At 55.2% G+C, this 46342-nt stretch carries 38 protein-coding genes and 4 tRNA genes (1 of these 42 only partly in view); 9 read left to right on the top strand and 33 right to left on the bottom strand.

Features of this window, described 5'->3' with window-relative positions:
* The first annotated feature begins 123 nt into the window (after positions 1–123).
* Positions 124–1467, top strand: coding sequence for a putative bifunctional diguanylate cyclase/phosphodiesterase (locus ABIE61_RS03665; RefSeq protein ID WP_354406823.1), 1344 nt, complete (start codon positions 124–126; stop codon positions 1465–1467).
* Between the two features lie 183 nt (positions 1468–1650).
* On the opposite strand, the gene ABIE61_RS03660 is transcribed toward ABIE61_RS03665, so the two are convergent.
* From ABIE61_RS03660 to ABIE61_RS03625, 8 genes are all read right to left on the bottom strand, one after another.
* A complete protein-coding gene (locus ABIE61_RS03660) occupies positions 1651–4878 on the bottom strand; it encodes a type I restriction endonuclease subunit R (RefSeq protein ID WP_354406818.1) in 3228 nt (1075 codons plus the stop codon).
* 48 nt (positions 4879–4926) lie between these two features.
* Complete coding sequence (locus ABIE61_RS03655) at positions 4927–5949, bottom strand: virulence RhuM family protein (protein ID WP_354406815.1); 1023 nt, start codon at positions 5947–5949, stop codon at positions 4927–4929.
* Between the two features lie 89 nt (positions 5950–6038).
* Positions 6039–7454: a restriction endonuclease subunit S gene (locus ABIE61_RS03650; RefSeq protein ID WP_354406813.1), complete on the bottom strand. Its 1416-nt coding sequence runs from the start codon at positions 7452–7454 to the stop codon at positions 6039–6041.
* Entirely contained in the window at positions 7444–9090 is a 1647-nt protein-coding gene (locus ABIE61_RS03645) for a class I SAM-dependent DNA methyltransferase (RefSeq protein ID WP_354406811.1), read from the bottom strand. The genes ABIE61_RS03650 and ABIE61_RS03645 overlap by 11 nt, the downstream gene beginning before the upstream one ends.
* Before the next feature lie 104 nt (positions 9091–9194).
* The gene (locus tag ABIE61_RS03640) at positions 9195–9965 is read right to left on the bottom strand and encodes a DUF4197 domain-containing protein (RefSeq protein WP_354406809.1); all 771 of its coding nucleotides are present in this window, start codon (positions 9963–9965) and stop codon (positions 9195–9197) included.
* A gap of 57 nt (positions 9966–10022) precedes the next feature.
* Positions 10023–11333 carry a guanine deaminase gene (gene guaD / locus ABIE61_RS03635; RefSeq protein ID WP_354406807.1) on the bottom strand — a complete coding sequence of 437 codons (1311 nt, stop codon included), beginning with the start codon at positions 11331–11333 and terminating at the stop codon, positions 10023–10025.
* Positions 11334–11360: 27 nt separating this feature from the next.
* A complete protein-coding gene (umuC, locus tag ABIE61_RS03630; RefSeq protein ID WP_354406804.1) occupies positions 11361–12632 on the bottom strand; it encodes a translesion error-prone DNA polymerase V subunit UmuC in 1272 nt (423 codons plus the stop codon).
* Complete coding sequence (locus tag ABIE61_RS03625) at positions 12629–13060, bottom strand: LexA family protein (RefSeq protein ID WP_354406801.1); 432 nt, start codon at positions 13058–13060, stop codon at positions 12629–12631. Before ABIE61_RS03625 ends, umuC begins: the two co-directional genes overlap by 4 nt.
* A 161-nt stretch (positions 13061–13221) precedes the next feature.
* Here ABIE61_RS03625 and ABIE61_RS03620 point away from each other — a divergent pair, with 161 nt between their 5' ends.
* The 4 genes from ABIE61_RS03620 (at position 13222) to ABIE61_RS03605 (ending at position 16933) form a co-directional block, all read left to right on the top strand.
* Positions 13222–13458 carry a hypothetical protein gene (locus tag ABIE61_RS03620; protein WP_206836180.1) on the top strand — a complete coding sequence of 79 codons (237 nt, stop codon included), beginning with the start codon at positions 13222–13224 and terminating at the stop codon, positions 13456–13458.
* A 195-nt stretch (positions 13459–13653) separates the two neighbouring features.
* Entirely contained in the window at positions 13654–14985 is a 1332-nt protein-coding gene (locus tag ABIE61_RS03615; RefSeq protein ID WP_354406798.1) for an FAD-dependent oxidoreductase, read from the top strand.
* A 9-nt stretch (positions 14986–14994) separates the two neighbouring features.
* Complete coding sequence (locus tag ABIE61_RS03610) at positions 14995–15309, top strand: hypothetical protein (protein ID WP_091828120.1); 315 nt, start codon at positions 14995–14997, stop codon at positions 15307–15309.
* 82 nt (positions 15310–15391) lie between these two features.
* Positions 15392–16933, top strand: a complete 1542-nt coding sequence (locus ABIE61_RS03605; RefSeq protein ID WP_354406797.1) for a cryptochrome/photolyase family protein — start codon at positions 15392–15394, stop codon at positions 16931–16933.
* Here the strand turns inward: ABIE61_RS03605 and ABIE61_RS03600 are convergent.
* Positions 16930–18543, bottom strand: a complete 1614-nt coding sequence (locus ABIE61_RS03600) for a response regulator (RefSeq protein ID WP_354406795.1) — start codon at positions 18541–18543, stop codon at positions 16930–16932. The genes ABIE61_RS03605 and ABIE61_RS03600 overlap by 4 nt on opposite strands.
* Before the next feature lie 328 nt (positions 18544–18871).
* Here ABIE61_RS03600 and ABIE61_RS03595 point away from each other — a divergent pair, with 328 nt between their 5' ends.
* Both ABIE61_RS03595 and ABIE61_RS03590 read left to right on the top strand, forming a co-directional pair.
* The gene (locus tag ABIE61_RS03595; protein WP_354406793.1) at positions 18872–19804 is read left to right on the top strand and encodes a histone deacetylase family protein; all 933 of its coding nucleotides are present in this window, start codon (positions 18872–18874) and stop codon (positions 19802–19804) included.
* A 136-nt stretch (positions 19805–19940) separates the two neighbouring features.
* Positions 19941–21092 carry an IS4 family transposase gene (locus ABIE61_RS03590; protein WP_354406791.1) on the top strand — a complete coding sequence of 384 codons (1152 nt, stop codon included), beginning with the start codon at positions 19941–19943 and terminating at the stop codon, positions 21090–21092.
* Between the two features lie 62 nt (positions 21093–21154).
* On the opposite strand, the gene ABIE61_RS03585 is transcribed toward ABIE61_RS03590, so the two are convergent.
* From ABIE61_RS03585 to ABIE61_RS03520, 14 genes are all read right to left on the bottom strand, one after another.
* Positions 21155–22456 (bottom strand): sodium ion-translocating decarboxylase subunit beta, encoded by a 1302-nt coding sequence (locus tag ABIE61_RS03585; protein WP_354406788.1) that lies wholly within the window; start codon positions 22454–22456, stop codon positions 21155–21157.
* A gap of 11 nt (positions 22457–22467) precedes the next feature.
* Complete coding sequence (oadA, locus tag ABIE61_RS03580; RefSeq protein WP_091828124.1) at positions 22468–24252, bottom strand: sodium-extruding oxaloacetate decarboxylase subunit alpha; 1785 nt, start codon at positions 24250–24252, stop codon at positions 22468–22470.
* A gap of 44 nt (positions 24253–24296) precedes the next feature.
* Positions 24297–24539: an OadG family protein gene (locus ABIE61_RS03575; RefSeq protein WP_091828125.1), complete on the bottom strand. Its 243-nt coding sequence runs from the start codon at positions 24537–24539 to the stop codon at positions 24297–24299.
* A gap of 349 nt (positions 24540–24888) precedes the next feature.
* Positions 24889–26349, bottom strand: a complete 1461-nt coding sequence (gene thiI, locus ABIE61_RS03570; protein WP_354406784.1) for a tRNA uracil 4-sulfurtransferase ThiI — start codon at positions 26347–26349, stop codon at positions 24889–24891.
* Positions 26350–26414: 65 nt separating this feature from the next.
* Positions 26415–26491 (bottom strand) — tRNA-Arg (locus tag ABIE61_RS03565).
* 21 nt (positions 26492–26512) lie between these two features.
* Positions 26513–26589 (bottom strand) — tRNA-Arg (locus tag ABIE61_RS03560).
* Between the two features lie 31 nt (positions 26590–26620).
* A tRNA-Arg gene (locus tag ABIE61_RS03555) sits at positions 26621–26697 on the bottom strand.
* Positions 26698–26701: 4 nt separating this feature from the next.
* Positions 26702–26789: transfer RNA gene (locus tag ABIE61_RS03550), tRNA-Ser, on the bottom strand.
* A gap of 64 nt (positions 26790–26853) precedes the next feature.
* On the bottom strand, positions 26854–27042 hold the full coding sequence (gene csrA / locus ABIE61_RS03545) for a carbon storage regulator CsrA (RefSeq protein WP_091828127.1): 189 nt from the start codon (positions 27040–27042) through the stop codon (positions 26854–26856).
* Between the two features lie 185 nt (positions 27043–27227).
* Positions 27228–28463, bottom strand: coding sequence for an aspartate kinase (locus ABIE61_RS03540; protein WP_206836204.1), 1236 nt, complete (start codon positions 28461–28463; stop codon positions 27228–27230).
* Positions 28464–28522: 59 nt separating this feature from the next.
* Positions 28523–31117 (bottom strand): alanine--tRNA ligase, encoded by a 2595-nt coding sequence (alaS, locus tag ABIE61_RS03535; RefSeq protein ID WP_206842218.1) that lies wholly within the window; start codon positions 31115–31117, stop codon positions 28523–28525.
* Positions 31118–31275: 158 nt separating this feature from the next.
* Positions 31276–31740, bottom strand: coding sequence for a regulatory protein RecX (locus ABIE61_RS03530; RefSeq protein ID WP_354406782.1), 465 nt, complete (start codon positions 31738–31740; stop codon positions 31276–31278).
* Positions 31741–31810: 70 nt separating this feature from the next.
* Positions 31811–32854, bottom strand: coding sequence for a recombinase RecA (recA, locus tag ABIE61_RS03525; RefSeq protein ID WP_091828129.1), 1044 nt, complete (start codon positions 32852–32854; stop codon positions 31811–31813).
* Positions 32855–32943: 89 nt separating this feature from the next.
* Complete coding sequence (locus ABIE61_RS03520) at positions 32944–33480, bottom strand: CinA family protein (RefSeq protein WP_309546614.1); 537 nt, start codon at positions 33478–33480, stop codon at positions 32944–32946.
* 56 nt (positions 33481–33536) lie between these two features.
* On the opposite strand from ABIE61_RS03520, the gene mutS reads away from it, so the two are divergent.
* Both mutS and fdxA read left to right on the top strand, forming a co-directional pair.
* Positions 33537–36137: a DNA mismatch repair protein MutS gene (gene mutS, locus ABIE61_RS03515; protein ID WP_354406778.1), complete on the top strand. Its 2601-nt coding sequence runs from the start codon at positions 33537–33539 to the stop codon at positions 36135–36137.
* 56 nt (positions 36138–36193) lie between these two features.
* The gene (gene fdxA / locus ABIE61_RS03510; RefSeq protein WP_091828131.1) at positions 36194–36517 is read left to right on the top strand and encodes a ferredoxin FdxA; all 324 of its coding nucleotides are present in this window, start codon (positions 36194–36196) and stop codon (positions 36515–36517) included.
* A gap of 55 nt (positions 36518–36572) precedes the next feature.
* Here fdxA and rpoS read toward each other — a convergent pair whose 3' ends face one another.
* The 10 genes from rpoS to tilS all read right to left on the bottom strand — a co-directional run.
* The gene (gene rpoS / locus ABIE61_RS03505; protein ID WP_354406776.1) at positions 36573–37622 is read right to left on the bottom strand and encodes an RNA polymerase sigma factor RpoS; all 1050 of its coding nucleotides are present in this window, start codon (positions 37620–37622) and stop codon (positions 36573–36575) included.
* A 63-nt stretch (positions 37623–37685) separates the two neighbouring features.
* Complete coding sequence (locus ABIE61_RS03500) at positions 37686–38510, bottom strand: peptidoglycan DD-metalloendopeptidase family protein (RefSeq protein WP_354406773.1); 825 nt, start codon at positions 38508–38510, stop codon at positions 37686–37688.
* 15 nt (positions 38511–38525) lie between these two features.
* Complete coding sequence (locus ABIE61_RS03495) at positions 38526–39446, bottom strand: polyprenyl-phosphate transporter (RefSeq protein ID WP_354406771.1); 921 nt, start codon at positions 39444–39446, stop codon at positions 38526–38528.
* Positions 39447–39465: 19 nt separating this feature from the next.
* Positions 39466–40131, bottom strand: coding sequence for a protein-L-isoaspartate(D-aspartate) O-methyltransferase (locus ABIE61_RS03490; protein ID WP_242530025.1), 666 nt, complete (start codon positions 40129–40131; stop codon positions 39466–39468).
* Positions 40128–40883 (bottom strand): 5'/3'-nucleotidase SurE, encoded by a 756-nt coding sequence (gene surE, locus ABIE61_RS03485; protein ID WP_091826896.1) that lies wholly within the window; start codon positions 40881–40883, stop codon positions 40128–40130. Before surE ends, ABIE61_RS03490 begins: the two co-directional genes overlap by 4 nt.
* A 14-nt stretch (positions 40884–40897) precedes the next feature.
* The gene (gene truD / locus ABIE61_RS03480) at positions 40898–41938 is read right to left on the bottom strand and encodes a tRNA pseudouridine(13) synthase TruD (protein WP_354406820.1); all 1041 of its coding nucleotides are present in this window, start codon (positions 41936–41938) and stop codon (positions 40898–40900) included.
* Entirely contained in the window at positions 41938–42234 is a 297-nt protein-coding gene (gene ftsB / locus ABIE61_RS03475) for a cell division protein FtsB (RefSeq protein ID WP_091826894.1), read from the bottom strand. Before ftsB ends, truD begins: the two co-directional genes overlap by 1 nt.
* A gap of 59 nt (positions 42235–42293) precedes the next feature.
* On the bottom strand, positions 42294–43589 hold the full coding sequence (eno, locus tag ABIE61_RS03470; RefSeq protein WP_354406767.1) for a phosphopyruvate hydratase: 1296 nt from the start codon (positions 43587–43589) through the stop codon (positions 42294–42296).
* Between the two features lie 32 nt (positions 43590–43621).
* Positions 43622–45250 (bottom strand): CTP synthase, encoded by a 1629-nt coding sequence (gene pyrG, locus ABIE61_RS03465; protein WP_354406764.1) that lies wholly within the window; start codon positions 45248–45250, stop codon positions 43622–43624.
* Positions 45251–45327: 77 nt separating this feature from the next.
* Positions 45328–46342, bottom strand: the 3' portion of a protein-coding gene (tilS, locus tag ABIE61_RS03460) for a tRNA lysidine(34) synthetase TilS (RefSeq protein ID WP_354406761.1). 269 nt of this gene lie beyond the right edge of the window; 1015 of the gene's 1284 nt are visible here — the last part of the coding sequence; its start codon lies off the right edge, out of view — the gene reads right to left on this strand; its stop codon occupies positions 45328–45330.

Below are 46342 nucleotides of genomic sequence, written 5' to 3'. Positions count from 1 at the left end.
GGGTGAATCGAGAATGGCGTCCATATTACCGCCGCAGGCCGCGTGGTTACAGGTGTGTGGAGATGCGAAGCTGAGTTTTAAGTCACGGAATCAGGAGATAGTGACGGATGCCTTCAGGGGTATATTGATATTCAGTCGGATATTACAATTCTCCGAGAAACTCAAGCACAAGCAATAAAACTTGCTAATTACGATTCACTCACCGGGCTACCTAATCGCGACTTACTAAATGACCGACTGGAACAATTACTACGTGTCAGCAAGAGACACAACCATGGATTTGCGGTTATGTTCGTTGATTTGGACCATTTCAAAGAAGTCAATGACAGCTTAGGTCATATTGTCGGCGATGATTTACTGGTTAATATTAGCAAGCAGCTACGAGCAACGCTTCGTAGCGGGGATACCATTGCACGAATAGGCGGTGATGACTTCGTGGTGTTATTACCAGAGACCCGGGAAGCAGCCGCTTTGGAAGTAGCAGAAAAATTGGTCATTGGCTTACACAAACCTGTTAATTTACCGGGCATCCCGGGGTATGCACCTTCACTCTCTGTTGGAGTTGCACTTTTTCCTGACCACGCACATGATGCCGACACTCTGCTAAAATTTGCTGACACTGCCGTTAATCAGGCTAAAGCGTCTGGCCGGAATAGGTTTGTGCTCTACGGCCAAACTATGGGTGAACAGCTCGACGCTAAATTCAAACTCCGTACCGAACTTCCTTTGGCAATTCAACGAGGGGAGATGCTTATTTATCTGCAACCCAAGTTCGATTTAAATACTCGGCGCATCATGGGTGCGGAAGCTTTAATACGCTGGCAACACTCCTCTCTTTCTTTACTCTCCCCTGCAGATTTTCTTCCTGCTATTTCAGGTACTCCTGTGATGGAAGAGCTGGATAGCTGGATATTAAATGAAAGTGTTGAGCTACTGGCAGACTGGCAGCAGAGAGGGTGCTTGCCGACCGAATTCCATATTGCCATTAACCAGACGGCCGACGACATCAACACATCAACCTGGGCAGATCACTTACAAGCTCTGCTGGCCCGCGTGGACTTACCCCCTGCACGATTAGAGATTGAGCTTGTCGAAAGCGTGCTGGCGGAAAACGACTCAACTATTCAGAATAACTTGAGGCAGTTACGAGAGCTGGGCGTTTCACTAGCCATTGATGACTTTGGGACCGGGTATTCCAACTTGGCATATCTCACCCGCATGCCGTTCACACTGCTGAAAATTGACATGCGATTTGTCAAAAACATGCAAGAAAGTGCAAGTGATCTGGAAGTAGTTAAAACCATTATTACTTTGGCAAAAGCCCTTGATGTTCGCACCCTTGCCGAGGGGGTCGAGACTGAAGAACAAGCTAAACTACTTCAGGAGCTCGGGTGTGACTGGGCACAGGGTTACCTGGTATCCCCACCCATACCTGTTGAAGAGTTTGAAAAATATTTTCTTGGTTAGACCTATCAACAAGGGCCTTGCGCCTACACTGAAGCCCTTCCTTCCCTATCTCTGTATACGTACAAACGTCCAGAGCTGCGCCGAATCGTCTCGGCAAATTCGCAGTACCGGGTTCGGGTAAGCCGCAAAATCACATCGCGCTTCATAGCCACAACCTGATCGTTTATTGAACTACCACGCAGTCTAGACCAGCTGCATCCGATACTTCTTGAATGACTCGGCCTGCTCGAAGATATCCTTGTATACCTCGTCACGATCAACCGGTGGGTAACCGTGCTTGGCCAACAGCAGAATCAGCTCCACTTTCAGCTCTGCCTTGATACTCTCGCGCTGGCTCCAGTCGGTATACTTGGCCTTGTCATCCACAACCAGTTTCACGGCCTTGGCCAGTTCGATCAGCTTATCATCCGGGTAGCTGAAGTCGTACTTGGCCGCCAATGCCTTCAGGATGTCGTAGAACGCCTTTTCCTCGAAATCGATGCCAAGCCCTTCAAAGGATTGAATCTCCTGACGCAGCTGGTGATACAGGTCGATGATCTCATCGGAGAAGTCTTCCAGCACATTACTGACCAGCACATCATCTTCCTTGCGCTCGTTATACTTCTCAACCAGTGCCTGGAAACGCTTGGAAAACTCAATCGCCTGTGCCCGGTTGGTCTTCTTGAACTGGCCGATCGCCTTGGCCAGCAGCTGCTGCAATAGCTTGATCTTGGTGTTGGGCAGTTTGATTTTCTCGATCTTGGCCAGGTAATCGTCATCGAATATATCGATCTCCGACTCATCATCACTGCCGACCTTGAACACTTCCTCCACCCCATCACTTTTCAGCGCATCTTCGATCATCGCCCGAACCCTGGCGTTCATTTGCGCAGTATCCGGCGCGTTGCCCTTGGTCAGTTTGAAAACGATCGAACGCACGGCCAGATAAAAGTGCACCAGGTCACGGTCTGACTGGGACAAGCCCTCACTGCCGCAGCAGATGTCGTAGGCCGCTTTGAGACGCTTCACCAGCGCCATGAACCGCTTTTCCTGCTTATCGGTCAGCATGGCGAACTCGGCGGCCATGTTGAGGCAATTCAACTGCGCCAGCGGCTCACCGGTAAAGTAGGGCTGCATATCGAATCGGTGGAACAGCTTGTTCAACAGGTCCAGATGATCCTTGACCGCGATGACCGACTGGCGAACATCCTCGAAGTTGGTCTCTTCGGTTTTGGAATACTGTGCCAGCGCCTTGTTCATCTGCGCCTTGATGCCGATGTAATCGACCACCAACCCTTTTTCTTTGCCTTCGTACTTGCGGTTAACCCGCGAGATGGTCTGAATCAGGTTATGCCGCTGCACCGGTTTGTCGATATACAGGGTATCGAGGAAAGGTACATCGAACCCGGTCAGCCACATATCCACCACAATGGCGATCTTGAAGTTGGACTTGGGATTCTTGAACTGGCGATCCAGCTCTTTGCGGTCGTCCTTGGTACCCAGCAGGTCCCAGAGCGCCTTCTTGTCATCCTTGTTGCGGGTCATCACCATCCGCACCCGGGCCGATGGCTTGATCTCCTTGCGCTCCTGTTCGGTCAGCTGAACACTGTCATCACAGGCTTTGACCTCAAACCACTCGGGCCGAAGGGTCTCCAGCTCCTGATACAGCTGCCAGGCGATCTCGCGGGAGCTGCTGACAAACATGGCCTTGCCCCTGATCGTCGAGCCTTCCGCCACCCGGTTCTCGTAGTGCTGTACAAAATCGGCAGCCAAAGCACGAATACGGTCCTGGTCACCCAGAATCGAGTTCATGTTGAGCATCGCCTTCTTGCTCTCTTCGATCTGGTACTCGCTGGAACCATCCTCGGCGCACTGCTTGTAGTATTCCTCAATCTCGGTCAGCTTGCCGTTATCCAGCGTGACCTTGGCAGCACGACCTTCGTAGACGATACGCACGGTGATTTCATCATGGACCGATTCGGTCATGGTGTAGGCGTCGACTACCTCACCGAACACATCCAGCGTGGCGTCGATGGGCGTGCCGGTGAAGCCCACATAGGTCGCATTGGGCAGGGAGTCATGCAGGTATTTGGCAAAGCCGAAGGTTCTCTCGACACCCCGCTCGGTGATCCTTACCTTCTGATCCAGATTGATCTGGCTGCGGTGAGCTTCGTCAGAGATACAGATCACATTGCTGCGCTCGGTCAGCAACTCAGTGTCTTCAGTGAATTTGTGAATGGTGGTCAGAAAGACACCGCCGCTGTTGCGCCCTTTGAGCAATTCACGCAGATGCTGGCGGCTCTCCACACTGATCACATTCTGGTCGCCAATATAGGCCTTGGCGTTGGTGAACTGCGCCGACAGTTGATCATCCAGATCCGTGCGGTCAGTAATCAGTACGATGGTCGGGCTTTCCAGCTCCACGCTTTTCATCAACAAGCGGGTCAGGAACTGCATGGTGAAGCTCTTGCCGCAACCGGTCGCCCCGAAGTAGGTACCCCCCTTGCCATCACCCTCGGGCTTACGATGGGCCAGAATATTGCGGTAAAGCTTGTTGGCCGCGTAGTACTGGGGATAGCGACAGACAATCTTCACCTCCTGTTTGGAGCTGTCGGGAAAGTAGATGAAGTGACGGATAACATCTCGCAGCCGGTCCTTGTCGAACAGGCCACGAATCATGGTGTAGAGACCGTTGATGCCATCCCTTTCCACCGACTCATCGCCGGTAACCTTGCGCCAGGCATAGAAGAACTCGTAAGGCGCAAACAGCGAGCCCATCTTGTTGTTCACCCCGTCGCTGATCACGCCGAAAGCGTTGTAAACCAGCAGCTGAGGAATGGCGCGGCGGTAGCGCGTTGCCAGCTGGACGTAGGCATCGTGGATGGTCGCTTCTTCGCGGATGGCGCTCTTGAATTCGAACAGCACCACGGGCAAGCCGTTGATGTAGAGAATACCGTCAGGAATGCGCGTCTCGCCGGTCGGTCCTTCAATTTCAAGCTGATTCACCACCCGGTAGATATTGCTGTCCAGGCTGAACCGCCCCGAGGCATCCGCGGCCATGGCCAACTCGGGCAACGCCGCTGCGAAGGCCCGCTCGGTACCCTGGTAGTCAACCAGCTGGATATACAGGTCTTTCTGGTTGCGGTCTTCACGCTTGAGCAGGAAACCATCAGACAGCCACTTCATGAACTGGCGGTTGCTGTCGTAGAGATCACTGGCCGGCAGGGTTTCCAGCTGCCGCACGACGGATTCGATTTCAACCGACGTGATGTTATCGGCGGCATAGCGCTCCGCCAGATAATCCCGCAGATCATCCTTGAACAGCACTTCGTGCAGTGGACGCACAAGATCGCCACCGGGTTGATGGGCATAGCCCTGCTCGCCCAGCAGTTGAATAATCGCCGCTTCCAGCTTGGCTTCGGTGAACTTCATATCCTTTTCCCTGTACTGTCCGGCCGCGCCCCTGCCCGCGCCGTTACATCAATGCTTGCCTTTATCCGTTAGCTGTTGGGTATGCTCGATAAAGGCATCAAAGTCACTTTTCTGGCCCGCCAATGTTTCACGGCACCGGGTTTCGTACTTATCGTACTCCGCCTCGGCCAGCTGCTTGGCCACTGTTGCCGATACCTGCCCTGCGTTCTGCAGGATCTCATGTTCGTTAAATTCAAGGAAGGCGTCCAGTTTGCTGGCCCAGTCCTGCATGGTCATCGGCCTTTTCTTGGCAGCTTGGCTAGCTGCGTAATCCAAATACATCGTTACAATTTGGTTGAGGGCGGCCATTTCATCCTGAGTCAGGTAGTTCTTGGCAACGGATACATCCCTTTTGCTTACCCGGGCACCGGACCAGCTGGTGAGGCCCATATTGGGCTGGGTGCTGTCGGCCCGCTCCCGGATCAGTTCCGGCGCGGTATGACCGTGGATCGCCCAATGCAGCTTGTTCTGTACGGTCGCGAAGAAGCGCTGACTCAGCTGGGCGTTCTTGTTGTAGTCAACCGCTGTGGCATAGATATCGGTGATCTTCTGGTAGAAGCGTCGTTCCGATGCACGGATATCCCGAATCCGCGCCAGCAGCTCATCGAAGTAGTCCGCGCCCAAATCCCAGTCGGGATTTTTCAGGCGCTCGTCATCCATGGCGAAGCCCTTGATCAGGTACTCTTTCAGCACCCGCGTGGCCCACTGGCGGAACTGAATACCCCGGTTGGACCGGACCCGATAACCCACCGCCAACACGGCATCCAGATTGTAGTGATCAAGCAGCCGTTCCACGTCTCGCGCGCCTTCCCGGGCAACTGTTCGGAATTTCCGAATAGTTGAATCCGGCTCAAGCTCACCTTCTTCGTAGATGTTTTTCAGGTGCTCATTGATCGTGGGTGGCGACTTTTCGAACAGCTCGGCGAGCTGCCGCTGGGTCAGCCAAAGAGTGTCATCCACCACCTTCAGTTGCAGGCGGATAGAGCCGTCTTCAGAGGTGAAGATCTCCATCGGCAAGGGGGCTTGGCGCATCGGGTTCTCCTTGTTGTTATCGGCCTTCCCTGGCCGGTGCGTGGGTCCCGGGGAATTGCACCGGGATGGCTATTTCTTGTCCGTTTGGTTTAGCTCATCACTTCGGCGATTTGCTGCTCGGCATCCGGGATCTGGAGTTCGCCGGAGATGAGTTTGGGTAGTAAGCTATCTCTTAAATCAGATAGCACCATAGAACTACTTTTGTTTGATGTTATTTTAATGAAGAAGTCCGAAAATGTTTCATCATATAAATCAAGAACGGAAGCTTCACTTGGAAAAGCAATAAAAAAGGAGTCGAAGCAAGAGTTCTGTACACGCTGCCGTCCAGATGAACCTACCATATTCTGGATACAGTGCTTCCTAAATGATGCGTTTCTTGCGAGACCAGAAATATAACCAAAACCGATATTATTCCTGCCTCGCAACACAATAAACTCTGTTGATCCGAAGCCAACCTCATCATCAGATAAAAAATCAACCAGCCCGGTTTTACCATTTTCCAAGCACGGCGTTATTCTTGCCAGCAAGACATCATGTTGCTTGAACTTCGCGCCACCTGAATACGATTTTTCAATAATTTCACTAATGGAATAACCACTAGTGGGCATAGCCTTCATATCAACAAACTTCGCAACTGTACCTTTTGAAAGCTTAACTTTTGGGTTGACATTAATCGCTTCTGAAACAGGCCGACAATTCCACCCTTTCGGAATCCACCCCATCTCGTCCGTTAGTTCAAACTCATTGGGAAACAGCGAATGGATATCATCCGGCAGTCCGGGCAGTGGCACTTCACCCCTGGACGCAGCATCACGCAACTGCCTGCGCTGTTCAGCACGGGCTTCCAGCTCTTCAGGTATCGGATTGCCTGCGTCCAGCGCATTATCGATCACCGGATCGAAATCCACGAACCAGCTCTTGAACAGGGCTTGCGCCATCTGTTCAAGGGTCTGATTTATTTGGCGATTAAGTTCTAGTTTTTCATCAAAAACGCCAAGAACACGTGCTATATTTTTTTGATTTTCAAGGTCGGGTATTTTTAGCGGAATATCTCCGAGAATACTTGTATTCAGATTTGGCATTGTCGCGCCGATAGCATGACGTATTATCCACTCATGATTCCAAGGACTACTAAGATGATAGGCCAAATATCTTGGGTCGATATACTTTCCAGGTCGTACAAGAAGGCAACCCGTTCCACAAAACATCCCTTCTTCATGCTTTCTAATTAAGGCTTTTCTTGTTACATCACCTCGGCGGGAATACACAATATCACCGGCTTTCACGATGTGCTTGGATAAACGCTGAGCATCAGCGTGTGATATATATGCAATATCTGCGAGATCGACGGTCCCATCCACTATATTAGCTGGCATAATGCATGGAACACCCGTTGGAACGTAGTCAGAGGCATGAAGTTGACTTCCGAACGGACCTGTTTGAATGAAGCCTCCACCACGCTTTGTAATCTGCCCTAGGGTGACACTTTCAAACTCAATTCCCATAACCCAGCACCTCCAGATTCTTCCGAATCACCGCATCCAGCTTTTCGGCTTCATCCATCTGCTGATAGAGGGTCTGGCTCAGTTCAGCCATTTTCGTCTCGAACGGGATGCCGTCATCTTCGATTTCGGCGGCACCGACATAGCGGCCCGGGGTCAGCACAAAGTCGTTGGCCTCGATCTCATCGAAGGTGGCCGACTTGCAGAATCCTGCCTTGTCTTCGGTCGCTCCCGGCATCCTGCCTCCCGCGACGCTCGCACCTCCCTGTGCAGCGTACTCACCATTCCATTTACCTGTACGCCAGTTGTGATAGGTGCCGGCGATCTCGGCGATGTCCTCGGTGGTCAGTTCCTTGTGGATACGGCTGGTCATGGTGCCCATCTGGCGGGCATCGATAAACAGGGTCTGATTCACTCGGCTGCGGAAGCCACGTTCCTTGTCGGCCTTCTTGTTCTTGGTCAGGAACCAGAGGCAGACCGGGATCTGGGTGGTGTAGAACAGCTGACCCGGCAGAGCGATCATGCAGTCCACCAGATCGTTCTCGATGATCTCGCGGCGGATATCGCCTTCGCCGCTGGTGTTGGACGACATGGAGCCGTTCGCCATTACAAAGCCCGCGGTGCCGTTCTCGCTCAGCTTGGCAATCATGTGCAGAATCCAGGCGTAGTTGGCATTGCCGGTCGGCGGGATTGTGTAACCGGCCCAACGGGGGTCTTTGGTCAGTTCGTTGGCCGCGCGCCAATCCTTCTGGTTGAACGGCGGGTTGGCCATGATGTAGTCGGCCTTCAGGTCCGGGTGCTGATCCTTGAAGAAGGTATCTGCGGCTACGTCGCCCAGATTGCCCGAGATTCCCCGGATGGCGAGGTTCATCTTGGCCAGTTTGTAGGTAGTGCCAGTGTATTCCTGACCATAGATGGAGATGTCTTTCTGGTTGCCGTTGTGACTGTTCACGAACTTGATCGACTGCACAAACATGCCACCCGACCCGCAGCAGGGGTCGTAGATCTTGCCCCTGTAGGGTTCGATCATCTCCGCTATGAGAGTAACAATCGACTTGGGCGTGTAGAACTCGCCCCCGCCCTTGCCTTCACTGGCGGCAAACTTGCCCAGGAAATATTCGTAAACGCGCCCAACCAGATCCTGCTCGGTCATGTGGCATTCGTTGGCCATCGTTTCGATGTTGTTGATGGTATCGACCAACGCGGCCAGCTTGGCGGCATCCAGCCCCAGACGGGAGAAGTAGTTGTCCGGCAGAGCACCACGCAACGCCGGGTTGTTCTTCTCGATGTCATGCAGGGCGGTATCGATCCTGACCGCAATATCATCCTGTTTGGCATGCTTGAGGATATGGCTCCAGCGGGAGGTCTCCGGCAGATAGAAGACGTTCTTCATGGTGTAGAACTCCACCATGTCGACGTAGTCACCCTGCCCCTCATCCATCATTTCCTGACGGCGGGCCTCGAACTTGTCGCTGATAAACTTGAGGAAGATAAGGCTGAGTACGATGTGCTTGTACTCGGAGGACTCGACGCTGCCGCGCAGCTTGTTGGCGGCGTCCCAGAGGGTCTCTTCAAACCCTTTTGTGTTTTTTACAGCTGCTTTTTTTGCCGGTGCTTTTCTTGCTGGTTCTGTGGCCATGTGTACTCGTCGTCAATGCATCCCTTTAATGACGGATAGAGTACCCCATTGGCCGGAGGGAATGAACGCACCGGCACAACTGCGGTGGTCAAGTCATTTAGGACTCAAGACCCAAACACCTGCTTCAGCAGTTCGGTTGTCCGTGCCGCAGGCTGTTGACGTATCAAGCGTTCTTCCTCACCCAATCGAAGAAACAGCCCTTCAAGCGCCCGCGAAGTGACATGCTCATTCAGGTCTGGACTGAATCCCTGCAGCATTGGCAGATATGACTCAGCCTGTTGCACCAGTGCTTCATAGGCGAGGCTAACGCCGCTGGCAGACATGGCCTCGCTGATCAGCGGCTGCATTCGCTGCTGTAGCCGGGTTGACGTTTTGTCACGGAAATACTCGGTTGCGGCGCTATCGCCACCGGAGTAAATACGGCGAGCATCTTCCAGCGTCATCTGTTCAAGCGTATCCAGAAACACGGGGGTGGCTTCACTGATGGCCTGTTCAGCAGCGCGGTTCATACTGCGCTCAAAGGTTTCCACGTAAGACTCAAGCCCGGCACGACGCAGCAGCCCGGCCCCGCTTTCGAGCATGCCCGGCAACGGTATCCGCACGTCGGGGCGGCCATAGTAGCCATCGGTTGCGGCAAGCTGGCCAATGGCGCGCTCGCCACCCACTCGAAGCGCTTCTTTGAGTCCGCGTGCCAGAGTCGCTGTATCCATGCCCGCCGGCACTGCCGCTCCGCTCTGCTCTGAGCGGTTTTGCCCCTCCAGCAACTGCTGGCCTTGCTTGAGCAGGTCATCCCAGGCAGCCGTGGCCTGTGGCACAACCATGGCACTGGTCAAAAGGGTTAATGCCAATATGTGCACTGTATTGCGTCGTATCATTTTGGGTATCTCTGAATAGCGAATCTGCAGGCAGTATAGAGTAGTACGGATCAAGCTTCAGTCGTTCAACTTCACCGGATCGCCCAGTATGTTGATCTCGGTAACCAGCCGATCATCGCCCAGCAGGATGATCAGCGCCAGCAGTTCATCAATGCTTTCCACCGCCTCACCGCGCACAGCCAGTTCCGGAACAGCGGACATATCCAGCAATAGAAAATCCGCTTCGGTACCCGGCTGCAGGTTTCCTGCATATGCCTCCAGCTGCAGCGCTTTGGCACCACCCAGGGTTGCCAGGTAGAAGGCATAAAGCGGGTTCAATGGCTCGCCGCGCAGTTGTTGCACCCGTACCGCATCTGCCAGTGTTTTCAGTATTGAGCAACTCGGCCCAGCACCTACATCGGTCCCGACCGACAGGGAAACGCCCGCCTGCCGCAGGGCCTGCAACGGCATCAGTCCAGAGCCCAGCAGCAGGTTGGACGAGGGGCAATGTGCCACGCTGGCGCCACTGGCACCCAGGCGCTGCTGTTCGGCGGCACTCAGATGGATGGCATGTGCGAACAGGCTGCGCGGGCGCAACAGTCCATAGTGATCATAAACATCCAGATATCCCTTGCACTCGGGAAAGAGTTGCTGGGCGCGGTCACATTCAGAGGGCGTTTCCGCAAGGTGGGTTTGCAGGTAAAGGTCGGAATGACCATCAAGACGGTCGCCACACCAGGCCAGCAAAGCTTCGGAACAGGCTGGCGCAAAGCGAGGGGTCAGTGCGTAGCTGAGCCGGTCAACCCCATGCCAGCGTGCGATCAGCTCATCGCTATGTTCACGTGCCTGCTCCAGAGGCTCACGCAGTTCAGTCGGTACCAGTCGATCCTGCAGTACCTTGCCACTGATCATGCGCAGTTTGTATCGCTGCGCCACTCGAAAAAAGGCATCCGCACTCCAGGGTTGCACTCCGGCGAATACCATTGCGGTTGTCGTACCGTTGCGCAGCAGCTCACGGATAAAGCGCTCTGCCATCGCCTCTGCCGTAACGGCATCATGGATGGCGGCCTCGGCGGGAAAGGCTCGTTTGGATAACCACTCAAACAACGCTCCGGCCGGGCTGGCCGCGATACTCAATTGTGGATAATGGGTGTGAGTATCGATCAGCCCAGGTATCAGGAGGCAGCCGCGACGATCTTCAATAACCTGCCCCGCAGGCAGCTGTGCCTGCAGCGCTTTATACTCCCCAAGCGCTTTGATCCTTCCCTGTTCGATCCAGAGCAGGCCGTCCTGCAGGTGCTCGATTGCTTGCTCACCCTGTTCGGCTGGACTGGCCAAACAGTGCAGGACAGTCGCACGGATCACGCGAGAGGATGTAGTCTGACTCATGGCACGCAACACCTTCAGTTCAGCTGGCTAACGTACACAGGGTATATCCTCCCAGCGCGTGGTGTAAGAGGGAGACAGCCGCTCCCGCTTCATCGCCCACCCGGTGCGCATGCCCTGCCCTGCAAAAAATACCTGCCCACGGCCGCTTTGGTTGATGTGGTCCAGCACCTGCATCAGCTCTCGACTGCCAGGGAATACCGCCGGTGTATCAAACAGCTCCGGCTGGTAGCAGCCGGGTGCATGAAAATCCCCCAGCATAATGCCCGCTTTCATATAGAGGTGATCATCGCGCCAAATCTGACGCAGCAGCAGGACGGCTCGATTGATAATCACTCGACTGTCGTCATCGGGGATTGGCAGCTCGGCCGTGGCTGTATTGCTGTAAAAGGGCTCTCCCGGTCGAAAGGGGCTGGTACGGATGAAGACACTGACCACTTTGGCGAACTGGCCTTCCTGCCGCAGCTTTTCGGCGGCACGGGCAGCATAGGTGCAGACCGCCTGCTTCATCTCTTCAAACTGACTGATGCGCTGGCCGAATGAACGGCTGCAGATAATCTGCTGCTTCACCTCCGGCTGCTGCTCCAGTGACAGGCAGGACTCACCATTAAGTTCTCGGATGGTACGCTCCAGCACCACCGAAAAGCGCTGGCGTGCCAACCGAGGCGGCATGGCCGCCAGGTCAGCTGCCGTTTGCACACCCTGCTCCTGCAGCTGTCGGGTCAAGCGCCGCCCAACACCCCACACCTCACTGACCGGTACCCGCTGCAGCAGGCGTCGCTGGCGCTCGGGGCAGCTCAGATCGACCACTCCGCCTGTGGCCGGATACTGCTTGGCTGCATGATTGGCAAGCTTAGCCAAGGTTTTGGTCGGTGCGATGCCAACACCGGTGGCAATTCCCGTCCAGCGCAGGACCCGTTGGCGCATTTGCTGGCCAAATGTTTCAAGGCAATGAATATGATTAACGCCAGTGAGATCAAGAAAGGCCTCATCGATGGAATAAACCTCGACTGCCGGTGCCATGTCTTCAAGCACACTCATCACTCGGGCTGACATGTCGGCATACAGGGCATAATTCGAGGAGAAAACCGCCACCCCATAACGTCGGGCCAGTGCCTGAATCTGAAAAAACGGCACAGCCATACCAATTCCCAGCGCTTTGGCCTCAGGCGAACGTGCCACCACGCAGCCATCGTTGTTCGACAACACCACAACCGGAGAATGTTTAAGGTCAGGCCGGAATAGCTTCTCACAGGAGGCATAGAAGCTGTTACAGTCGACCAGTGCGAAGGTTTTGCTCATCCGCGCCTCATCTGTCTGACGACACCGACTACAACACCGAATATCTCCAACTCCTGCTCGGCTTTCACTTCAATGACCGGATAGCGACGGTTGCGCGGCAGTAGCCTGGGAGCAGGCTTGAGTTGCAACTCCTTGACCGTAAAATCGTTGTCGAGACTGGCCACAACCGTATCCCCACTGACAGCCTCCAGCGAACGATCCACCACCAAAATATCCCCCGGACAGATACCGGCTTCAAGCATGGAGTCACCACGAACACGAACAAAAAAAGTGGCGGCCGGACGCTGGACACACAATTGGTTCAAATCCAGCACCTGCTCCACATAGTCCTGCGCAGGAGAGGGAAACCCGGCACAGACCGATTCCAGTTGCAGAGGAATCCACAGCGGCTGAAACACCCCACCCCGACCGATAATCACTGCTGACATAGCTGCTAGCCCATAATGCTGTATTTATATACAGTATAATATCGCTCACCGGAGAGCTGTCCAGTGAAGATTCACTCACTTGTCATAACACCCTCTTGTGCAGCGCAGCAGACGTCACTATAATACTAATGTCTAACACACAAAGCTTGGGGAGTGTTGTTATGAAATTTAATCAATACACCGGTATTCCAAATGATGATCGCCGCATCCAGCAGGAGCTGATCGCCATGGGATATGCAGATCAGCCCTACAAGGCTGAGCCCGGCGCACTGTCGAAGCTGCTGTCTCAGACCGCAGAATTTCTGACCTGGATGCGCTGGAAGGGTGAAGTTGGCGTATACGGATGCCGTATCGGGGCAGACGCTGCCCGCCGGATGGAGGCAGTAACGGCTGCCTGATCCTGACACTTCGGTGTTTTTCCTTATCTGTTGTTTGTTGTTATTCCATCCGCTCCGGCTTGCCTGAGCGGATTTTTTTTGCCCGTCTATACTGCATTGACCTGCGACAGTATGTCGCAGGTTGTCAAAGCGCTACGTTGTGTATACTTTATAAGTAATATACTTATTATTAAAAGTAATAACGGAGGCGCAACCATGCACCCCTTTAAGGCTTCAGTACCTCAAAATCCCGGACGCCGCCGAATTCTGCAGATGGGGGCAGGCGCAACCGCTCTGTCTGCTCTGCCCTTCGGCTCAGCCTTTGCTCGTCAGGGCAGCAATGCACGCATCGTCATTCTTGGTGCTGGAGCTGCAGGCACCGCCATTGCCAATCGCCTCAACAACTCGCTTTCAGGCGCCAAAATCACCATCGCAGGTGAACGTCAACAACACCTGTACCAGCCCGGTTACACCCTGATCGCGTCAGGCCTCTGGCCCACTGACAAGGTCGCAACCAGTACCGCTGAATGGCTGCCATCCGGTGTCAGCTGGATTCCTTCTGATGTCAGCGAGTTCATGCCAGACCAACGCAAGGTCAAACTGACAAATGGTCAGGTACTGGAATATGACCTGCTGGTCATCGCCACTGGCTGCCAGTTGAACTACACCGATATTGAGGGCATGAGTACTGACCTTATCGGCCAAAAGGGTATCGGTAGCGTCTACGCCAGCCCTGCTGCGGCCAGTGCCACCAACATCCAGATCGAGTCACTGATCAGCAAAGGGTCGGGACGCGCCATTTTTACCCTCAGCAATACCGCCATCAAATGTGCTGGCGCCCCACTGAAAATGACGTTTACCACCCTGTCACGACTGGAGGATACCGGCAAGCGTGACCAATTCCAGGTGGACTTCTTTACTCCATTCCAGAACCGCGTGTTTTCAGTACCTGTATACAACGATTTCGTGCTGAACCGCTGGCAGGAGCAACAGGTCGGCCTCCACGATCAGCGCACGCTGGTCGGTATTGATGCGAGCAGCAAAACTGCATTGTTCTCGTCAGCAGATGGCCAGACAAAACGGGAATCCTATGACTTTATCCATGTCGTTCCTCCAATGAGCGCACCGGATGCAGTACGCCAGAGTGAACTGGCCTGGCAGGAAGGACCCATGGCCAATCAGTGGCTTGAGATTGACCAGTACAATCTGCAACACCGCCGCTACCCCGAGATTTTCGGTGTCGGCGATGTTATCGGCACTCCCTTCGGCAAAACGGCCGCCAGTGTGAAGAAACAGGCTCCCGTAGCAGAGGCAAATATTCTGTCCTATCTGGCGGGCCAGCCCCTGCTGGCGAAGTATGACGGCTACACCTCCTGCCCACTGATCACTTCAATTGGCCGTGCCGTGCTGGCCGAGTTCGGTTATGGCGGCGAACTAATGCCATCCTTCCCCTTCATCAGCCCGACCGAAGAGTCCTGGGCAGTGTGGGTAATGAAGGAAAAAATGCTGCAGCCGGCGTATTACGCCATGCTCAACGGACAGGTGTAGGAGGCAACAATGACTTTTGAAGGCGTCATCACGATTATTCTTTACTCGCTCAAGCCTTACTGGTGGTTATTGGTGCTTCTGCTGGTACCGCTGGTACTGACTCAGCTGTCAGGCTGGAAAAAGCATGGACCAAGACCCGGCTTCCTATACTTGCTGTGTGTCGTTGTAGGCATTGGAGCTGCACTGGTGGCCCCCGCACTGACAATGTCAAAACTGAGCTATGTTGCGACAACAACCGATTGGCTGTCGCTGCTGGCCGTTGCTGTCGGGGCAGCCATTTACTGCTTCCTTCTGCTCAGCCCGGTACTGCGCCGAGCCTCCTGAAAACGATCGGCTTGAAACTACCCGGAATCCATCCGGGTAGTTTCTGCGTACCCCAGACTGAATAATTGTCGATGAGGTATGCATGTCACCCCCCTGCCTGCGTCTGATTCTGGGCGACCAGTTAACACCGAACATCTCCAGTCTCAGGGATATGGCCCCTGAGCAGGATATGATTCTGATGTGTGAACTGGCCACCGAAGCCACCTATGTTCACCACCACAAGCAGAAGCTGGTATTGGTGTTGTCTGCCATGCGTCACTTTGCCCGTGAGTTGCGCCTGCTGGGCTTCAAGGTGCATTACGTTACGCTGGATGCACAGGACAACAGCGGCAGCTTCTTCAGCGAAATTGAATCCGTACTGGCTCGCTCAGGCTGCCGACATGTAGCACTGACGGAACCGGCCGAGTATCGCCTGCAGGATCAGTTCCGACATTGGCAGCAGCAGCACCCGCAATGGCAGATTGATATTCGCGAGGATGATCGTTTTCTCTGCAGCCATGACAGCTTCCGACGCTGGGCTCAAGACCGCAAGCAGCTTCGAATGGAGTATTTCTATCGACAGTTACGCCAGGAATACGGCATTTTGATGGAGCAGGGCCAACCGGCCGGCGGACAATGGAATTTCGACCGGGAAAACCGCAAGCCGCTGCCGGCCAATAGAGTCATGCCGACACAACCTCAGTTCATGCCTGATGAGATTACGCTGGATGTCATCAAACTTGTTGAAAGTCACTTCGGGCAGCACTTCGGGTCTCTTGAGTCGTTCAACCATGCCGTCACACGGGAACAGGCCCTGCTGCAACTATCACATTTTCTGGACAGCTCACTCCCCCTGTTTGGCGACTACCAGGATGCCATGCGTCAAGACGAGCCCTGGCTGTACCACTCTTTGCTCAGCACCAGCATCAACCTGGGATTGCTCAATCCACTGGAAGTGATTCAGGCGGCACAAGAGCAATGGCAGCAGGGGCAGGCTCCCTTGAATGCCGTTGAAGGTTTCATTCGCCAGATTATGGGTTGGCGTGAGTATGTTCGGGGCTTGTACTGGCTACATATGCCCGAATATGCCAGCCGCAATTACCTGAATGCCTACCGCTCTTTGCCCTCGTTTTTCTGGAGTGCCGACACCGATTTGAACTGTTTGCAGCAGTGCATTTCACAAACACGTGACTACGCCTACGCACACCATATTCAGCGTTTGATGGTGATCGGCAATTTCGCTCTGCTCGCCGGGCTTGACCCAGAGCAGGTCAGCCGCTGGTATCTGGAAGTCTATGCCGATGCCTACGAGTGGGTTGAGTTGCCGAACGTACTGGGCATGGTACTTTTTGCGGACGGTGGCGAGATGGCCAGCAAGCCCTATGCTGCAAGCGGCGCCTACATCAACCGCATGTCGAATTACTGCAAACACTGTCGTTATGACGTACGCCGCAAGTCCGGACCCGATGCCTGCCCATTCAACTACCTGTATTGGGACTTTATGGCGAGGCATGAGTCATTGCTGAGCCAAAATCCGCGACTTGGACTGACCTACCGGCAGCTGCACAAAATGGATGAAGAGCAACAACAGGTGCTGCAGCAAAGTGCCCGTATATTTCTGAAATCACTCGATCAGACAGACTAGCGCAGCAGCACCCCTAGAGAGCCTTCCGGCAGTTCGGACAACGGCATGCGACGGAAGGTTTTCAATTGGCTTTGACGCAATTTTTCCACCGCTTCAAGTGGCAGGCGGTCTGTCAGACGCAGGTAGCGATCCACCATTTTGAGGCGCTCGTCTCGTTTGGCTTCCTGATCGCGCGCGATCTCAAGAAACAGCTGTGCCAGATTAAGCAGGGCCGGCACATTGCCGGGATCATATTCGATGGCAAGACCAAAATAGCGGATCGCCTGAGATCCCTTGCCGGCCAGGTAGTGTTTGACCCCAAGCCGATTGACCTTGTCGCTCATCTCCGGGTCTCGACGAACCTGACGAGGCGCCTCTCTGGCCGAATCGTGCTCTGGTTCCGGTTCCAGCACAGGTACCGGATCGCCCGACAGGGTCAGACGCTCGCGTTCAAGCTGCAAAGGCTGACTGAGAGCAGAATTTCGGCGCTGAGCCTCCTCACTCAACCGCCGAGCCTCTTCCTGATCGCCCATATCCTCGCTTGCCTGAGCCCGCAACAGGGCTGTTCTGACCTTCAGCGCAGGATCCTTGGAAAAGTTGTATTCGGCATTGTTCAGAATGGAGTCCATATCATTGCGCAGCTCGATCTGGCGCCGCGAATCTGCACTTTTCATTTCGAGCCGCCTGATGTTCGCCAACCGCAGGTAGGGCTCCGGTGAGCGGTAGCAGCTACGCCGACCCAGCACGATCGATTTTCGGTAAGCACCTTCGGCCAGTTCAAGCACACGAGTCTGGGTCGCAACCCGCCCCAGCTCCATCTGCCGAGGAATACCCAGCGGAGCCTTGGCGGTCGCAACTTTAAGTGTCTCTCGCGCCTGCTCCAGATCACCGTTCTTTTCATGCACTTGAGCGCGCAAATCATATGCCGCGATCAGCAGCGGATAACTCTCGATCAAACTGTCGAGTAGATCTCCTGCTTCACTCAGCCTCTGCATTCCGATTAATGCCTGCGCCATGCACAGCCCCGTATCTTTGTCGGGGTCTTGCCAGAAAATCGGTTCAAGCACCTCATAGGCTTCGTCCGCTCGACCCAGCTGAGTCAAGAGGTTGGCTTTGATACGACGTGCATAGTCAATGTTGGGATCATGCCGAGGGATGTCATCGCAGGCCAGGACAGCACCCTCAAGGTCGCCCACCTCAATCGACTGCTCTACCGGCTTCAGCACCTGTTTGCGCAGCACCAGCTGGTCGAGCCGACTCTTGAGCTCATCAATGGAAAAAGGGCGTGTCAGCAGGTCATCAGGCCGACTGTCGATGGCGTGAAGCACCACCTCCTGTGAGGCATCACTGGTCATGAAGATCCAGCCAGCTGTAGGACGGATATAACCGAGAAAGCGAGCTTCCTCAAGCAGCTGCATACCCGTCACGGCGTCACTGCTGTTATGACCAAGCAGGATAATATCGAATTGTTCCTCCTCGATCAGCTGCAACACTTTTTCGTTCACGGTGGTTGCTTTCAGGTTTCTGACACCAAGCTCACGCAGCATGTAATAGATCGTAGAGCGCAGGTTACCGCTGCTGTCGATCAGCAAAACATTCTTGTCAGAGTAATCTACCTTGCGTGAAGCCACCGTGGCCTATCCACCCTATGCCAAACACTGTGTACCGACACACAAGGGCCGGTAATCAGCAGTGAGTATACAGGGCATGGACACACGCAAGAAGTATTCACGCAATGAGGAGGGGGATAAAAAAACACCGAGCGTTGGGTGAGAACACTCGGTGCAGAAGACAGTTCTATGCTGTGTGGACACTATAAAGAACCTGATGACGGTACGGCATGACATCGATCAATAGTTGGGTTAACCGCATGATAAAGACCGTCTTAAGACCAAGGCCTAAGCCTCTCGGGACGCCTTTTCCTCTAGAATGTTGACAGTAGAGGAGTATGCTAAAGCCATGACAACAGCATTTATCACCCACAAGGACTGCATGCTGCACAATATGGGGCCGGAACACCCGGAGAGCCCCGTGCGGCTGGTTGCCATTAACAAGGTACTGCAACGCACCGGGTTGCTGGATCAGCTGGATCAGCTGACCGCTGTTGAGGTAACTGAAGAGCAGGTATTACTCGCACACCATCACCTGCACCAGAAGCGGCTGGAAATGAAAGTGCCGGACTCGGGCGTGGTCTATACCGATGACGATACGGCCCTGTGTCCAGATTCTCTGAAGGCGGCAAGTCTGGCTGCCGGTGGCGTCATTCTTGCGACCAATCGCGTCCTGAGCGGCAAGGCGGAAAACGCATTTTGTGCGGTCCGCCCGCCGGGCCATCATGCCGAATACAACCTGGCGATGGGCTTCTGCTTCTATAACAACATTGCCATCGGCGCTGCCCACGCACTGCAGCAAGCAGGCATAGAACGAGTGGCCATTCTCGATTTCGACGTACATCACTGCAACGGTACTGTCGATATTTTCAAAGACCGCCCGGAAGTGCTGGTCTGTTCGACGTTCCAGCACCCCTACTACCCGGAGCGCTATCACGAAATCGATCGAGCCAACATCATCAACTGCCCAATACCGGCTCACAGCGACCCAAGTCTGTTTCATGATGCCATTGAAAAGTGCTGGCTGCCGGCACTTGAGGCGCACAAGCCTGACATGATCTTTATCTCGGCAGGCTTTGATGCCCACAAGGAAGATCCGATGGCCGACCTGAATCTGGATGAAGAGGATTACCGCTGGGTCACACAGAAAATCAAGGCATTTGCAGACCGACACTGTCAGGGTCGGATCGTGTCTGTCCTTGAGGGCGGATATAACCCGGTTCCACTGGCCTTCAGTGTACAGGCACACCTGGAAGTACTGGCCGGATTTTCAGAAGCCTGACGCGACACTCGCACAAACGAAAAAGGCTGCCGATGGGCCACTGCTGTCCCATAAATGGCAGCAAATGAGAAAGCCTGAATCCAAGTGAGTAAAATGAGAGTGCGACCAAACACTCTACTCACAAAGGATTCAGGCTTTGTCTCATCATAACACCGCGTTTCATCAGTTGCTCCAGCCTTTGTCCAGACACGATTTTGAGCGAACGGCTCGTGAGCATCATGTGGGGCAAAAGCTCCGTTCAGCTTCACGCTGGGATCAGTTCATTGGCATTGCGATGTCCCAGATTTCTGGCCGACAAAGTCTTCGCGACATCGAGTCTAGCCTCGCCAGTCAGCGGCATAAACTCTACCACCTCGGAGCCAAGCCGATTGCTCGCTCAACCCTCGCCCGCCTCAATGAGCAGCAGCCTGCCGAGCTCTATGAGGCCATCTTTTATAAGCTTTTGCAGCGCTGTTCTGTGCGTTCAAATGCGCATAAATTTCGCTTCAAGAATCCACTTTATTCACTCGATGCCAGCACCATCGATCTGTCATTGAATATTTTCCCCTGGGCAAAAATCCATCAGTCAAAAGCCGGTGTAAAGCTGCATACCGGCCTGAACAACGCCAGCTTAATTCCCGAGTTCGTTGCGCTCAGTGATGGCCGGGAAGGCGATTTGATTCAGGGGCGCCGGTTCACCTTCCCGGCAGGTAGTATCGTGGCTTTTGATAAGGGCTATGTTGATTACCGCTGGTATGGAGAGCTGACAAAACAAAAGGTTAGCTTTGTCACGCGACTGAGACCCAAAGCTGTTTATCAGGTGCAGAAATCGAATCCAGTACCTGCCAAGACGTCGGTTGAGTACGATCAAGTGATTGAGCTGAGCAGTCAGCACGCGCAAAAACAGCGCGCACCCACGCTTCGATTGGTGGGGTATAACTGCCCGGAAAGCGGTAAACACTTCCGCTTTATCACCAACAACTTCAAGCTGGCCGCGACGACGATTGCGGCGATCTATAAGGATCGTTGGCAGGTGGAACTCTTCTTCAAAGCGCTCAAGCAAAACCTGAAGATAAAGGCGTTTTTAGGTAACAGTAAGAATGCTGTGCTGACGCAGATCTGGATCGCCATGATCTGCTATCTACTGCTCTCGTTTGCTCGCCACAGCGCCCGGCAAGGCTGGAGCGTACAACGCATAATGCGAACACTTCAGGTGAGCTTGTTCGAACGCATACCCCTTTGGGCGCTACTTAATCCTCCTTCACTAAAGCCAGAAAAAAGGGACCCTCAAATGAGGATCCCTTTATGATCAAAAACTATGGGACAGCAGTGGCCGATGGGCAGCCTTTTTTGATATGTCACAGACAATTGTCAGCCGACAAACTTGATCATCACACCTGCCGCAACCGCCGAGCCGATAACACCGGCCACGTTCGGCCCCATGGCGTGCATCAGAAGGAAGTTCTGTGGGTTGGCTTCGAGGCCAAGCTTGTTGGAAACACGCGCAGCCATCGGCACCGCCGAGACGCCGGCAGAACCGATCAACGGATTGATGGCATTGCCGCCCTGCAGTTTGTTCATCAGCTTGGCCATCAACACACCCGCTGCCGTACCGATACCGAAGGCCACGATACCCAACACCAGAATACCCAGCGTCTGCATATCCAGGAACTTGTCAGCCGACAGTTTGGAGCCAACAGACAGACCCAGGAAGATGGTCACGATGTTTATCAGAGCGTTTTGCGCAGTATCGCTAAGACGATCAACCACGCCACACTCACGCATCAGGTTACCGAAGCAGAACATACCCAACAGTGGTGCCGCATCCGGCAGCAACAACGCGACCAGAATCAGCAGCAGAATCGGGAACAGAATCTTCTCGGTCTTGGATACATGACGCAGCTGGCTCATGCTGATCTTGCGCTCGGCCTCAGTGGTCAACGCACGCATGATTGGCGGCTGGATCATCGGTACCAATGCCATGTAGGAGTATGCCGCGACCGCAATGGCACCCAGCAAGTGGGGCGACAACATGCTGGCAACATAGATCGCAGTCGGGCCGTCAGCGCCACCAATGATACCGATGGCCGCCGCATCCTGAATGCTGAAATCCATAATGCCGAAGGCACTCAGGGCAACAGCACCCAGAACGGTTGCAAAGATGCCAAACTGCGCGGCAGCACCCAGAAAGAGTGTGCGCGGATTTGCCAGCAGCGGACCGAAGTCGGTCATGGCACCGACACCCATGAAAATCAGCAGCGGTGCCGCACCCGATGCAATTGCGATGCTGTAAAAGTTGTACAACATGCCGTTGCTATAACCGGCATCCTGAGCAACCAGACTCGCAGCCGCATGAATGCTTGCATTGGAGCTGTGATACGCCTCAGTGATCGCGTGTGGATCGTTACCGGCCACACCCAGCACGGAAGCAAGCTCACTTAGCACATGCGGTTTGGCAAAGTGAATTGCGTTCTCGACCGCCGAGAATGCCATACCGGCTTCTGGAATATTCGCCAGAATACCGCCGAAGCCGATCGGAACCAGCAGGAGCGGCTCAAAGTTCTTGCGGATCGCAAGATAGAGCAGCACCAGGCCGATGACTATCATCGTCAGCTGACCAACAGAGATATTGTATATCCCCGAGGCCTGCCAGAGTTCAATCAGGTTATCCATGCGGTACCACCTCAGGCCAGAGTCAGCAGGGAATCACCGACCTGAACGGCATCACCCTCTTTGACATCAACTGACACAACGGTACCGGCACGCGCAGCACGTACTTCGGTTTCCATCTTCATCGCTTCCAGGATCACCAGCACGTCGCCTTCCTGAACCGCCTGACCGGCAGCTACCTGAACTTTCCAGATGTTACCTGCCAGCGGTGCTGGAACCGGCTCACCTGAACCGGCAGCGGGAGCAGCTGCAGGAGCCGCTGCAGCGGGAGCAGCCGAAACGGAAGAGATGTCACCGCCTTCGGTAACCTGAACAACATAATTCTGGCCGTTGACGTTGATGGTATAAACTTCGGGACCGTTGTTTTTCTTGGCTGCCATGGGTTGTGCGTCCTCAAGCGTGGGTACAGGTTCAAAGGCGTCAGGGTTGCCGCGGTTTTCAAGGAATTTCAGGCCAATCTGAGGGAACAGTGCATAGGTGAGTACGTCGTCAATTTCGTGCTCGCCCTGCTCCAGCTTGATCCCCTTGTCGGTAGCAATCTGCTTCAGTTCGGTGGTCAGCTTGTCCATTTCCGACTCAAGCATATCGGCCGGACGGCAGGTAATTGCTTCCTTGCCATCAAGTACACGGGCCTGCAATTCGGCATTGTAAGGCGCTGGTGCAGCACCGTACTCGCCTTTCAGAATCCCCTGCACTTCCTTGGAGATGGTCTTGTAGCGCTCACCCATGAGTACGTTGATTACCGCCTGAGTACCCACGATCTGGGAAGTCGGAGTCACCAGCGGAATGTAGCCGAGATCTTCACGTACACGCGGGATTTCGGCCAGTACTTCGTCAAACTTGTCTGCTGCGCCCTGCTCCTTGAGCTGGCTTTCCATGTTGGTCAGCATGCCGCCCGGCACCTGAGCCACCAGAATACGGGAGTCGGTACCCCGCAGCGAACCTTCAAACTTGGCATACTTTTTCCGTACTTCACGGAAGTAGGCTGCAATTTCTTCCAGTGCCAGCAGATCCAGACCGGTATCACGATCCGTACCGGCCAATGCGGCAACAACTGACTCGGTGGCCGTATGGCCATAAGTCATGGACATGGAAGAGATCGCTGTATCAACCCGATCAACGCCAGCTTCAACCGCCTTAAGGATGGTCATGTCTGACAGACCGGCTGTCGCATGCGCGTGGAACTGAACTTCAAGGCCGGTCTGGGCCTTGAGACGAGAGATCAGATCAAAGGCGTTGTATGGTGTCAGAATGCCGGACATGTCCTTGATCGCGATGGAGTCCGCGCCCAGGTCTTCAAGTGTCTTGGCGTAATCAACCCACATCTCGATGGTGTGCACCGGGCTGGTGGTGTAGGAGATGGTACCCTGAGCATGCTTCCCACAATTTTTGACCGCCTTGATGGCACGATCAAGATTGCGAGGGTCATTCATTGCATCAAAGATACGGAACACATCAACGCCATTAGTGGCAGCACGCTCAACAAACTTGTCGACTACGTCATCAGCATAATGGCGGTATCCCAGCAGGTTCTGACCGCGCAGCAACATCTGCTGGCGCGTGTTGGGCATGGCGGCCTTGAGCTCGCGGATGCGTGTCCAAGGGTCTTCACCCAAATAACGGATACAGGAGTCGAAAGTAGCACCACCCCAGCTTTCCAGGGACCAGTAACCAATCTTGTCCAGCTTCTCGGCAATCGGAAGCATGTCGTCGAGTCGCATGCGAGTGGCAAACAGAGACTGATGCGCATCACGCAGGACGACGTCGGTAATGCCTAGCGGTTTTTTTACGTCGGACATGAGTTAGCCTTTATCTATCAGAGGTTCTTGTTCTTTGACCCGACTCACTTGGAGCGGTACTTATGTACCGCTGCGGTAAGGACAGCGATCAGCTCATCATTGTTGCCGGTCTGCACGCCAGCAGCTTGGGGGCGTGCTTTGACGACCTTGGGCGCAGGCTCAGGCAGATAACGGCCTATCAGCCGGGACATGATGCTGGTAATAAACACCAGTAGCGTCAGAAAGACGAAGACGAAACCCATGCCGAAGACCATCAGTGTGAGGCCTTCCGAGAACAGATTATCCATCTGTGGGTGCTCCTGTTGTAATTCGAAACCCTTTGGCCTGCCGGCGGCTTTTGGCCGCGCCCGGCTCACTGGGTTAGCAGAGCCAGAACGACAGACAGATGCTCAGACGGCATGCACCTGAACGTTCAGACTATCAGGTACACATGCACAATCAACCTGAGCTATTCTAACTCAGACCCCGGGGGCCATTGCAAGATTGTCGACAATCTGTAATTTTTTTACAGAAACAGGCCTTTAGAGCACTTGGCGCGACAATAATGTCGACATAAGTCTTTTTATGTCACGTTTAGGGGAACAATACCTATTAGCCTTTTGGCTAATTTACAGACAGGATGCAGAAAAAAGCCACTCAAGGAGTGGCTGGACGGTAGACTTTGACGTTGTTGTGGCCCTGTTCGCGCAAATGCTGCGCATGCATCTGTGACATTACACCCTTGTCGCAATACAACAGGTACTCACGCTCCGTTTCCAAATTCGGGAATTCACTTTCCAGCTTGTAGAAAGGGATAATACGAATATCACAGCCAGGCATGTTGAGCGGCTTGCGCTCCTGCTCGCGCGGGGGACGGATATCAACCAGCGTCTGATTCGGTTCGACTCGCGTCATCGCCTCAATCTCGGCATTGATGTCACGATTTTCTACGATTTCGTCAATACTGATCATCTCGGCCTGTTCCAACGCCCGATCAAGAGTATCAAAATCGAATTCCGCCTCTTCGCGTTCAATCCGATCGCGCTTGGCATGGGTTGTAGGCTTGTCAGAAATCACACCACAGTACTCAGGCATGGCACTGGCAAAATCAAACGCACCGATCTGGCGAGATATCTCAATAATGTCCGGCTTGTCCATGGTCACAAGAGGACGCAGCACCAGATGCTCGCAGCTCTCATCGATCAGGCGCAGGTTCGGCAATGTCTGGCTGGACACCTGAGCCACACTCTCACCGGTCACGATGGCGTTCAGCTCCATTCGGTCAGCGACCCGGTCAGCGGCGCGCATCATCATGCGCTTAAGCACGACGCCCATATGCGAGTGGTGCACGGACTGCAGGATTTCGCCAACCACTTCCTCGAAGGGAACCGTAATGAACTTGACGCGCGCAGAGGCCCCATAGCGCTTCCACAGATACAGCGCGACCTGCTTGACACCGATTTCATGGGCATGGCCACCCAGATTAAAGAACAGGAAGTGTGTTTTACTGCCGCGGCGCATGGTCATGTATGACGCCACAACCGAGTCAAAACCACCCGAAATCAGCGACAGTACATCTTCCTGAGTCCCCAGTGGATAGCCTCCCAGCCCCTGATGAATGGCCGTAACGACAAACAGGGTCTCGTTGCGCACTTCCAGATCGACCCAAACCTCTGGGTTGCGAACATCAACCCCAGCCGCATCGGTATGCTGGCGCAACCCGCCGCCGACATAGCGCTCCAGTTCAACCGAGGTAAAGTCATGATCACCACTGCGCCGCACTCGCACCTTGAAGGTTTTGCCGCGCAGGCGCTCTGCATAGGCATCACGTGTCAACTGAAAGACCTGATCGAAGTCCTCCAGGGGGTACTCCTGCACCTCCACGATCGACTGAATGCCCGGCACTCGCTGCATCTCATCAACCAGACGCGCACTCAACTCGATATCCTGACCCGGAAAACTGATCTCCACTTTGTCCCAGTGACCACTGACCTTGACGCGCTCATCGACACGCTGCAGCAGGATTTGAAGATTGGTTTGCAGGCGCTGAATCAAGCGACGGCGAACAGGACGACTCTTGATCGTAATCTCGGGAAAAAGCTTGGCAATGAATTTCATGAGTGTTCCGGAATCTGTGATTCGGGTCGGGTAACCAGGTTGATCGGGAAGGGGTAAAAAACGGATGGCGCGCCCGAGAGGATTCGAACCTCTGACCGCCTGGTTCGTAGCCAGGTACTCTATCCAGCTGAGCTACGGGCGCATACCGATGGGGAAGAAAAGATGGCGCGCCCGAGAGGATTCGAACCTCTGACCGCCTGGTTCGTAGCCAGGTACTCTATCCAGCTGAGCTACGGGCGCACACATGTTTTTCTAAAGCATTGTTGAGTAATGGCGCGCCCGAGAGGATTCGAACCTCTGACCGCCTGGTTCGTAGCCAGGTACTCTATCCAGCTGAGCTACGGGCGCACAATGGCGGTGAGTGAGGGATTCGAACCCTCGATACCTTGCGGTATACGCCCTTAGCAGGGGCGCGCCTTCAGCCACTCGGCCAACTCACCTCGTCAACAACGGCGCATATGTTACAAGACTGATTTTAAAAAGAAAAGGAATATTTTGAAAAACTTATTCCTGATCAGGCTCTTGTGACTTTTCACGCTGAATACGCTGATAGATCTCTTCGCGATGAACGGAGACATCCTTGGGTGCATTAACACCAATACGTACCTGATTGCCTTTTACACCAAGCACAGTGACAGTGACATCGTCACCGACCATGAGGGTTTCGCCTACGCGGCGGGTTAGAATCAGCATTGTGGCTCTCCTTAGTTTAGTCCTGGGGTGCTGAGTTCCGGTTTTTCTGAAACGAGCACAGCACCTTCCACCTTATATGTCCTTAGACCATCCAGGTATCATGGCGACGCTGGCCGTTTCAGGCCTTGGGGGCCTGCAGCCGTTACTATAGAACAGATGCAGGCCGCCGTCATCTGATACTGTCGTTACTCGCGGACTGTATCAGATGAGTCCAGATCGAACGCCGAGTGCAACGCCCGTACTGCCAGCTCCAGATATTTTTCGGCGATCACTACTGATACCTTGATCTCAGACGTTGAGATCATCTGGATGTTGATATTTTCACCTGCAAGTGCATCAAACATCTTGCTGGCAACCCCCGCATGGGAGCGCATTCCAACACCTACGATCGATACCTTCGCGATCTTATTGTCTCCGACACATTCGCGGGCGCCAAGTTCCTGCACAACCTGCTCAAGCACCTGCTGTGCTTTATCATAGTCGTTTCTGTGCACTGTAAAGGTAAAATCGGTGGTCTGATCGGCACCAATGTTCTGCACGATCATATCCACTTCGATATTGGCACGGCTGATTGGCCCCAGTATCCGGGACGCAACGCCCGGAATATCAGGCACACCAACGACAGTCAGCTTGGCTTCGTCACGATTGAACGCTATACCCGAGATAACCGGCTTTTCCACAGTTTCATCATCCTCTATCGTAATCAGTGTACCGGGACCATCCTGAAAGCTGGATAACACCCGCAGCGGCACCTTGTACTTGCCGGCAAACTCAACGGAACGAATCTGCAACACCTTGGAACCAAGGCTGGCCATTTCCAGCATCTCTTCAAAGGTGATTTTCTCCAGTCGACGCGCACCTTCGACCACACGCGGGTCGGTGGTATAGACACCGTCCACATCCGTATAGATTTGGCACTCATCCGCTTTCAACGCTGCTGCCAGTGCAACGCCCGTCGTGTCGGAACCACCACGCCCCAGAGTCGTAATATTGCCCTCAGGATCAACACCCTGAAACCCTGCCACAACCACAACTCGCCCCTGGTCCAGATCAGACCGTATACGGTCTGTCTCGATATCCTGGATGCGGGCCTTGGTGTGATATTGGTCAGTCAGAATGCGTACCTGACCTCCCGTGTAGGAACGGGCGTCCACGCCACGGGCTTTCAGCGCCATGCACAGCAGTGCAATGGTCACCTGTTCACCGGTAGACACAAGCGTATCCATTTCACGCGGATCAGGACGCTCCTGGATCTCGTTGGCCAGCGCAATCAGTCGGTTGGTTTCACCGCTCATTGCGGATACAACAACAACCACGTCATGCCCCTGCTGACGAAAGCCCTTGACCTTTTCGGCCACCGCTTCGATGCGCTCCACAGAGCCGACCGAAGTGCCGCCGTATTTCTGTACGTATAACGCCATTTCAGTGTTTCCATCCGGCTGCCGGTGCATTGAACACCGGCAGGCGCCTGTATTTTCAGTTACAGGCTTGCCGCAACCAGTTCGGGCACCGCCTGCAGCGCAGCGGGAACAGCACTTACATCGGTGCCTCCACCCTGCGCCATGTCTGGGCGCCCGCCCCCCTTACCACCCAGCCGTGAGGCCAGCTCACGCACCAGGTCACCTGCCTTGATCTGACCGGTCAGATCCTTGGTCACCCCGGCTATCAGGCTGACCTTGTCATCCTGTGCAGTCAGCAGAACCACGACACCGCTGCCCAGTTTGTTCTTAAGCTGATCAAGTGTGTCGCGCAACGCCTTGGGCTCAACACCTTCCAGCTTCGCAGCCAGCACCTTGATACCGTTTACGTCCTGTACCTGGCTAAGCAGATCACCACTTTGAGCACTGGCAAGCTTGGCTGCCAGACGCTCAAGCTCTTTCTCCAGTTGACGTGCGCGTTCGTTCAGACCGCGCACTTTTTCCAGCGCGTTCTCACGCGAACCCTTCAGCAGGGCCGCGATTTCGCCAAGTGCCTGTTCGTTGCTGTTAACCCAATTCAGCGCCTGAACCCCGGTGACGGCCTCAATACGGCGCACACCCGAGGCAATACCGCTCTCAGCGACGATTTTAAGCAAACCGATATCACCGGTGCGACGGGCATGAGTGCCGCCACACAGTTCTACCGAGAAGCCTTCGCCCATGGTCAGAACACGGACATCGTCGTCATACTTTTCACCAAACAGAGCCATGGCCCCCCGGGCCTTGGCGGCTTCCAGCTGCATCAGCTCGGTTTCAACCGCCGAATTGGCACGAATCTGGTCGTTGACCAGGGTTTCAACCGTCTGGATCTGCTCGGCTGTCATCGCCTCAAAATGGGCAAAGTCGAAGCGCAGGCGCTCTGCATTCACCAAAGAGCCCTTCTGCTGCACATGATCACCCAACACCTTGCGCAGGGCTGCGTGCAACAGGTGTGTCGCTGAATGGTTCAGCGCCGTTGCCTGACGCTTGGCCATGTCAACTTCTGTTACAACCTGATCCCCAACCTGCAGCACACCTTCGCCAAGCTGACCATGGTGCAGGTGGTGACCGCTTTCTTTGGTACAGTCGCGGACAGTGAACTGGCCACGATCCCAGCGCAACACACCCTGATCACCCGCCTGACCACCGGATTCGGCATAAAAGCTGGTATTTTTCAGAACCACTACGCCGCTCTCGCCCGCGGAAAGCTGATTCACTTCCTCGCCCTCGCGGAACAGCGCGATTACCTCAGAGCGGTCTTCAAGGCTGTCATAGCCGTTGAACGCCGTGCTGCCCTCCAGCTTGATCTGTTCGTTGTAGTCGACCGAAAACTGGCCTGAGGCACGAGCACGCTCGCGCTGAGCATCCATTTCACGCTCGAAACTTTCCATATCGATACTCAGATCATGCTCACGCGCCACATCAGCTGTCAGGTCAACCGGGAAGCCGTAGGTATCGTACAGACGGAAAACGGTTTCACCCGGGATCACATTGCCTTCGAGGCCGCTGATCGCCTGCTCAAGCAGTTGCATGCCATGCTCAAGGGTCTTGGCAAACTGCTGCTCTTCCTTCAGAAGGATACGTTCAACCTGGTCCTGCAGCTTGGCCAGCTCGGGATAGGCCTCGCCCATCTCCTTGACCAGAGGCGCTACAAGCTTATGGAAAAACGGCTCTTTTGCACCCAGTTTATTACCGTGGCGGATGGCACGACGCATAATGCGGCGCAGCACATAGCCGCGACCTTCGTTGGACGGCAACACACCATCGGTAATCAAAAAAGCGCATGAACGGATATGGTCTGCGATCACGCGCAGGGATTTGCTGTCGGTATCATCCAGACGAAGCACTTTGGCGGTAGCAGCGAGCAGGTTGCGGAACAGATCAATCTCGTAGTTGCTGTGCACGTTCTGCATTACCGCAGCAACACGCTCAAGCCCCATGCCAGTATCGATGCTCGGACGCGCCAGCGGCTCCATGCTGCCATCCGCAGAGCGGTTGTACTGCATGAACACCAGATTCCAGATCTCTATATAACGGTCACCGTCTTCATCCGGGCTGCCCGGAGGACCACCAGCCACATCAGGGCCATGGTCGAAGAAGATTTCCGTGCAGGGACCACAGGGGCCGGTATCACCCATGGCCCAGAAGTTGTCTTCATCCAGTTTTGAGAAGCGCTCGGGGTTAACCCCCATCTCCTCTTTCCAGATTTTCTCGGCTTCATCGTCGGTATAATGAACCGTTACCCACAGGCGCTCTTCCGGCAGCCCCAGGCGCTTGGTCAGAAATTCCCAGGCAAAACGAATCGCTTCGCGCTTGAAATAATCACCGAAGCTGAAGTTGCCCAACATTTCAAAAAAGGTGTGGTGACGCGCTGTATAACCAACATTTTCAAGGTCGTTATGCTTGCCACCTGCACGCACACAGCGCTGTGAAGTCGTGGCACGGGAGTAGGGACGCTTGTCAGAGCCGAGGAACACATCCTTGAACTGAACCATACCCGCATTGGTGAACAGCAGTGTAGGGTCATTACCCGGAATCAGCGGACTCGAGGCAATGATTTCATGCCCCTGCTGGTTAAAGTAGTCAAGAAATGCCTGGCGGATTTCCGCACTTGTCATGTAGTTCATATAAGGTCCGTTGCGTCTGTACTGGTTGGCACGACAGGACCGCCCGCCCAGTTGCAGGAACGGCGGTCATATGTACGCAAAAATAGCGGACAAGTATATAACGCGAACAAAAAATGTACGATAGCTTTTCTGCCCTGCAACGCCTGAATTTACTCACTTCCTTCACACTTTATCGCGCGCTTGGCATCATCGAACGAGAATCCACGATTGACCAGAAAACGCATGCGGCGTGCATACTCTTTTGGATCAGCGGGTGGCTGATCACCAAAACGTCTCTGACAGCACTCCAGCGCCTGTTGATAACTGTCTGGAGACTCATCTTCCAGTGCCTGCTCGATAAGTTCGGGCCCCAGCCCTTTTTGACGCAGTTCCTGCCTGATCCGCATGGCACCGTAGCCCGAGCCAAAACGGCTGCGGGTAAAAACATGCGCAAAGCGCTCATCACTCTGATATCCATCTGCCACAAACTGATCCAGTACCTTCCGTAACAGTTCAGCATCTTCACAGCGACGCCCCAGCTTTTGCTCCATTTCGGCACGGCTATACTCTCGCCGCCCCAGCAGCGCAAACGCTGCATTGCGCAGCTCAGCTTCAGTTTCCAGTAACCTGGCCATGATAAGACTCCATAACGACAACAGGGGCCACAAAGGCCCCTGTTGTTAAATCATCTGCCGTATGCCTGAATCAGAGATCCAGCTGACCGGCTTCTTCCGACTGTTCCTGTGCAGCCTTTGGCTGAGGCACACTCAGAAGCTGAGCACGGATTTCCGCTTCGATTTCCTGCGCGATGTCCGGATGCTCTTCCAGGTATTTGGCGGCATTGGCTTTACCCTGACCGATTTTATCACCCTTGTAGGCATACCAGGCACCAGACTTGTCCACCAGTCCCTGCTGTACACCCAAGTCAATCACTTCACCCATATGGTAGATGCCCTGACCGTACAGGATCTGAAATTCGGCCTGGCGGAAGGGTGGTGACACTTTGTTTTTTACAACCTTGACGCGGGTTTCGTTACCGGTAATTTCATCGCCCTGCTTCACCGCACCGATGCGACGAATATCCAGGCGTACGGAGGCATAGAACTTGAGTGCATTCCCCCCGGTTGTGGTCTCGGGGTTACCAAACATTACACCGATTTTCATACGAATCTGGTTGATAAATACCAGCAGGCAGTTGGACTGTTTTACACTGCCGGTCAGCTTACGCAGTGCCTGAGACATCAGGCGCGCCTGTAGACCGACATGGGAATCGCCCATTTCACCTTCAATTTCGGCCTTGGGCACCAGTGCCGCAACCGAGTCCACAATGATCACATCGACCGCCCCAGAACGTGTCAACATGTCGGTAATTTCCAGCGCCTGCTCACCGGTATCCGGCTGGGAGACCAGCAGGGCATCCACGTCGACACCCAGTTTTTCGGCATAGTTCGGATCCAATGCATGTTCGGCATCCACAAATGCACACACCTTACCCTGCTTCTGGGCTTCGGCTATAACCTGCAGCGTCAGTGTGGTTTTACCTGAAGATTCCGGACCATAAATCTCAACCACGCGGCCAAAGGGCAGACCGCCTATACCAAGAGCGATATCCAACCCCAGTGAACCGGTTGAGACCGCAGGAATCGCTTCACGCGGCTGATCGCCCATGCGCATAACTGCGCCCTTGCCGAATTGACGTTCAATCTGCGACAGTGCCGCATCCAGCGCTTTCTTTCTGTTAGCGTCCATCGGTAAACCTTTTTAGCCGGGTGGTTAAAATACTGTATGTCTGAACAGTATTATTTCACAACCTGAGCAGAATGCAACCACTCAATGCCTCACTGTGGCAGGTAAGCCAAAATCCCTTCCAGGGCCTGCTCCACTGCCTGCTGACGAATTGCATCGCGATCGCCATTAAAAAAACTCAGACAGGTTACTGTGGGGTGACCCGTAATGGCCCACGCCAGCCAGACAGTGCCCACCGGACGATCTTCGGTGCCACCTTCAGGGCCAGCGATGCCGCTGATGGCGACAGCAATATCGGCTTCACTGTTGTGCAAAGCACCTTCGGCCATCTGCGCTACCACCGACTCACTCACGGCACCGTTGCGTTCAAGCACGTCGAGATCCACACCCAGCATTTTTTGCTTCGCCGTATTGGAGTAGGACACGAAACCGCAGTCAAACCAGCCTGAACTGCCGGGCACAGCTGTCACCGCCTGTGCCACCCACCCTCCGGTACAGGACTCGGCCGTCGCCAGTTTGATACCTTTCTGCAACAGTGTTTCACCTACCTTTTGTGCAAGGTTTTTCATCAATCCAACTCCAAGCGGGCGACTACGCAGGCCGCCACGATTCACGTACAATCCTGACATTAAAACCCCGCACGGTGATCGATTCAATCCCCGGACAACAGGACGACCCAAACAGCATGTCAGTGGCAGCGCCGAACACCCAACATACTCCCATGATGCAGCAATATTTACGCATTAAGGCTCAGCACCCGGACCAGCTGATGTTTTACCGCATGGGTGACTTCTATGAACTGTTCTATGACGATGCCAAAAAGGCTGCCCAGCTACTCGATATTTCACTGACGGCACGGGGCAAATCAGCCGGTGAGCCGATTCCGATGGCAGGCATCCCCTATCATTCAGCCGAGGGTTATATTGCCCGTATCGTCAAGGCGGGTGAGTCGGTGGTGATCTGTGAGCAGGTCGGCGACCCTGCCACCAGCAAAGGGCCAGTCAAACGCGAAGTGGTTCGCATTGTGACCCCCGGCACATTGAGTGACGAAGCGCTGCTGGATGAGCATCAGGACAATATTCTGATGGCGATCAGCACACAGGGTGAACAATTTGGGCTGGCAATGGTGGATATCAGCTCGGGGCGCTTCAGCCTGTTTGAAATAGAGGGACATAATGCTCTGCAGGCGGAATTGGAACGGCTACGCCCTGCCGAACTGCTCTACCCGGACGACTCCGGTCTGCCGCAGCTGCTTGGCAAGCGTCCCGGCAGTCATGGTCGCCCGCCCTGGGAGTTTGAGTCTGACACCGCTCGACGTCTGCTGTGTGATCAGTTCAATACCCGTGATCTGAGCGGCTTCGGCTGTGACCATCTGCCCCTGGCGATCAGCGCAGCCGGATGCCTGCTGCAGTATGCTCGTGATACCCAGCGCAGCACACTGCCCCATATCCGTCGTATTCAGATAGAGCAGCATGACGAAGCCGTGATTCTGGATGCAGCAACACGGCGCAACCTTGAGCTGGATCTGAACCTGTCAGGCGGTCGCAGCAATACGCTGGCCTCGGTATTGGACAAGTGCCGTACGCCGATGGGCAGCCGCCTGTTACGCCGGTGGTTGCACCGTCCGCTGCGTGACCGCGTCACACTGGAGGGACGTCAGGATGCGATTCGTTGGCTGATTGAGTCAGGCCGCAGTGAGGATATCAGTGAGCAGCTGCGCTTGATCGGTGACATGGAGCGTATTCTGTCCCGTGTCGCCCTGCGCTCTGCCCGCCCACGAGATCTGGAACGCCTGCGCAACGCACTGGCTTCACTTCCGGGTCTTCAGCTATTGGTCCAGCCCGCTGATGCACCCTTGATCAAGCAGCTCGCCAGCTCAATTGCCACCTTCCCTCAGATGACCGAATTGCTGCAACGCGCAGTCATTGATGGTCCGCCGGTCGTAATCCGCGACGGCGGTGTGATTGCCACCGGTTACGATGCCGAGCTGGACGAGCTGCGCGGCCTCAGTGAAAACGCCGGCGATTATCTGCTGCAGCTGGAACAGCGCGAGCGTGCACGCACCGATATCGCCACACTCAAGGTGGGGTATAACCGGGTGCATGGTTACTATATCGAAGTCACCAAGGCACAGGCGATCGACATGCCGGCAGACTATATCCGCCGCCAGACCCTGAAAAATGCCGAGCGCTTCATCACGCCGGAACTGAAAGAATTTGAGGACAAGGCACTGAGTGCCAAAAGCAAGGCGCTGGCACGGGAGAAAGCACTCTACGATGAATTGATCGAAACGCTGGCAGCCGAACTCGGGCCTTTGCAGGAATCCGCCTCGGCACTAGCTCAACTGGATGTACTGAACACTCTGGCCGACCGTGCCGCTGCCCTTGAATACCAGCGCCCACAACTGGTTGAGGAGCCCTGCATTCGTATCAAGGGCGGCCGTCATCCGGTGGTCGAGGCGGTGCTGGACACTCCGTTTGTAGCTAATGACCTTGAGCTGCATCCGGAACGGCGAATGCTGGTCATCACCGGCCCCAACATGGGCGGCAAGTCCACCTACATGCGTCAGGCGGCACTGATCACGCTACTGGCACATATCGGCAGCTATGTACCGGCACAGGCCGCCCGCATCGGCATCGTCGACCGTATTTTCACCCGCATGGGCTCTTCGGACGATCTGGCTGGCGGACGCTCTACCTTCATGGTCGAAATGACCGAAACTGCCAACATTTTGCACAATGCCACCGAGCGCAGCCTGGTGCTGATGGACGAGGTGGGTCGGGGCACCAGCACTTTTGATGGCCTGTCACTGGCCTGGTCCTGTGCCGAGTATCTCGCCCGTGAAGTTAATGCCTTCACCCTGTTTGCCACCCACTACTTTGAGCTTACCGCCCTGCCCGAGCAGGCGACGGGCGTCGATAACGTGCATCTGACCGCCGTCGAGCACAATGATCACATTGTATTCATGCACGAAGTACAGCAGGGCCCGGCCAGCCAGAGCTATGGCCTGCAGGTTGCTCAGCTGGCCGGCATTCCGGCACAGGTCATCCGTCAGGCTCGTGACAAGCTGGTACTGCTGGAGCAGGACAGCCGCAGCAGCGCCTGCCAACCGGCCCGAAATCCCGAGCCACCTGCAACAAGCCAGAACGGCCCGGTTCAGAACGACCTGTTTGTGACCGCAGCCCCCTCTGCTGCCGAGCTGCAGCTGCGCGAGCTGCAACCGGATGAGCTGACACCTCGTCAGGCACTTGAGGCACTTTACAACCTCAAGCAGCTGCTGCAATGAGACAAACAACGCTGGGGCACTATACTGCAAACAGAATGATCAACCGGAGCTGATCCATGACCTATATCGTGACCGAGAACTGCATCCGCTGTAAGTACACGGACTGTGTCGAGGTATGTCCCGTGGATTGTTTCTACGAAGGACCAAACTTTCTGGTGATTCACCCGGACGAGTGCATCGACTGCGGACTGTGTGAGCCGGAGTGCCCAGCAGACGCCATTCTGCACGAGGATGACCTGAGCGATGCGCAGGAGATTTACTTTCAGCTGAACACGGAGCTGTCCGAAATATGGCCCAATATCAATCAGCGCAAGGCGCCACTGACTGATGCGGACAAATGGAATGGTGAGCCGGACAAGCTCCAGTATCTGGAGCGCTAGCGAGGCTTGAAGCGTTCATATTTGAAAAATGTGCCGGTCGCATACCGGCACGTTTTTACTGCAGCAGATCTTCTCCGCTCAGACCGTTCTTCTCCACAATTTCACGCAGCTTGCGCAGAGCTTCAACTTGAATCTGACGTACTCGTTCACGCGTCAGGCCAATTTCCTGCCCGACCTGCTCCAACGTGCTCATTTCATAGCCGCGCAGACCGAAGCGACGCGACAGTACATCGGCATGCTTTTCAGGCAACATCTCCATCCAGCGATTGAGATTGCCGCTGATGTTATTGTTCTGCAACAGCGTTTCGGGATCAAGCGCATCCAGATCGGGAATCGTATCCAGCAGAGGCTTGTCAGCTCCCTGCCCAGCCGGGATATCTACCGAGCTGACACGCTCGTTCAATCCCAACATCCGCTCTACATTCGCGACGGGCTTGTCAACGAGTGCTGCGATCTCTTCAGCTGTAGGCTCATGATCCAGCTTTTGTGCCAACTCACGGGATGCCCGCAAGTACACGTTCAGCTCTTTCACTACATGTATCGGCAGGCGAATCGTGCGTGTCTGGTTCATGATGGCGCGTTCGATAGTCTGTCGAATCCACCAGGTCGCATAGGTCGAAAAACGGAAGCCCCGCTCGGGATCGAATTTTTCCACCGCGCGAATCAGGCCGAGGTTACCCTCTTCGATCAGATCAAGCAGTGTCAGCCCACGGTTGATATAACGCCGTGCGATCTTGACCACCAGACGCAGGTTGCTCTCGATCATCCGTTTCCGGGAGGCCTCCTCTCCCTTGAGAGCTCGCCTGGAGAAATAGACCTCCTCTTCCGCCGTCAACAACGGGGAAAAGCCGATCTCGTTGAGATAAAGCTGAGTTGCATCCAGCGACTTGGCGTTAACCAGGTCCTGATGCGCCATGGAACCTCTGCCGCGCCCGCTGTTCAGAAACTCTGGCGGTTCAGACTCGCTGCTGTCAGCGTCATCACTGTCTTCATCGGCAACATTGAGCGTTTCTTCTTCATCGTAGCGGTCTTCAGTGTCATCAAACTCAGCATCGTTGCTCTGGGCTGACACGCGGTATTCTGTACCTTTACCTACGGTTTCCATTTTTCACCCCCAGGTAGTCAAGATGATCAGATCATCTCTACATGGCCATCATTATTGTTTTTATCATTGTTTGGGCAAATATCGTAATGGATCCACCGGATTCCCGTCACGGCGAATCTCGAAGTGAAGCATCGTACGCGTTGCCCCCGTATTGCCTATCTCGGCAATTTTCTCACCCGCTTTAACCTTATCACCCTCACGCACAAAAATGCGACTGTTATGCGCATATGCACTCAGATAGCGCTGGTTATGGTTAAGAATCACAAGATTGCCGTAACCCAACAAGCCATTTCCGGCATAGACCACTTCGCCACCGGCCGCGGCCTTGACGGGTTCACCGGCGTTACCGGCAATATCCAGGCCCTTGTTTGCAGGTTCTCCACCACCGAAACGACTGATGATTCTGCCCTTGTGCGGCCATTGCCAACTGACGGCACCGTTACCTCCGGAGCTGGCGGAAGAAGGCTTGGATGGTGCTGGACTGGAAGAAGGTGTGCGGGCAGTCGCTTCTGAGCGGTTGGTGTTAGTTGCGGTTCGCGCCGTTGTTGTTGAGGCAGCAGGAGCTGGACTTGAGGGCTTGGGTGCAGCTGTCGAGCCAGTTGCGGCCTTTGAGCCGCCGGGCGACCTCAGCGTGAGCGACTGCCCCGGGTATATGAAGTAGCGACTGTCGATGCCGTTCCAGCGGGCAACTTCGCGGTAATCAAGCCCATAACGAAACGAAATGGAATACAGGGTATCACCGCGCTGGACCCGATAGCTGGCAGGCGCAGGGCCTCTGGCCTCGCTGCGTGCACCCAGAGAGCGCTCGGACACGGGAGCATAGCCGCTCGAACATCCCTGCAGCAGGAGCAATAGCGATATCAGCCAGAGCAGCAGAGGATTCGGCAACAGGGTCTCCCATCTTCAGGTTTTCTGTCGATCCAACAGTATACCCAGTGCAGCACCAACCAGCATCAGCAGCAGCGCGGGCCAGAACCAGTCATTGAGCCCGGTCAGAGCTTCGAAACTGCCCGGCAGAAGATTCTGCTGCAGCACCGGCACCTCTTCTCCCTTGCTGTTGATGGTGTAGGACAGCGTGTATTTCCAGGGCCATACCTTGTTGAGGGAGCCAAGCATAAAACCACCCAGCAGGGCCAGTGTCATCATTCGATGGTGGTGGAACGCCCAGCTCAATACACGGGAGAAGCTCAGAAGCCCGACCACACAACCTGCCATAAACACCAGCAGAATAGCCCACTCCAGAGCCTTGATTGCACCCAGAATGGGCGCATACATCCCCATCAGCAACAGAATGAAACTGCCTGAGATGCCCGGCAAAATCATGGCACAGATAGCAATCATACCCGCAAGGAATATAATCAGGCTTGAGGGTTCTACACTGCCCGGTGCCTGTTCGGTAATGATGTAGGCCAGCAGCACCCCTGTGGCGAATGTAGCCATGAGGTTCATATTCCAGCCTCGAACATGCCGGGCGACACTCCAGGTAGACGCCAGTATTAAGCCGAAAAAGAATGACCAGAGCAGGATCGGGTACTCGTCCAACAGATAGAGCACAACCCGCGAGATGGTTAACAGGCTCAGCAAAATACCTGACACCAGCGCCAACAGAAAACTGCCGTTGATGTAGCGCCAGCAGGACATCAGTCCTTCGTTGAACAGAATACGCACCGCTTCAGGGTTAAACTGTTTAATACTGTCGATCAGCTCTTCGTATATACCGGTGATGAATGCAATGGTGCCGCCGGAAACACCAGGGACGACATCAGCAGCTCCCATCATCATCCCCTTGCCGGAGAGGACCAGATAATCCTTCTTGCTTCGCATCGAGCCTCCTTGCAACCCGTCAGCGCACAGTGCCGCTGAGCAGTGGCACAAAGCGCACGGCTTCCAGCGTTTCGGTTTCGTACTTGTCTTCGGTCACACGTGTAATCCGCTTCAGTATCTGTTCGTCATGACCGACGGGGATCACCAACCGCCCTCCAACTGCGAGCTGCTCCAGCAACTCGTGAGGTATTTCGCGTGGCGCGGCAGTCACCAGAATTCCGTCAAAGGGTGCCTTTTCAGGCCAGCCCATGCCACCGTCGGTATGGCGCAGCATCACATTGTGCAACTTCAGCCGCTGCAAACGTTTGCGCGCCTTTTCCTGCAACGGACGAATGCGCTCAACGCTGAACACCTGATCCACCAACTGTGCCAGTACGGCTGTCTGGTAGCCAGACCCGGTACCCACCTCAAGTACCTTATTGAGCGACTCACCCTCCAGCAAAAGCTCTGTCATGCGGGCTACGATATAAGGCTGCGAAATCGTCTGGTTATAACCGATGGGAAGGGCCGTATCTTCATAGGCCCGATGTGAAAGCGCCTCATCTATGAAGATATGGCGTGGCGTATCTCGAACCACATTCAGCACTTCTTCACTGATCACACCCTGATCACGCAAGCGCTGAGCAAGTCGGTCTCGGGTACGGCGCGAGGTCATGCCTATACCCTGCAGATCCATGTCGATCACAGCAGCCCCTCCAGCCAGTCCCCCAGATTGTCCATGCCCGTATAGTGGGTCATGTCGATCTGCAGCGGTGTGACGGAGACAAAGCCGTTTTCAACGGCAAAAAAATCGGTTCCGGGCTCAGCATCCGCTGCCGCACCGGCACCGGCAATCCAATAGCGGATGCGACCACGCGGGTCTTCTACCTGCACCGGTGGCTCGGCACCGTGGCGATGCCCCAGCCTGGTTACATGAATACCGCGAATCTGGTCCAGCGGCAGGTCTGGTACATTCACATTCAGAACCGTACGTGGCGCAACCACCAGACTATCCAGCCGCTGCACCAGAGAAGCAACGATTTCTGCCGCAGTTTCATAGTGTTTGGGGTGAAAGCTGTGCATGGAAACAGCAATCGGCGGCAAACGGCAGTGACGCCCCTCTGTTGCCGCAGCCACAGTACCTGAGTACAGCACATCATCGCCCAGGTTGGCACCGGCATTAATACCCGACACTACAATGTCCGGACGACGCTGCTCAGTGAACAGCCCAGAGCCCCCCAGATGAACGCAGTCAGTCGGCGTGCCATTGATACCGATATAGCCACTATGGTGTTGATGGGCCTCCAGCGGACGGTCAAGGGTAAGAGAGTTACTGGCACCGCTGCGGTTGCGATCAGGGGCAACGACACAGGTTTCAGCATCCTGCTTCAGTCGCTCGGCCAGCGTCGCCAGTCCCGGGGCGTAGACCCCGTCATCATTTGAAATCAGAATCAACATTATCGGTATGTATCTCAGTTCACTTCCGCTGAGGCCGCTGCATTCTGCCACTGGCAGAGTTCGCGCAGCACACTGGTGGCAAAGGCGCCGGACGGCAGTTCAAATTCAAGTATCCATTGTCCTTCAGACGCCTCCCGTGCCGCAAGCGCCTTTGGTATCAAGCGCAGTGCACGCCGCTCCTGGTTGAGGCCGAGTGACTCCAGCCCTTGGCAGATCGCCTGTGCCGGAGCAAGTGCAGCCTGCTCAAAAACAGCTGCCTCATCCCGTGTCATCAACTGCCCACGCCCCCACATGGGGCCGGTCAGATGCACGTCGCCGCGCTGCAACCGCGCCATCAGGTCAGGCGCATCATCGGCCATAAAGCAACTTTGACTGCCATCAAGCATCAGTACGTCACCAGGCAGAATACGATCCCAGATCTCCTGTCGCAGGCGGGTATTGATCACCTGATTGAACAGCCAGGAACGCAGGGCAGAGATATACAGCCCCTTCTTGTGGCGCTGGCGTTCACGCAACCTGCCTTCGAGCAGAGCCAACCCCTTGTCGAGGTTGCCACCGGCATTACCGAAACGCTGCTCACCAAAGAAGTTGGGGACACCCTGGCGGATCTTCTCCACCCGCTCGACAAAGGCTTCCGGCTCAGTCAGGTCACGCAGACGGATTACGAACCGGTTGCCCGACAGAGCCCCCAGTCGCAGCTTGCGACTGTGGCGACAGCTGTGCAGCACGTCGATACTGTCGCCGCCAAACAGGGACCAGTTCAGGGTACGGCCGATGGGCAGGCGTACACTGAACCATTGCTCGGTAACGGCATGGCGATCCTTTTTACCGGCATACCCCACGTCACGCGGACTGACCTGACAGAAGTTGGCCAGCTGACGTGCTACCCAGTCGGTATTCTCGCCCCGTTTGCGAATATGGAGAAACAGGTGTTCCCCTTCGCCATCAGGCTCAAAAGGCAACTGCTCAAACACTTGAAAGTCTTCAGGACAACTGCGGATGGTTGCAGTGGAAGGTGGCTCGCCCAACAGCCATTCGCAGGCGGAATCAAACATCACGGCCTTGGTTGCTCCGGCTCGGGTTCTATCAATTGAAAGAAAGTTTCGCCCTTGCGCACCATGCCCATTTCACTGCGAGCACGCTCTTCCAAGGCGCCCAAGCCACGCTTGAGGTCCTGTACTTCAGCCTCAAGGCGTTGGTTGCGTTCGGCCAGTTGCTGGTTTTCGACCTGCTGTTGCAGTATCTGTTCTTCCAGTTGCCACACCTGACGCAGGTTGGCCTCGCCGAACCAGAGTCGGTACTGAAGCCCTGCCAGTAACAGCAGTAATATCAACAGTAGCCAGCGATACACTGTTCTTCCCCGGGGTCAAAAAAGGGGGCCGGAGCCCCCTCGGATCACACGTCAGCCTATCAGGCCTGACCCTTGATCTCTTTCAGTCCGTTGTAAACTGCCTTGTCGCCCAGCTCTTCGGCGATGCGCAGCAGACGGTTGTACTTGGCCACACGGTCGGAACGGCACAGGGAACCGGTCTTGATCTGACCGGCAGCGGTACCCACGGCCAGATCGGCAATAGTGGTATCTTCGGTTTCACCGGAGCGGTGCGAGATTACCGCGGTGTAACCGGCGTCCTTGGCCATTTTAATCGCATCCAGAGTTTCGGACAGGGAGCCGATCTGGTTGAACTTGATCAGGATGGAGTTGGCGATGGCGTTGTCGATGCCGCGCTTGAGGATCTTGGTGTTGGTCACGAACAGGTCGTCACCCACCAGCTGCACCTTGTCGCCGATCTTGCGGGTCAGGCTGGCCCAGCCGTCCCAGTCGGATTCGTCCATGCCGTCTTCGATGGAGACGATCGGATAGTTTTCGCACAGCTGCGCCAGGTAGTCACCGAAGCCTTCGGCGTCGAATACCTTGCCTTCCCCGGCCAGATCGTACTTGCCGTCCTTGTAGAACTCGGAAGAGGCGCAGTCCAGTGCCAGAGTCACGTCGGTGCCCAGCTTGTAGCCGGCCTTGTCGATCGCTTCCTTGATCACCACCAGCGCTTCTTCGTTGGAACCCAGGTTGGGTGCGAAACCGCCTTCGTCACCCACCGCCGTATTCAGGCCACGGGCCTTGAGAACGGCCTTGAGTGCATGGAAAATCTCAGTACCACAACGCAGAGCATCCGGGAAATTGTCAAAGTTCACCGGCTGAACCATGAACTCCTGAATATCGACGTTATTGTCGGCATGCTCACCGCCGTTGAGGATATTCATCATCGGGACCGGCATGGAGAATTGACCGGCGGTGCCGTTGATCTCGGCAATGTGAGCGTACAGCGGAATGCCCTTCTCGGTGGCTGCTGCCTTGGCGGCTGCCAGAGACACAGCCAAAATGGCATTGGCACCCAGATTGGCCTTGTTTTCAGTACCGTCCAGCGCCAGCATTTTGTCATCCAGCGCACGCTGGTCGGTCACATCCATGCCAAGCAGTGCCTCACGGATAGCACCGTTGACCGCAGCCACCGCCTTCTGTACACCCTTGCCCAGATAGCGGGATTTATCGCCGTCACGCAGTTCCAGTGCTTCACGCGAACCGGTGGAAGCACCTGAAGGTGCACAGGCTGTTCCCATCACGCCGGAGGTCAGGATGACATCGGCTTCTACGGTCGGGTTACCACGGGAATCCAGTACTTCACGTGCCTTGATATTCGCAATCTGAGCCATTGTGCTTGTGTCTCCAGTTAACGCTTGAAAGATTACTGCTGCGCCTGACGTGCCAGCGCGGCCTTGATAAATCCGGTGAACAGGCCATGTCCATCACGCGGCGTCGAAGTAAACTCCGGGTGGAACTGACAGGCCACGAACCAGGGATGGTCAGGTGCTTCAACCACTTCAACCAGCTCGCCATCCACTGATCGACCGGTGATCTTCAAACCGGCCTCTTCCAGCAGCGGTACGTAATTGTTGTTCACTTCATAACGGTGGCGGTGACGCTCACGGATCTCGGTGCTACCGTAGGCCTCGGCTACGTTGGAGCCTGCGGCCAAATGACAGGTTTGAGCCCCCAGGCGCATGGTGCCGCCCAGGTCGGAGTTCTCGCCACGCACTTCGATTTCACCGGTATGGTCAGTCCACTCGGTGATCAGCGCAATCACCGGATGCGGTGACTGACGATCAAACTCGGTGGAGTTGGCACCGTCCAGTCCTGCCACATGGCGGGCGTATTCGATCACGGCCACCTGCATGCCAAGGCAGATGCCCAGGTAGGGCACCTTGTTCTCGCGTGCGAAGCGCACCGCTTCAATTTTGCCTTCTACACCACGCTCACCAAAGCCGCCCGGTACCAGGATGGCGCTGAAACCTTCCAGAATGGCACTGCCCTCGCGCTCGACCCGTTCGGAGTCGATATACTCGATGCGCACCTTCTGACGCAGTGCAATGCCCGCATGCGAGATCGCCTCGATCAGTGACTTGTAGGCATCCAGCAGCTCCATGTACTTGCCGACCATGGCGATGGTCACTTCGCCATCCGGGCGCAGGAACGCATCCGCTACCCGGTTCCACTCGGTCAGATCCGCAGCCTTGCAGTTGATGCGGAAACGTTCGGTGACAATCTCGTCCAGATGCTGTTCCCACAGCATGGCCGGAATGTTGTAGATGGTGTTGGCATCTGGCAGGGATATGACTGCGCGCTCTTCCACGTTGGTGAACATGGCCACCTTGCGACGGGAGGACTCGTCCAGCGGCTTCTCGGAGCGGCAGACCAGAATATCCGGCTGAATACCGATGGAGCGCAGCTCTTTCACGGAGTGCTGGGTCGGCTTGGTCTTGGTCTCACCGGCCGTTGCGATGTACGGCACCAGAGTGAGGTGCATGAACAGCGCGCGAGAAGCGCCCACTTCGGCCTTGAGCTGACGTACCGCTTCCAGGAATGGCAGGGACTCGATATCACCCACGGTGCCACCGATCTCGACCAGTGCCACATCCGCATCGCCGGCCCCCTCGATCACCCGGCGCTTGATCTCGTCGGTGATGTGCGGAATCACCTGTACGGTTCCGCCCAGGTAATCGCCACGACGCTCCTTGCGCAGCACATGCTGATACACACGGCCGGTGGTGAAGTTGTTGCGCTTGCTCATGGTGGTACGAATGAAGCGCTCGTAGTGACCGAGGTCAAGGTCGGTCTCGGCCCCATCCTCGGTTACGAATACTTCACCATGCTGGAAGGGGCTCATGGTGCCCGGGTCCACGTTGATATACGGGTCCAGCTTGAGCATTGTAACTTTGAGGCCACGAGCCTCGAGAATAGCCGCCAGAGAAGCTGATGCGATGCCTTTGCCCAATGAGGACACAACACCGCCTGTGACGAAAATATAACGCGTCATGCGGAACCTGTCAGATCAAGATATTGAGGGGAGAAAACGTACTCAAGATGGGACTGCAGGATAGCAAAAGGTACGCCTCAGGACAAACCAAAACCACTCCAGATCGGCAAGAGTCCCTCCTCGCTGCCCGCCGCCTCACACAGAGTGATGCCCGGAACCGCAACAATCTCGCCATCTTTCAACAGTAATGGCTGACAGGCGCGCAGCCAGGGCGGTAGTCCCGCCTCCTGCAGCAACTGTTTCAGACTGACCGAACCGCCACGCCCGAGCGGGCGCAGACGCTCCCCGCCCCGACGGAGCTGCAGTGTCAGGCGCTGACCGACCGGCAGGCCTCGTCTGGCCGGTTGCCACTGCAAACACCCCAGTGGCAATTGGATCGACTCACCCACGACCAGATTCCGTTCGCCCTCTTCGACAAGCGGCAGGGGATCGGGCAACAGATAAAGTACACCCTGATGGCGCCTCAACTGATGATCGGGCAGGCGAAAAACCGGCTGGGCATCCGCTCGGGCATGCAAAAGATCCTTCTCCAGCTGCAGCAACTGAGCCCGCCCCAGCCGATGCCCGCTCTGCTCACTGACCCAGACATGCAGCAGATTGCGCTGCCGCGCCTGACTCAGGAGATTCAACCGTGCAAGGCTGAGGCCGCCCCGCTCTGCACACCGGGAAATATCTTCCTGCGCGCGCTCGGTCAGCAACTCACTGGCCTCACGCATCACTGCAGCAGTTTCACTGCAACGGGACAAAAAGCCCGGCCAGCGTTGCTTGAGAACTGGCAACACATTGAGCCGCAGGAGGTTGCGATCATAGCGCGGGTTGGCATTGCTGGGGTCTTCAACCGGCTCAAGCCCGAGCTCAAACGCGGCCCGCTCCAGACACTCACGTGACTGCTGCAGCAGGGGACGCAGCAGCATCCCCTGCCCTAAAGGGCGTGAGCGTGGCATGGCCGCAAGACCCATCACCCCAGAACCTCGCAACAGCCGCAACAGCAGGGTTTCGGCCTGATCATCCGCATGCTGCGCCAACAGCAGGCAGTCACCGGGCTGCAGAAAGGACTCAAAGGCATGGTAACGCGCTGCGCGGGCGGATGCT

Origin of the sequence: Marinobacterium sp. MBR-111, assembly GCF_040547585.1 — a bacterium.
GTDB classification, from domain to species: domain Bacteria; phylum Pseudomonadota; class Gammaproteobacteria; order Pseudomonadales; family Balneatricaceae; genus Marinobacterium; species Marinobacterium iners.
The sequence above is the reverse complement of the archived record's forward strand: the minus strand, read 5'-3'. Positions and strand labels throughout refer to the sequence as shown.

What these genes read in the sequence shown, in the direction of transcription:
- rpoS (WP_354406776.1), bottom strand. Translation starts at nt 37,622, where the DNA reads ATGGAAACCGTAGGTAAAGGTACAGAATACCGCGTGTCAGCCCAGAGC.
- ABIE61_RS03625 (WP_354406801.1), bottom strand. Translation starts at nt 13,060, where the DNA reads ATGTCAGCAGTGATTATCGGTCGGGGTGGGGTGTTTCAGCCGCTGTGG.
- ABIE61_RS03645 (WP_354406811.1), bottom strand. Translation starts at nt 9,090, where the DNA reads ATGGCCACAGAACCAGCAAGAAAAGCACCGGCAAAAAAAGCAGCTGTA.
- ABIE61_RS03585 (WP_354406788.1), bottom strand. Translation starts at nt 22,456, where the DNA reads ATGGATAACCTGATTGAACTCTGGCAGGCCTCGGGGATATACAATATC.
- ABIE61_RS03520 (WP_309546614.1), bottom strand. Translation starts at nt 33,480, where the DNA reads ATGTCAGGATTGTACGTGAATCGTGGCGGCCTGCGTAGTCGCCCGCTT.
- oadA (WP_091828124.1), bottom strand. Translation starts at nt 24,252, where the DNA reads ATGTCCGACGTAAAAAAACCGCTAGGCATTACCGACGTCGTCCTGCGT.
- surE (WP_091826896.1), bottom strand. Translation starts at nt 40,883, where the DNA reads ATGTTGATTCTGATTTCAAATGATGACGGGGTCTACGCCCCGGGACTG.
- csrA (WP_091828127.1), bottom strand. Translation starts at nt 27,042, where the DNA reads ATGCTGATTCTAACCCGCCGCGTAGGCGAAACCCTCATGGTCGGTGAC.
- ABIE61_RS03615 (WP_354406798.1), top strand. Translation starts at nt 13,654, where the DNA reads ATGCACCCCTTTAAGGCTTCAGTACCTCAAAATCCCGGACGCCGCCGA.
- fdxA (WP_091828131.1), top strand. Translation starts at nt 36,194, where the DNA reads ATGACCTATATCGTGACCGAGAACTGCATCCGCTGTAAGTACACGGAC.
- ABIE61_RS03620 (WP_206836180.1), top strand. Translation starts at nt 13,222, where the DNA reads ATGAAATTTAATCAATACACCGGTATTCCAAATGATGATCGCCGCATC.
- umuC (WP_354406804.1), bottom strand. Translation starts at nt 12,632, where the DNA reads ATGAGCAAAACCTTCGCACTGGTCGACTGTAACAGCTTCTATGCCTCC.
- guaD (WP_354406807.1), bottom strand. Translation starts at nt 11,333, where the DNA reads ATGAGTCAGACTACATCCTCTCGCGTGATCCGTGCGACTGTCCTGCAC.
- ABIE61_RS03655 (WP_354406815.1), bottom strand. Translation starts at nt 5,949, where the DNA reads ATGCGCCAAGCCCCCTTGCCGATGGAGATCTTCACCTCTGAAGACGGC.
- pyrG (WP_354406764.1), bottom strand. Translation starts at nt 45,250, where the DNA reads ATGACGCGTTATATTTTCGTCACAGGCGGTGTTGTGTCCTCATTGGGC.
- ABIE61_RS03575 (WP_091828125.1), bottom strand. Translation starts at nt 24,539, where the DNA reads ATGGATAATCTGTTCTCGGAAGGCCTCACACTGATGGTCTTCGGCATG.
- mutS (WP_354406778.1), top strand. Translation starts at nt 33,537, where the DNA reads ATGTCAGTGGCAGCGCCGAACACCCAACATACTCCCATGATGCAGCAA.
- eno (WP_354406767.1), bottom strand. Translation starts at nt 43,589, where the DNA reads ATGGCTCAGATTGCGAATATCAAGGCACGTGAAGTACTGGATTCCCGT.
- ABIE61_RS03595 (WP_354406793.1), top strand. Translation starts at nt 18,872, where the DNA reads ATGACAACAGCATTTATCACCCACAAGGACTGCATGCTGCACAATATG.
- ABIE61_RS03540 (WP_206836204.1), bottom strand. Translation starts at nt 28,463, where the DNA reads ATGGCGTTATACGTACAGAAATACGGCGGCACTTCGGTCGGCTCTGTG.
- thiI (WP_354406784.1), bottom strand. Translation starts at nt 26,349, where the DNA reads ATGAAATTCATTGCCAAGCTTTTTCCCGAGATTACGATCAAGAGTCGT.
- ABIE61_RS03610 (WP_091828120.1), top strand. Translation starts at nt 14,995, where the DNA reads ATGACTTTTGAAGGCGTCATCACGATTATTCTTTACTCGCTCAAGCCT.
- truD (WP_354406820.1), bottom strand. Translation starts at nt 41,938, where the DNA reads ATGTTTGATTCCGCCTGCGAATGGCTGTTGGGCGAGCCACCTTCCACT.
- recA (WP_091828129.1), bottom strand. Translation starts at nt 32,854, where the DNA reads ATGGACGCTAACAGAAAGAAAGCGCTGGATGCGGCACTGTCGCAGATT.
- ABIE61_RS03650 (WP_354406813.1), bottom strand. Translation starts at nt 7,454, where the DNA reads ATGGGAATTGAGTTTGAAAGTGTCACCCTAGGGCAGATTACAAAGCGT.
- ABIE61_RS03660 (WP_354406818.1), bottom strand. Translation starts at nt 4,878, where the DNA reads ATGAAGTTCACCGAAGCCAAGCTGGAAGCGGCGATTATTCAACTGCTG.
- alaS (WP_206842218.1), bottom strand. Translation starts at nt 31,117, where the DNA reads ATGACAAGTGCGGAAATCCGCCAGGCATTTCTTGACTACTTTAACCAG.
- ABIE61_RS03530 (WP_354406782.1), bottom strand. Translation starts at nt 31,740, where the DNA reads ATGGCCAGGTTACTGGAAACTGAAGCTGAGCTGCGCAATGCAGCGTTT.
- ABIE61_RS03605 (WP_354406797.1), top strand. Translation starts at nt 15,392, where the DNA reads ATGTCACCCCCCTGCCTGCGTCTGATTCTGGGCGACCAGTTAACACCG.
- ABIE61_RS03640 (WP_354406809.1), bottom strand. Translation starts at nt 9,965, where the DNA reads ATGATACGACGCAATACAGTGCACATATTGGCATTAACCCTTTTGACC.
- ABIE61_RS03495 (WP_354406771.1), bottom strand. Translation starts at nt 39,446, where the DNA reads ATGCGAAGCAAGAAGGATTATCTGGTCCTCTCCGGCAAGGGGATGATG.